The sequence below is a fragment of the Bradyrhizobium sp. NAS80.1 genome, from assembly GCF_001908205.1.
Classification (GTDB): domain Bacteria; phylum Pseudomonadota; class Alphaproteobacteria; order Rhizobiales; family Xanthobacteraceae; genus Bradyrhizobium.
In genome coordinates, this window is sequence record NZ_LGHL01000019.1 from 1 (window position 1) to 49,204 (window position 49,204).

Below are 49,204 nucleotides of genomic sequence, written 5' to 3' on the forward strand. Positions count from 1 at the left end.
AGCCAAGCTCGCTCTCATTGCCGTCGCCAGGAAGCTGTTGACGGTCCTCAACGCCATTATGCGCGACAGGAAGCCGTACCTACAGACCAGGTCAACATAACAGTTGCCGGCTCTGCGCAGCAGCGTTGCACGCTGCAGCGCGTCCGGGACACGAGACTCGACGCTGCAATGATGAAGGTGAAAAGTGTGCCGCCCGCGGCCTACCGCCTGCGCTCGGCCGCAGCGGGCTTCGGTGGCTCGGGCGGCGGAGCTGGTTGCGAGCTGTTGCTGGCGCCGAACAGCACGCGGGTCGGGTTGCGGTCGAAATTGTTCACGGCCCGGCTGATGTCGCCGAGGGTGCGGCGGCCGTCGGACATCAGCGCGCCGGAGCGCTTGTCGAAATCGTCAGCCAGTTCGCGGATCGACTTCACCGCCTGGAACAGTTCGCCACCGTCCTTGCCGCCGGCCAGCGTGTTGAGGCCGAGCATGAGGTTGTCGGCCTTGAGCATCACGCCGTCGACCTTGGCCATCACGACGTCGATCTTCTCGGAGTTGCGGGCGAGCGAGTTGGTGAAGGTCTCGAGGTTCTTCAGCGAGTTCTTCACCGACTCCTGGTTGTCGGCGACGATCTTGTTGATGTTCTGCAGCGTGCCGCGGATCGCCTCGGTGACGTCCTGGAGCTTGTTGGGATCGGCCGTCAGCGTCGGAATGCCGTCCTGATCGAGCGGCGGCGGGGCCGCAGCCTCCTCGCCGCCCTTGAGCGAGATCGCGGCAACGCCGGTTAGGCCCTGGAATTCGAGGCCGACCAGGGTGTCCTTGCGGATCGGGGTGTTGTTCTCGATCATGGCGAGCGCGACAACCCGCCGCGGATTGTCCAGCTTCACCGAGATCACCTCCCCCACCCGGATACCGTTGAAATTGACGCTGCCGCCGTTACGCAGGCCCGCCGCCGGGCCTTCGAACACGACGCGCAGCGGACTGCGCTGCTTGGTGGTGTGCAGCGACTGGAACCACAGCACGAAGCCAATCGCCGCGGCGATCACCGCCAGCGTGAATGACCCGATCAATACGTAATTCGCCCGCGTTTCCATCAGGTGCTCCGGCTACTCAACCCAGTTGCTTTAACCCATGACCGCGCGGGCGCGCTTGCCATGGAAATATTGCCTCAACCAGGGATGCTGCGAGGCCTGCATGTCGGCGATCGACCCTGCCGCAATGATCTTACCGTTCCCTAAAACGGCAATGCGGTCACATGCTGTGTAAAGGCTGTCGAGGTCGTGGGTTACCATGAAAACGGTCAGTCCTAAAGTGCGCTGGAGCGTCCGCACCAGCTCGTCGAAGTCGCCCGCGCCGATCGGGTCAAGGCCCGAGGTCGGTTCGTCCAGGAACACGAGGTCGGGATCGAGCGACAGCGCGCGCGCCAGCGCTACGCGCTTGATCATGCCGCCCGAGAGCTCGGACGGAAATCGCTCGGCGACTTCCGGCTTGAGGCCGACCATGGTGAGCTTGGCCATGGTGATCTCGTCCATCAGCCGCTGCGAGACCCGCAGATATTCGCGCATCGGGAACTGGATGTTCTGCCGCACGGTCAGCGAGGAGAACAGCGCGCCCTGCTGGAACAGCACGCCCCAACGGCGCTCCACGCGGCGCCGTTCCGACGTGTTGGAGGAATCCAGATCGACGCCGAACACCTCGATGCTCCCGGCAATCTTCGGCACGAGGCCGATGATGGTGCGCGTCAGCACCGACTTGCCCGCGCCCGAGGGGCCGACAAAGCCCAGGATCTCGCCGCGCTTGACGTCGAGGTCGAGCCCGTCGAGCACGCGCGTCGCGCCGAACTGCACGGTCACGTCGCGGACGCGGATGATGGGGTTTTGGATCTCGCCTGCCATCGTCACATTCCGATCGAGGCGAAGAAGATGGCGAAGACGCCGTCCATCACGATGACGAAGAAGATGCCCTTCACGACCGACGCGGTCGTGTGCTGTCCGAGCGATTCCGCGCTGCCCTGCACGGCGAGGCCCTCGACGCAGGCGACGATGCCGATCACCGCAGCCATCACCGGTGCCTTCACGATTCCGACGATGAAATGATCGATCGAGATGGCGTCGCGCAGACGCGCCAGGAACGCTTCGGGCTCGACACCGCCATAGAGCCAGGCGACGAGACCGCCGCCATAGAGCGCGGCCATCGCACCGAGGAAGGCCAGGATCGGCAGCGCCAGCACGAGGGCCAGCATGCGCGGCAGCACCAGGACCTCGATGGGGTCAAAACCCATGGTACGCAGCGCGTCGATCTCCTCGCGCATCTTCATCGAGCCGAGCTCAGCGGTGTAGGCGCTGCCCGAGCGGCCGGCGACCATGATCGCGACCAGCAGCACGCCGATCTCGCGCAGCACCAGCACGCCGAGCATGTCGACGACGAAGATATCGGCGCCGAACCGGCGGAAATGGAAGATGCCCTGTTGCGCGATGATGCAGCCGATCAGGAAGGTGATCAGCACGATGATCGGCACCGCTCGCCAGCACACCTGCTCCATGTGGTGCACGGTCGAGGTCAGGCGGAACGAGCGCGGATGAATCAGCACACGCCCAGCCGCAGCCAGCACCGCGCCGAGCATGTCCACGAGGCCCGCGACCGTCCCGGCGATACCGGCAACAGTGCGGCCGATCTGCTCCAGCATGCCGGTAATGGTCACCGTACCGGTGTCGATGACGGGCGTCGCCGTGACCCGCCGGACCTCGTCGACGAGGCTCGAATAGTTCGCGGACAGCCCCGCGATCTGCGCCTCGACGGTCCCTTGCGTCAGGCTGCGGCGCAGCCGCTCGATCAGCCAGGCGCCGAAAGTGTCGAGCTGGGCGACCTCGGAGACGTCGATGAAGATGCTTTGCGGGGTGCCAGCGAGCTTCTCCGCGTCGGCCACCATCCGCTCCAGGACCGGCGCGAAGCTCGCGGTCCAGGTTCCGGTGGCGCAAAGAGCCAGCGCGTTGCCCTTGGCAATCCGTTCCAGCTTCGGATCGCCGTTCAAGATGTCCGCTCCCGTCCCGAGGCGGAGGAAATCAGATCGTTGCGCACGCGCCCTTACCTAGAAAAGGTACCCCCAACTGGCCATTGTTAGTTGCTACAGGTAACCAGCAGGTTCAGATTTCGCCAGAGTTCAAAATGACTTCCAGCAAAGTTCCGTCCCTCTCCGCGCGAATCGAGCGCTTTCCCATCGCCGGAAGTTTCACCATCAGCCGGGGCGCCAAGACCGAGGCCGTTACGGTTGTGGCCGAAGTGAGCCAAAACGGCCTGACCGGCCGCGGCGAGTGCGTGCCCTATCCCCGCTATAGCGAGACGCCCGAGGCGACGCTAGCCGCCCTTCAGGCGATGCAGGACGCCGTGGCCGGCGGGCTCACGAGGAAGGCCCTGCAAGCCGCCATGCCGCCCGGCGCGGCCCGCAACGCGCTGGACTGCGCCCTGATCGACCTCGAGGCCAAGACGGCCGGCCTGCGGGCCTGGAGCCTCCTGGACCGCCCGGTGCCAAGCGAACGCACCACGGCCTACACGATCTCGTTAGGTACCCCCGAGGCCATGGCGGCGGCGACCGCCAGGGCGGCGCACCGGCCGCTGCTCAAGATCAAGCTCGGTGGCGAGGAAGATGCGGAGCGGATCGCGGCCGTGCGCAGGGCCGCCCCCGAATCCGAGCTGATCGTGGATGCCAACGAGGCCTGGACCGAGGCCAATCTGGAACGCAATCTCGCCGCCTGCGACGCCGCCGGCGTCACCCTGGTGGAGCAGCCGCTGCCGGCCGGCAAGGACGATGCGCTGGCGCGGATCAGGCGTCCGCTCGCGGTCTGCGCCGACGAGAGCGTGCATGACCGTGGCTCGCTCGCACCCCTGCGCGAGCGCTACGACGCCGTGAACATCAAGCTCGACAAGACCGGCGGCCTCACCGAGGCGCTGGCGATGGCCGATGCCGCGCAGGCGCTCGGCTTCGAGATCATGATCGGCTGCATGGTCGCGACCTCGCTGTCGATGGCGCCGGCGATGCTGGTGACGCCGCAAGCGCGTTTCGTCGATCTCGACGGCCCGCTGCTGCTGGCGCGCGATCGCGACCACGCCCTGCGTTATGACGGCAGCCTGGTCTATCCGCCCGACGCCTCGCTGTGGGGATGAACCTTCAGGCGGTGCCGTGCCGACCAGATGACCAGCGCTCCGGCAGCGGCCATCGCCGCCATGACATAGTACAGGCCGTCGCCGATGCGGGCGTAGATCGCGCCTGACGCGATCGACGTCGTCGCGCCCAGAAGGCCGTTGCACGCGGCGTAGTAGCCCTGTCCCCGTGCGATCTGATGCGACGGCACACGCTGCACCAGCAGACTCATCGTGCCGACGATGGTCATGCCGAAGGTGAGGCCGTGGCCGAGCTGCACGATCGCGAGCAGCGCCAGTGGCGGCTCGTGCGCCGTGACGATCCAGCGCACCACTGCACTCGCGCCGCCGATTGCGATCAGCGACGACGGATGCAGCGAGAAACGCGGCGACAGCGCGAAGACGACGATCTCGGCGATCACGCCCAGCGTCCAGAGGCCCGCGATCGTGAGCCCGCCGAAACCGTGCGCCTGCCAGTTGATGGCCGAGAACGTGTAGTAGGCGACGTGGCTGCCCTGTATCAGCGCCGCCGAGGCGATGACGGCCCAGAAGCCGCCATCGCGCAGCAGCGCCTTGCCAGCATGCGTCTCGGTGGTCTTGCGCCTGACATCGTCGAGCGGCTGAAGCAGCAGGCTGGCAAGGACCGCGATGACAGCCCATGCGACGATGACCCAGATCAGGTCGCGCGCGGCGATGCTGTCGACGAGATAGCCGCAGGCGAGCGAGCCGGCGGCGAAGGCCGCCGAGCCCCACAGCCGCAGCGGCCCGTAGTCGAGCCCGTAACGGGCGACACCGCGCAGCGCATAGGCATCGGTCAGCGGGGTGGTCGGCGTCCACATCATGCAGGTGAGCGCGTAGATCAGGAACAGCGCCAGCGGCTGCTGCTGCAAGCCGACCGCCGTAAAGCCGATCGCCGTCGCCAGCACCGACATCATCATGCCGGCGCGAATGGCATGTCGCTTCTCGGCAAAGGCGGTGATTTGCGGCAGCGTGGTGAAGCGCGTGATCGCCGGCAGCGCGTTGATGATTCCGATCCAGGACGCGTCGATGCCGATCGCCTTGAGCCAGACCGGAAAGAACGGCAGATGCGTGCCCGACACCGCGAATACGGCCGAGTAGAACACGGCGAGACTCACGGCGAATCGCCGCTTCACTGAATCTGGCGTGGGGATTTGTGATTCGCGTGCCATCAAACCAATTGCGATTCGGTCGATATCGTGGTGATCGTTACAGTAACGCGCAGTGATTTGCGCGACGAGATTGTCATGGCCAACGAAGCATTCGCCCTCTCGCCCATGTCTGCCCGCGCCACCGAGCCGAACGAGCAGGATTACGACGCGATACGCGAAGCCTTCATGGAGACCGCGCGAGGCCGCTGGTTCCTCGGCGAATACGCCAAGCGCAACCGCAATGCCGATACCCGCATGGTTCTCGATGCGGTCACGAAAATCGAAGAAACCCTTGCGGCACAGCGACAACCCGTCGTCGAGGACCGCCTACCCGAGGCGCTGGTCGAGATCCGTCGCGCCATCGGCGAGGCGGAGACGATCGCGATCGCAGCCTTCGATCCCGCGGCGATCGAGGCGAGCCTTGCGCCGATACCGCGCGGCATCCGCATCATCAAGGAGATCTCCTGGCGCTGGCGCGAGATCGGCGCAGACGGGCGAATCTGCGACATGATTGATTCGCAGCTCGCCTCCATCGAGGCCGCCTACGCGCAGGTGTCGATCATCGACCCCCGCGCCGAGCTCAAGGCCGCATTCGATCTGCTCAAGGACCGGGTCGAACAGATCGACGGCGACGCAACGTCGCAGGCAGCGCGTCCCGCCCCTGCTCCGATCCAGCAAGCGACGCCGCCTGTCGCAGAGACTCCGTCTGCCGAGCCCGCGCCTGTCGCGATGGCGGGCGAAGCATCCGAAGCTTTTACGGAGAGGCCGCAGGACGTCGCAGCCGCTGCCGAGCCCGAAGCGGCCGTTGAGACCGCCGGCACCGCCGAAGCATTCGCAATTGCCGAGCAGGCAATGGACGCCGCTGTCGAGCCGGAGATCGCTGCCGAAAGCCAGATCGCATTTGAAAACGCTGCGCTCGACGAGGCGGCAGTTGAGCCCGCTGCCTTCGCAGAGATAGCGGACGAATTCTTGCTCGATGCCGCCGCGGAAGCCGAGGACGAAGCCGTGCTCGAGCGCATTGCGCTGGAGATGGCCGCACCCGATCTTGAGTTCGACGAGATCATTGAGCCGTTCGAGATGGCTGCTGCAGCGCCGGAGCCGATGGCTGCTGAGATCGCAGCTCCGCTTGCAGCAGCTGCGCAGCCGATCGCGTCGGAGCCGGCGGCCGCACCGGTCGCGAAAGAGCCCGCCCAAGGCGCGCCGATCGCGAGGGACTCACTGGCGCGCCTCACCGATGCCATTGCGGAGGCCGCCGCCGAAGCGATGGAGCAACCCGCCCTGGCCATGGCAGCCACGGCAACGTTCGCCGCGGCGCCGACCACGACGCTTCCGATGCCCTCACCCGTCCACGAGCCCTCGCTCGGCGCCACCATCCTCGCCAGCGGCATTTTGCAAAAGCCCCGCGCGCCGGCAAACGATCCGCTCGCGCCGATCCGCCGCATGACCCAGGCCGAGAAGATCGCGTTCTTCTCGTAAGGGGTACAGATCCTTACTGTGTCCCGGACGCGCTGCAACGCCCTAGCGTTGCTGCGCAAAGCCGGGACCCAAGAGCCACAGCCCACTTAGCAGCATAGGCCCCGGCTCTGCAGCGCATCGCCGAAGTGGCGCTGCGCTGCGTCCGGGGCACGAGCGCAAGATGCGGCGCGCTCTCTCCACATCGTCATTGCGAGCGCAGCGAAGCAATCGAGACTGTCACAGCGGAGGCATTCTGGATTGCTTCGCTGCGCTCGCAATGACGGAGTATGAGGCAACAGCGCAGTCACTCTCGTGTCCCGGACGCGCTGCAACGCCCCAGCGTTGCTGCGCAGAGCCGGGACCCAGGAGCCACAGCCCACTTAGCGGCATGGGCCCCGGCTCTGCAGCGCACCGCCGAAGTGGCGCTGCGCTGCGTCCGGGGCACGAGCGCAAGATGCGGTCACCCGCAATTCCAGACCGCGCCGATCGGCGTCCGCGTCCAGCACGGACCAAAGCTGCCGCCATTGTAGCGGCCGCCGCCGAAGCCGGGCCGGCCGAAATAGCGCCATTCGCCATCCCAGCCGTAATACTTCGGGACCGGGTCAATGTACCAATGGCGCCGGTCGTTGCGTGACAGGCGGCGCATCGCGTCCTTCTGGGCATAGAGCGGCTGGCTGTTGCTCAGCGGTTGGCGATAGCCCGGCAGGAAGCCGTAGCCATGCCAGACCGGCTTGGGGCGCTTTTGAGGTGACGCCGCCGGCGCCACGGCCGGCAGCAGCGACAGAATGATAGCAACAGATAGGCACAGGACTCGCGACATGACTGCACGATAGACAGTCGCATGCGGAAGGGCCACTCAAATCCGAGTGGGCTGGTTCTGCTCCATCCTGCCCAGCAACTTGCACCGACGCGCCAATCAGGCAGTGACTGAATTCCGGCCTTTGTTGCTGTACAGTCTGCTTCGCTATTGGTGGTGCTCTGCCGGAAGGAGCGCGCATGTCCACGGCGATCTCGACGCTCGGCGGGGTAGGTCTCTTCCTGCTCGGCATGACCGTGATGACGGAGGGCCTGAAGACGCTGGCCGGCTCCGCGCTGCGCGCGGTGCTCGGCAAGGCGGCGTCGACGCCGCTGCTTGGCTCATTTTGGGGTGCCATCGTCACGCTGCTGGTGCAGTCCTCCAGCGCGACGACGATGACGACGATCGGTCTTGTCAGCGCCGGCCTGCTGACGTTCCAGCAAGGGTTGAGCCTCGTCTTCGGCGCGAATATCGGCACCACGGGGACCGGCTGGCTGGTCGCGCTGATCGGGGTCCGCGTCTCGCTCACGGCCGCGGCGCTGCCGATGATCTTCGTCGGCGCGTTGACCAAGCTCCTCGGCCGAGGGCGAATTTCCGGGGTCGGTGCTGCGCTCGCAGGCTTCGGACTTGTGCTGTTCGGGCTGACGACCCTGCAGCAGGGCATGGGCGGACTGGCGGAACGATTGCACCCGGCGGACCTGCCTGCGGTCCTCGCGAGTCCCGGAGTGTCTTGGTGGTCGGGCCTGCTCGGCGTGCTGGCGCTGGTCGTGATCGGATTGGTCATGACCGCGCTGATGCAATCGTCGACGGCCGCCATCGCGGTGACCTTGTCCGGCTATTTCGCAGGCGCGATCGGGTTGGACCAGGCCTGTGCGTTGATCATCGGCCAGAACATCGGAACGGCGACGAGCTCCGCCCTCGCCGCGATCGGCGCGAGCGCCACCGCAAAGCGGCTGGCCATCGCCTACGTCCTTTTCAAGCTGATCGCCGCGCTCATCGCGCTGCTGACTTTTCCCGTTGTAACGCCTTTGCTGCTGCGCGCCTCCAGCACGATCGACGGCGTCACGCTGCTGGCCGGGTACCACACGGCCTTTAACGTCCTCGGCGTCGCAGTCCTGCTGCCGCTGATCAACCCGTTCACACGATTGGTCGAACGGATTCTGCCCGAGCGCGGCTCGGCGCTGACGCGGTGTCTCGATCCTTCGGCGCTTCAGACACCGATCGTGGCGGTGGAAGCGGTGCGGCGGACGATCGCACGCGTGCTCGTGACAGTGTGCGGTTCGGTCGAGGCGCGACTGACCGGCCGTGCTGGACCGATACGCCTGGGAAAGGACACCGTCTCCGTGCAGGAAGCGGCCGATGCCGTGCGCCAGGCGCAAATATTCCTGTCGGACGTGGCCGGACCACCCGACACCGACGACAATCAACGGCGTCTCACGAGCACGCTCCACGCACTCGACCACGCGTCTCGACTGACAGACCTCGCAAATGGAGGAAGCAATTTCGGTTCGGTGGCAGGCGGACCGGAGGACATCCGCGCCGGAGAACTATGCGCAGAAGTTATGCGAAGCGCGGCCGCGATTGCGCGCGGCGTAGCGGCGCCGCCCGGCGTCGATGGATCGCCGCGATTTGCGCCTGGCGACGCCATGGCCGGTCCGCGCGCGAACCCGCCTGACGAGGCCATCGCCGAGCTCGAGCGCTGTACGGCACAACTCGGTGAAATGCTGCGCACCCACCGCAGCGCGACGCTCGGCGCGGTGGCCAATGGAACACTGACTGCCGACTCTGCCCTGCTTCGCGTCGAGGCGGTCCGAACCCTCGAGGCCCTGTCGCAGCACGCCTGGCGCTCGGCGATCCATCTCGTCGGTCGCGGCTAGAGCGTTTTCGAGCGAAGTGGATACCGGTTCGCGTCAAGAAAATGCGTCAAACGGCGCTTCCCCCAAAAGCATGTTGTAAGCCGGCGAAACCCCGCGCGGCTGGCAGGTGACCGCCAACCATAGCAGGTTCAAAGCGTGATTCAGGTCACGCAGGCCACGATTGTGACTGCGGTCACGGACCTCAGCCTCGAACGCGGCCAAGCTTCCTCGCAACCAATCTCGCATCGAGATCAGTGCAAAGGAGCAAGCCATGTTCCGCCTAAAGCCCCTCCTCATGACCGCGGGCCTGCTGGGGAGCCTGTTCGGCTTCGCCTGCGGCCCTGTCTCCGCACAAGTGGCCCCGGTCCAGCCGGCCGCCCCGGCCGCGCTGCAGGGCCCGGAGCAGCGGGTGGCGCTGGTGATCGGCAATTCGAACTACCAGAACGCGCCGCAGCTCCAGAACCCCGACAATGACGCCCAGTCGATGGCGCAGTTCCTGAACTCGGCCGGCTTCGAAGTGGTCGCCGCGACCGACCTGACCCAGAACGACATGCTGCGCGCGGTGCAGGACTTTTCGACCAAGGTCGCTTCGCGCGGTCCGAACACGGTGGCGATGGTTTACTACGCCGGTCACGGCGTGCAGCTCGCCGGCGAGAACTACCTCGTTCCCGTCGACGCCAGGGTTTCGAGCTCGACCGAGCTCGTCAACAATTCGGTGCGTCTGGTCGACGTGATGTCGACGCTGGAGACCATCCCGAGCCGCATGCGCATCGTCATCCTCGATGCCTGCCGCAACAACCCCTTCCCCTCCGTCAACGACGCCGGCCGCGGCCTCGCCATCGTCGATGCGCCGAACGGCTCGATCGTCGGCTATTCGACGGCGCCGGGCGCCGAAGCCCAGGATGGCACCGGCGGCCACAGCCCCTACACCCAGGCCTTCTTGAACGTCGCGCGCGAGCCCAACGTGCCGATCGAGCAGCTCTTCAAGCGCGTGCGTCTGGAAGTGAACCAGACCACCAGTGGCGCGCAGATACCGTGGGAGAGCTCGTCGCTGACGAGCGACTTCACCTTCTTCGGCGACACCGCTGTTGCCGCCAACCGCGCGCCGCTGAATGCGCCGGTGGTGCAGATGGCTTCCAACCTGCCGAGCCGTTCGACGCGCCAGGCCTATGACTACGTCGTGTCCGAGGGACGGCCGGAGTACTATCAGGAGTTCATCCAGATGTACCCGCACGACCCGCTGTGCGACCGCATCCGCTGGCTGCTCGCGAACCTCACGATCTCGCAGGCCTGGCACAAGGCGGTGCTCGCCAACTCGCCGATCGGCTACCAGAGCTTCTACGACAGCTACGGCAGCAGCCCCTATGCCCCGTCCGCGCTGAAGCTCGCAGCCCAGCCGAAGCTGATCCCCCTGATGCAGGCGACCAAGTTCCTGGCACCGCAGAACATCGCCCCGACGCAGAAGATCGGTAATCTCGGACCGGCCAAGTACATGCCGCTGATGCAGCAGGGCAATGGCGGTGCGCCGATCAATGGCAACCTGCCGGTCGTGCAGAAGTCGGTCGATGGCAACGTCATCGGCAAGCTCGGCAATGGCGGCCAGATCGTCAACCTGCCGGCGGGTAACAACCAGCCGAACCAGCAGAACGGCACGCCGTCGCAGACCCCAGGCAAGATCGTCACCCTGCCCGCGCCGACCAATACCACGACCAACAATGGCGGCATCGGCAAGATCGTGACCTTGCCTGCCACCAACAACACGCAGAACGGCAGCAGCAACGCCGGCACTGTCAGCGACACTCCTGGCAAGATCGTGAGCATGCCGGTGAATGTCGGCAAGGGCGGCTCGAATGTCGATGTGAAGCCGGTCAACGTCCAGACGCAGAACAACCCGATCCGCATCAACAACGGCGTGAAGCTCAACAACAACAACCCGGTGAACAAGGTGCAGGTCCAGAACAACCAGCAGAACAACCGCCCGCAGTTCAACACGATGTCGAACCGAAACAACGGCGGCGGCAACAACTTCCGGCAGTCGATGAACCAGGCGCCGAACATGAACGGCGGCAACAATTACCGCGGCCGCTTCATGCGCTGATCGCGCGGAAGGCGCACACGACAAAGGGGCAGAGCGGTAACGCCCTGCCCCTTCTTATCGGCCCACAAATGTTGTCATTCCGGGATGCGCCGAAGGCGCAGGCCCGGAATTCATAACCACAATCGAGAGTATGGATTCTCAGATGCGCAAGTGCGCATCGTAGCTCACGCTTCGCGTGCCCCGGAACGACGGTTAGGCCACCAGCTTGATGAACAGGTCGGCATCGACATTGCCGCCCGACAGGACGATGACCACGTTCTTACCGGCGACGTCGAGACGCCCCGCCAGCAGCGCGGCAAGGCCCACGGCACCACCCGGCTCGACCACCAGCTTCAGCTCGCGATAGGCGAACGCCACGGCCGCGCCGACTTCGGCATCGGATGCGGTCACGCCGCGCGCGAGCAACTTGCTGTTGATCGCAAACGTCATCTCGCCCGGGATCAGGGCCATCAGCGCATCGCAGATGGTGCGGCCCGCCGGCGGGTGCGGCTCGCGATGGCCAGCGGTCAGCGAACGTCCGTGATCGTCGAAAGCTTCGGGCTCGGCCACCACGATTTGCGCCTGCGGATAACGTGCCTTCACCGCGGTTGCGACACCCGCGATCAGGCCGCCGCCGGAGGCCGGCGCCACCACGATATCGGGAGCGAGACCGAGCGTTGCCATGTCCTCCGCGATCTCGCGGCCGGCGGTGCCTTGGCCGGCGATCACGAAGGGATCGTCATAGGGCTTGACCAGCGTCGCACCGCGCTTTTCGGCGATGCCGCGCGAGATCGCCTCGCGGTCGTCGCGATCGCGGTCGTACAACACGACCTCGGCGCCGTAGGATTTGGTGCGCTCGCGCTTCGACAACGGCGCATCCGCAGGCATCACGATGGTCGCCTGCATGTCGAGGATCTTGGCCGCCGCCGCCACGCCCTGGGCGTGGTTGCCGGAGGAGAACGCGACCACGCCGCCGGCACGCTTGTCCGGCGGGATCGAGAACACCTTGTTGAAGGCGCCGCGGAACTTGAACGAGCCGGTGCGCTGGAGCATCTCCGGCTTCAGGAAGACCTTTGCGCCAACGCGCTCGTTGAGCACGGGAAAGGACAACAGCGGGGTGCGGATAGCGAAGGGCGCGATCACGCGCGCTGCGGCATCGATGTCGGCGGGGCCGACCGGGAGGAGCTGTTCGGTCATGCCCGACTTTATCGCGGCCGACGATGCGCGGGCAAGACACCTCCGCGCGACGATCAGGCGACGAAGCGCGCCGGCTCCGCTCCGTTCCGGCCGGGCAGCACCGCGCCGACCGCCCGGATGCTGTCCACAAAAGCCCGGGCCGAGGCTTCCCAGGTGTAGTTGGCGGCGAACTCGACGCAGTCCTGCCGGGAGATGTCGAGCGCCGCAAAACAGGCGCTGCGCAGATCATGATCGAGGGCGCCGACCGGCGCATCGCCGATCACGTCGCGAGGTCCCTTCACCGGGAAGGCCGCGACCGGAAGGCCGCTCGCGAGCGCTTCCAGCAGCACCAGGCCGAACGTATCGGTCTTGCTCGGAAACACGAAGACATCGGCCGCAGCATAGATTTCCGCCAGAGCCTCGCCGTGCTTCTCGCCGAGGAAGATCGCATCGGGATAGGCCTCTTCGAGCGAGGCGCGTGCCGGCCCGTCGCCGACGATGACCTTGGTGCCGGGCAGGTCGAGATCGAGGAACGCCTCGAGATTCTTCTCCACCGCGACACGGCCGACCGAGAGGAACACAGGCGCCGGCAGGCAGAGATCGATGGCGCGGGGATGGAACAGACTGGTATCGACGCCGCGCGGCCACAGCACGACATTGTCGAAGCCGCGCTCGCCTAGCTCGCGGGCGAGCGCCGGGGTCGCCGCCATCACGGCAAGGCTGGGCGCATGGAACCGGCGCAGCGCCCGCCAGATCAGCGAGCCCGGAACCGGCACGCGGGCGCGGACATATTCGGGAAAGCGGGTGTGGAAGCTGGTCGTGAACGGCAGCTTGCGCTGGCGGCAATAGCGGCGGACCATCAGGCCGATCGGCCCTTCGGTTGCAATGTGGATGCTGTCGGGGCGGGCTTCCTCGATCAGCTCAGCGATTCTGGCCGGTCGCGGCATTGCAAGGCGCACGTCGCGATAGCTCGGCATCGCGAAGGTGCGGAACGATTGCGGCGTCAGGAACGTGAACTCGACGCCGAGCGCCTTGGCGGCGTCAGCGAGCTTGGTCAGCGTCCGAACCACACCGTTGACTTGCGGGTGCCAGGCGTCGGTCGCGACCAGGATACGCATCAGGCTGCCCTTGCTGCGACCTGCGGGACCTGCGCCGGCTTCTGCAAATGATCCGCCCAGGTGATGATCTCGAAATGGCCGTCGTCGTGCTCGACCAGCGCGGTGCAACTCTCGACCCAGTCGCCGCAGTTCATATAACGGGTGCCGGCCTCGTCGCGGATCACGGCGTAGTGGATGTGGCCGCAGATCACGCCGTCAGCCTCATGGCGCCGCGCCTCTGCGGCAAGCGCCTGCTCGAACGCGCCGATATAGTTGACAGCGTTCTTGACCTTCTGCTTGGCCCATTGCGACAGCGACCAATAGGGCACGCCGAACATGCGCCGGAAGAAGTTGACGAAGCGATTCATCTGGATCGCGAAATCGTAGGCCTTGTCACCGAGATGGGCGAGCCAGCGCGCGTTCTGCACCACGAGGTCGAAGATGTCGCCGTGAATGACGAGATAACGCTTGCCGTCCGGGCCGGTGTGCACGGTGTTCTCGACGACGTCGATGCCGCCGAAATGCGTGCCATAATAGTTGCGCAGGAATTCGTCGTGATTGCCGGGGATGTAGATGATCTTGGCGCCCTTGCGCGCCTTGCGCAGCAGTTTCTGGACGAGGTCGTTATGCGATTGCGGCCAGTGCCAGCTAGATTTCAGCGCCCAGCCGTCGACGATGTCGCCGACGAGGTAGATCGTATCGGCATCATGGTAGCGCAGGAAGTCCAGCAGGAGGTCAGCTTGCGAACCGCGGGCTCCGAGGTGAACGTCGGAGATGAACAACGTGCGAAAGCGCCGCTCCGGGCTCTCATCACTCACATCGTAGCTTCCCATGCGCCAGCCTGTAACTATGTCCCGTGACAGGGGGATGACCGATTGAACCTGTGAGGCACCCTCAGATACGAATCAAACCTCGCCTCGCCCAACCCGCGAATATCAGTCGCATGCGACAATCAGGCGACATGGCACTGCGGTGGCTTCCGCAACGGCATGGAACTGCACAGTTAACAGGGTTAACGCCGCGATCCACGGGGCTGCTGCCGGGGGATGATTCTAGCCAGCGTCAGTAGAAGCTGTGGAAATGATGGATCGGCCCGTGGCCATGACCAACGGTGAATCGGTCGGCGGCTCCGATTGCGGCACTGATCCAGGCCTTGGCGTTACGCACGGCGCGCTCAAGATCCTCGCGCTTGGCGAGGCCCGCCGCAACCGCCGAGGACAGCGAGCACCCGGTGCCATGGGTGTTGCTTGTGGCGATGCGGGGCGCGGCGAGCGCAATCGTTCTGGTGGAATCGACGAGATAGTCGGTGCTCTCGGCGCCCTCACCGTGCCCGCCCTTGATCAGGACCGCACGGCAGCCGAGCGCCAGCAGCCGGCGCCCCTGGCTCTCAATCTCGGCCTCGCTGGTCGCGATCGGCTCATCCAGCAGCGCGGCAGCCTCCGGCAGGTTCGGCGTGATCACAGTCGCCAGCGGAATGAGGTTTTTGCGAAGTGCCGCGACCGCCTCGGATGCCAGCAGGCGGTCGCCGGAGGTTGCGACCATCACGGGATCGAGCACCACATGCCGGGGCGCCCAGCGCGACAGTGCGGCCGCGATCGCATCTATGCTGGCGGCCTGCGCCACCATACCGATCTTTACCGCGCCGACGTCGAGATCGGAGAACACCGCGTCGATCTGCGCGGTGACGAAATCGGCCGGCACCGCATGAATGCCGGTGACGCCGCGCGTGTTCTGCGCCGTCAGCGCCGTGATGGCGGAGGCGCCGAAGACACCGAGCGCGGCAAAGGTCTTCAGGTCCGCCTGGATTCCGGCGCCGCCGCTCGAATCGGAGCCGGCGATGGTGAGCGCCACGGGCGTCGTCATGGGGCGATTTTCCGCGTTTTCGGGGTCACGATCCGTCCTAGCGCGCATGCCCAAGGCGGACAAGGAGGGGGCAAGTTTGCTTGCGCCCGGGGGCGGCAAGTTCGCTTGCTAAATCCGGCCGGTTTTGGCCTATTAGCCGCCAGATACGCCTTCGGAGTGACTGCAATGGTACCTTTTTTCGTCCAGATCAAATGCAAGCTCGGCCAGTCCTATACGGTCGCCAATGCGCTTGCCGAAGCCGAGATCGCCTCCGAGATCTACTCCACGGCCGGCCATTACGACCTCCTGGTGAAGTTCTACGTCGACAAGGACACCGACATCGGCCACTTCATCAACGAGAAGGTGCAGGTGCTGCCCGGCATCCAGGACACCCTCACTATCATCACCTTCAAGGCGTTCGGCGCGAGCTAACCGGCCTCCTTCTCCTTGCGCTTGGGTGGCGTCGGGCCATCCACCGGCGGCAACGATTTGAGATAATCCGCCATCGCGGCAAGATCCTCGTCCGACAATTGCGAGGTGTTCTTGATCACGCGCGTCATCCCGCCGCCAACGCTGTCGCCGTCGGGCAGTTCGCCGGTCTTAAGGAAATAGGCGATATCCTTCGCGCTCCACTCGCCAAGGCGCTTCTGGGTGATGTTTGACACCCATCCCTCGCCTTCCGGATTGGGCCCGCCGGCAAAGCGTTGTCCGGAGATGATGCCGCCGAGAGCGTTGCGCGGGCTGTGGCATTCCGCGCAATGGCCAAAACTGTTCACGAGATAGGCGCCGCGATTCCATTGCGGCGACTTCGTGCCGTCGGCGACGAAGGGCTTGCTGTCCATGAACAGGAATTTCCAGATGCCGATGTTGCGCCGGATGTCGAAGGGAAAGCGCACGTCATGGTCGCGCACCTTTCCAGCAACGGGCGGTAGCGTTTTCAGATAGGCAAAGAGGTCGAGGACGTCCTCGCGCCTGGCGTGCTGGTAGGACGTATAGGGAAAGGCCGGAAAGTAATGCCGTCCGTCTGGCGAGACCCCGTGCATTACCGCGTTGACGAAATCGGTATCTTTCCATTGGCCGATACCGTAGGTCGGGTCGGAGGAGATGTTCGGTGTGTAGAACGTTCCAAACGGCGACTTGATCGCGACGCCGCCGCCGAGCTTGAGACGATCGGGCTGGTCGGGAACGGCATGGCAGGACGCGCAGCCGCCGGCGTTGAAGATCAACTCACCATTGGCGAGATCAGGAACATGGGCGGGCGCGGTCCCGACGGCCGCCCCCACCGGCGCGCTGAGCCACCAATAGACACCGGCCGCAGTGACCGCGGCGAGCAGCGCCACGAAAATTGTTCGTTGCAACATTCAGGTCCATCCACTCGTTGCGGCGAACTTATGACCGATGCCCTGGCCGCTCCAGCCACGAAGAATTTAGCCCGCACGCGCAGGAAACGGGAATAAACTGAAACGTTGACTGTTGGAAGTTTGCCAATTCAACGAGGCCACAGGGAGAATGTCATGAACAAGACCGTCATCGCCATGGTAGCGCTCGGCGCCGTCGCTTTTGCAGGCTCCGCCAGCGCCGAGAAGCTGAAAGCAACGCTCAGCGGCAAGTCCGAGGTGCCCGCAACGACCAGCAACGGCACCGGAACGGCCGACCTGGACTATGACGCCGCCAGCAAGAAGCTGTCCTGGAAGGTCACTTATTCCGGCCTGTCCGGCCCGGCAACGGCCGCGCATTTCCACGGGCCGGCCGAGACTGACAAGAACGCGGGCGTCGCTGTTGCGATCCCGAACGCATCGTCCAGCCCGGTCGAAGGCTCGGCGACGCTGACCGACGCGCAGGCCGCTGATCTCTTGGCCGGCAAGCTCTACGTCAACATTCACACTGCGGCCAATCCGGGCGGCGAGATCCGCGGCCAGGTGACGAAGTAGGCATCACAGCTGCTTCGTCGACGAAGGCCGGACTCAGGAGCAGCGTCCGGCCTTTTTGCTGTCAAGAAATCGCAGGTTCGGCGAGGATCGACCTTCCCTCTGCAGATGGTCTCAATGGTCTTCTTCGTGCTTCCCGGATTTCGCTTCGCTCCATCCGGACTACAAATCAACCGCTGCTCAACCGCTGCGCAGGCGCCGATCTGCTCGCCAGTGCGCGCCCCCACCGCGCTCAAGCCCCACTCAACGCCTGCGCGAGGTCCGCGATCAGGTCCGACGGATTCTCGATGCCGATCGACAGCCGGATCGTGGAATCGAGGACGCCGATCTTGCGGCGGACGTCGGCCGGAACGCCGGAGTGGGTCATCGTTGCCGGCAGGCTGGCGAGCGATTCGGTTCCGCCAAGGCTCACCGCCAGCTTGAAGATCTGCAGCGCGTTCAGGAATTTCACAGCCGCCGGCTGGCCGCCGACGATGTCGAATGCGAACGTAGATCCGGCTCCGAGGCATTGCCTTGCGAAAACACGCCCGGCCGCCGAGGCTTCCTCGTGATGACCGAGATAGTGGACCTTCGCCACCTTGGGATGGTCGCGCAGGTAATCCGCCACGAGGTGCGCGTTGCTGTCGGCTCTCTCCATGCGGATGCTCAACGTCTCGAGGGACCGGCTGATCATCCAGCAGGAATGAGGATCCAGCTGGGTGCCGATCGCGCCTCGCAGCGCCTTGATGTCCTTCATGATCGCTTTTGAGCCGAGCGCGGCGCCCGCGATCAGATCGGAATGACCGCCGACATATTTGGTCAGGGAGTACAACGAAAGGTCCGCGCCATGCTCGATCGGCCGCTGAAACACCGGTCCGAGCAAGGTATTGTCGCACGCGATGATCGGCACGTGTCCTTTGGTGCGGCCGATCGCGTCGGCGATGCGGCGGATCATGGCGATATCGACCAGTCCATTGGTCGGGTTGGCCGGCGTTTCGATCAGGATCATCGCAATCCGGCCCTTGCCCGCCGCCGCCTCTGCGGCGTGCGTCACCGCTGTTTCGTCGAGGCCGTCGGCAAAGCCGACTGCGCTGATCGAGAAACGCGAAAGCGTGTTGGCAAGCAAGGTTTCCGTCCCGCCGTAAAGCGGCTGGGAGTGCAGGATGACGTCGCCCGGCCGGACGCAGGCGAGAATCGTCGTCGCAATCGCCGACATTCCGGACGAGAACAGCGCGCAGCTCTCGGCGCGCTCGTAGATCGAGAGCCGGTCCTCGACAATCTCGCTGTTGGGGTGATTGAACCGCGAATAGACGAGGCCGGCGCCCATTCCCTCTGGCGGCTCGCGCCGGCCGGAGACGAAATCGAAGAAATCCTGTCCGTCTTCGGCCGTCTTGAATACGAAGGTCGAGGTCAGAAACACCGGTGGCTTGATGGCCCCTTCCGAGAGTTGCGGATCGTAGCCATAGGTCAGCATCAACGTTTCGGGATGCAGCATATGGTTGCCGATGTGGGTCTTCGACGGAAACGGTTTTGCCATGGCCTGTCTCACTTTTCTTGATCCAGATCTTGGCCGTGCGTTGGAAATGCGATGGTGGAGCAATCAGGATTCGAATGCGCCGGCATTCGACTCTCATCAACGTCGCAGCGGCTAAAGTTGAAGATAGCTCATACGCGGCTTTCTGACAGCGATCCGTCAGGCCTGGCGGACAAATTGTGCGTTTGGTGCGAAACTCGATGACGCAGGCCGCCGCGCCTCCACGCGATCGTTTCGAGCTAAATCCCGTCGGGGTTCCACTTGGACGCCCGCCCGCAAACATCCCTGATTCCGTCCACCTATGTTCGTGCTGCCGCCACAAACCGCCCTCACGAAGGCGTGACCGCGTATGGGGAGAAGAAAATGCGCGTACGGAGAACATGGAAGGTCTTGGGGGCCAAACATCACGACTCGCGTATCGGGCAACTCCAGCTGGATTTGGCAGCATTCAACCGCTGCATAGACGTACTGGAAAAGGCCGACGCAAATCCTCAGGACATCGAGGTGCTGACCGCGCATGCGCTGACGCTCGCCGAACAGATCGACGAGGTGCGCTGGTCGAACCCCGCAAAAGCTCTGGGTTGGCTACTCGGAAATGAGACAAGCGAGCCAGCCGCTCGAAAAGCGTCGGGAACCGGCTGAGCGATCATTCTCGCCGGTAGTCACGAGGGCAGCCTCCGAAAAGCATGGATGCGCGAGCCGACCAGCTACTTCAGCTTCACGCGATAGGTCTCGTGGCAGTCGGTGCAGCGGTCGTTGATGCTGGTATAGGCGGCCTTCAGGCTCGCGAGGTTCTTGACCTTGCCCTTGACGTCGGCGATCGCCTTCTGCACCGGCGGGATCTTGGAGTCGAAATTGGCCTTGTTCTGCCAGACCTTCTGCGACGCGCCGTAGTTCGAGTCCACGACGTCCTGCTTGGGATTGACTTCGAAGGTCTTGGCGATCTTGGCGACGTCGGCTTCGAGGTTCGTCAGCGCTTCGTCGACGGCCTTCTGATTGTAGGGGATTTCGCCCTTCGTCATCTTCTGGATGACCGTGTACAGGCTCTTGGCCTGCGACCGCATCAAATTGTCCTGCTGAACCGCGATCTCCTGCTGCGCCATCACGGCGCCCGCACCCAACAGCAGGGTGCCCGCGACAATCATCGTCCGTTTCATTGGCCTGTTCCTCCGGCCCGCAGAGGTTTGCGGAAAAGGACCATCCACCGCACCGGGGGCAGCGCGGCCCATCATGAATAGAACCCCGCGCGGAGCGTTTATTCCCGCGCCGAAAGATGATGATTTAGAGGCTGTGACAGCGGTGGTGCCGTTGATCGCGATCAACATCCGCTCCGGGGTTTCCGGCATGTCGATGTGATCGATCTTTTATTCGCGCCAGAGGCCGTCGACGATCGCGTTGACGACGACCGGACAGGAGCCGATCGCACCGATCTCTGGTTTACCCTTGGCAACAGACGCCCGAGCAGACCATCCGAGCCAAGATTCGAAGTAACCGAGTTGCCTGCACTCGGCGCAACAAGAAAGGGCGGCGGCTTCGCAACCGCCCCTTCTTCATTCGGCACGCGTCAGCCGTTCTTCACGCGGAAGGTTTCGTGGCAGCCGCCGCATTCCTTGCCGACCACGGGCAGCGTCGCCTTGAGCGTGTCGAGATCCTTGACCTTGGTCTTGGCCTCGCCGACCGTCTTGGCGAAGCTTGCGATCTTCGCCTCGAACCCAGCCTTGTCCTCCCAGACCTTCGGCGAGGTGTGGTAGTCGCCCTCGGGCTTGAGCCCCTTCGCACTGTCCGGAAACAGGCTCGGCAGCTTCTTGGCGGTGTCCTCGAACTGCGCCAGCGCGGTGTCCACGGTGGCCTGATCGTAGGATTTTTCGCCCTTGACCATCGCCGAGAGCGCGCCCGCATTCCTGCCATTGCCCTTCATCAGGGTCTGAACCTGCTTGACGGATTCCGGCGACGCCCAGACTGCACTCAGGCCAAGCAGCAGCGCTCCTCCAACAACCAACACTCGCTTCATTCGTAAACCCCTTTCCCCGACGCAAGAATCGTGTCGACCTCATCATTGAGGCCAACACCGCTTGGTGGATTTCATTCCTTATGAGATCACAGGCTGTGGCGGCGATGGTGCTCGTTGATGGCGATCCACACCCGCTCCGGGGTTGCCGGCATGTCGATGTGGTCGATCTTGTATTCGCGCCACAGCCCGTCGACGATGGCATTGACGACCGCCGGACAGGAGCCGATCGCGCCGGCCTCGCCCGCGCCCTTCACACCCAGCGGATTGGTCTTGCAGGGAATGTTGTTGGTCTCGAACACGAAGGCTGGACCGTCGGCCGCCCGCGGCAGCGCGTAGTCCATGAAGGTCGCGGTAATGAGCTGGCCGTCGCCCGCGCCGTAGACAACCTGCTCCATCAGTGCTTGGCCGATGCCCTGCATGGCGCCGCCATGCACCTGCCCTGCCAGCAGCAGCGGATTGAGCGTCTTGCCGAAATCATCGACGATCACATAGTTGACGACCTTGATGATGCCGGTCGCCGGATCGATCTCGACTTCCGCCAGATGCGTGCCGTTCGGATAGGTGCCGTCGGCGCTGGCAAACGTCGCGCTGCCGTTCATCTTTGATGGATCTGCGCCCGGGCGCTTGGCGAGATCGGCGAAGGAGATCGTGCGGTCGGTGCCGGCGATGCGGACGGCGCCGCCCGAAATCTCGAGATCGCCGGCGCTTGCCTCGAGCGCCTGCGCCGCGATCTCCTTCAGCTTCTTGCCCAGCTCACCCGTGGCACGCTCCACGCAGACGCCGCCCGTCGGGATCGAGGCCGAGCCACCGGTGCCGAGCCCGGTCGCGATCTCGTCGGTGTCGCCCTGGTGGATGTGCACGCGCTCCGGCGGCAGGCCGAACTGCTCGGCAACGATCTGGGCGTAAGCCGTCTGGTGGCCCTGCCCGCTCGATTGCGTGCCGATCAGGACGGTGACGTCGCCGTTGGGGTCGAGCCTGACGTTCGCGGTCTCTTCCCCCATCACGCCGCAGATCTCGACATAGCTCGCAAGGCCGATGCCGCGGATCAGGCCCTGCTTCTTGGCCGCCTTGGCGCGCTTGGGAAACTCCTTCCACTCCGCGATCTCCATCGCGCGCTTCAGATGCGCAGCGAAGTCGCCGGAGTCATAGACCTTGCCTGTGGCCGTCGTGTAGGGCAGCGCCTTCGGCTGGATGAAGTTCTTGCGGCGGATGGCATCCGGCGTCATGTCGAGTTTTCGCGCGCAAGCGTCCACAAGGCGCTCGATGACATAGGCGGCCTCAGGGCGGCCAGCGCCGCGATAGGCGTCGACCGGCACGCTGTGGGTAAAGATCGTGCGGATCCGGCAATAGAAGGCCTGGATGTCGTAGAGGCCGGGCAGCATGCCGGCGCCGCCATGGGGAATGTAGGGGCCGAAGGTCGAAAGATACGCGCCCATGTCGCCCATCAGGTCGCAATCCATGGCGAGGAATTTGCCGTCCTCGGCCAGCGCCATCTTCGCGGTGGTCACATTGTCGCGGCCCTGCGCGTCGCCCACGAAATGCTCGGAGCGATCGGCCGCCCATTTCACGGCCTTCTTCAGCTTTCGTGCGGCGACCGCCATCAGGGCGTATTCGCGGTACGGAAACAGCTTTGTGCCGAAGCCGCCTCCGACATCGGGGCAGATCACCCGCATCTTGTCGGTCGGGATGTTGAGCACGTTCTGGCAGAGGATGTCGCGCAGGCGATGGCTGCCCTGGCTGCCGACCGTCAGCGTCAGATGGTCGCGCTTGGCGTCGTATTCACAGACCGCCGCGCGCGTCTCCATGAAGTTCGCGACCACGCGCGGATTGACGATGGAGATTTCGGCGACCGCATGCGCCTTGGCAAAGGCGGCTTCGGTCGCCTGCTTGTCACCGATCGAGACGTCGAACAGCACGTTGCTGGCCTTGTCCGGCCAGACCTGCGGCGCGCCCTTCTTGACGGCGTTGACGACGCCGGTCACGGCCGGCAGCGGGCTCCATTTGACGTCGATCGCCTCGATCGCGTCACGGGCCTGGTCGATGGTCTCGGCGACGACGAAGGCGATGGAATCGCCGACATGGCGCACCTCGTTCTTGGCGAGGATGGGGTAAGGCGGGCCGGTGAACGGATCGGTCTCGAGATTGAACAGGCAGGGCAGATTGCCGAGATCCCTAACGTCGTCAGCGGTCAGGATCAGCGCAACGCCAGGCAACGTGCGGGCGCGGCTCGCATCGATGGTGTATTTGGCATGAGCGTGCGGCGAGCGCAGCATCAAGCAGCGCAGAGCAGCCTGCGGCGCATAGTCGTCGGTATAGCGGCCCTTGCCGCGGATGAGTGCGTCATCCTCCTTGCGCAGCACGCTTTGGCCAACGCCGAACTTGATGGGGGCAGCCATTTTCGCTCCATGTCCTCATGGTTGTTTTGCCGGCATATTGCCGTGGAAAAAGTGGCAGTGCAAACGGCTTTCGCCGTGCACGATGAGGAGCCGACCACTTGCAGCGGTGCCCGTTACTGTTTACGGCACGCCTGGCCGGGGGTGGGACCGGGCACGTCCGAGGTGGCAAAAAGGTAGAACCGTGGTCAAGGTCGATTTCAAGAAGACGCTTTCGAAGCTTTACAGTGCGCCGACCGGCAGATTTGCTGCCGTCGACGTGCCGGCACTGCAATTCGTCAAAATAGACGGCAAAGGCGACCCGAACCGCGAGCCGGCCTATGCGCAGGCCATCGAATGGCTCTATTCCGTGAGCTACGCGATGAAGTTTGCCTCCAAGGCTGGATCTGGAAGAGATTACGTCATTCCGCCGCTCGAAGGCCTCTGGTGGGCCGACGACCCCGCCGATTTCGTCAGCCGCCGCAAGCATCGCTGGAAGTGGACGATGATGATCATGGTGCCGGACTTCGTCAGCCGGCCGCTGTACGACGAGGCCGTCACGAAGACACATGGGAAACGCGGCGAGCCGCCGCCGGAAACGCTGCGCCTTGAGTCTCTCGATGAAGGACGTAGCCTGCAAACGCTGCATGTCGGCAGCTACGACGACGAGGCGCCGATACTTGCCAGGCTTCACGACGAGGTGATGCCCGCGGAGGGACTGACATTCGCTGGACCGCACCATGAAATCTATCTGAGCGACCCGCGCAAGACGGAGCCCGAGAAACGCAAGACGATTCTCCGGCAGCCGATCAGAAAGGCTGACTGACCAACGTTGGCTGAATCGGGCCGGCCTAGAGCGTTTTCGAGCGAAGCGGATACCGGTTCGCGTCAAGAAAACGCGTCAGAATAAGAGCCTAGAGCCCCGTTCCGATTCCATCGGAACGGAAATGGCTCTAGTTGCGCACCAGCGAGACCAGCCAGTTGCGGCCGAACAGCGCGAGGATCGCGAGCGCGTAGACGATTGTGCCCCCGACGGCGAGCAGCGCCAGCGTCAATTCGTCCCGGAAGGCGTGCATGGAGGCGAAAGAGGCCGCGCTGAAACGCGCGATCAGCCAGAAGGCGGCGGCCAGGATGATTCCGGTCAGCAGGAATTTGGCGAGCGACAACAGCCAGGCGCGGTCCAGGACGAGAAAGCCTCGCCGCACTGCGAAGAAGAGCACCAGCAGCAGATTGGTCCAGACACCAACTGCTGTTGCCAGCGCCAGGCCGATCTGGGCGAGCGATCCCATCAAGGCAAGCTTCAGGGCGACGTTGACCGCGATGCCGGTCAGCGAGGCGCGAACCGGCGTCGCCGTATCCTTGCGCGCGTAAAAGGTCGCGACCGCGCTACGGATCAGCACGAAGGGGATAAGCCCAATGGCATAGGCCGCGAGCGTGGCGCCCGCGGCGGCGGCATCGGCCTTCGAGAACGCGCCGCGGGCGAACAGCGCACGCATGATCGCGTCGGGCACGGTGATGAAGGCCGCGACGAACGGCACCGAGAACAGCAGCGTGAAATCGAAAGCGCGGCGTTGCGCCTTCAGCGCGCCGTCATGGTCGTTGGCCGTGATCCGCCGCGACATCTCCGGCAGCAGCACGGTCCCGATGGCGATGCCGATGACACCGATCGGCAGTTGGTTGAGCCGGTCGGCATAATAGAGCGCCGACAGCGCGCCTGCGGGCAGGAAGGTCGCGATGATGGTATCGGCGAACAGCGCGACCTGCGTACCCATCGAGCCCAGTGTTGCCGGCCCGAGTGCTTTGAAGAAGCTGCGGACATCTTCGTCAAGTCTAAGCGGCGCAAAGCGCGGCAGACCGCCGTGGCGAGCGAGATCACCCGCGAGCAGGAAATATTGCAGGAAGCCCGAAATCAGGACGCCCCAGGCCGCGGCGTGTCCCGCGCTGGGAAACCAGGCGGCGAGCGCCAGGGTCATCATCATTGAAACGTTAAGGAAGATCGACGCGGCCGCGGCACTGGCGAAGCGCTGCATCACGTTGAGCATGCCGCCATAGAGCGTCACCAGCGTGATCAGCAGGAGATAGGGAAAGGTGATCCGGGTCAGCTCGATCGCGAGCTTGCGCTGCTCGGCGTCCTCGGAAAAGCCGGGCGCCAGGATGCTCATGGCCTGCGGCATGAACAGCCACGCGACGATCAGCAGCACGACCTGCGAGGCGAGCAGCAGCGTGAAGATGCGGTTGGCGAACAGGCTTGCGGCCGCCTCCCCACGCTCGCCATGGACGTGCGCGTAGGCCGGCACCCAGGCCGCGTTGAACGCGCCCTCGGCAAAGATCGCGCGGAAATGGTTGGGCAGCCGCAGCGCCACGAAAAAGGCGTCGGCCACGGGGCCGGCGCCGAGGATCGCCGCAAGCATAATGTCGCGGGCAAATCCCGTCAGCCGCGAGAGCAGCGTGTATCCGCCAACCGTGAAAATCCGCCCGAGCATCGTTCCCTTCTAAAGGAAGAGCTCGCACAGCAAAACGGCGAAATCAGGCTGTAAGCGCGCCGCGCACTGCGGCGATGATTCGATCCTGGTCGGCTTCGGTCAGATAGGGATGCATCGGCAGGCTGATGACGTCCTGCGACAGGCTCTCGCAGCCCGGCAGCCCGCCCTCTGCGACCGGATACTGCTTGTAGGCGGTCTGCTGATGCATCGACTTGCCGTAATAGATCGCAGTCGGCACGCCCTGGGCTTTCAGCGCGGCGGCAAAACCGTCGCGGTCGGTGCCCTCAGGCAGGCGGATGGTGTACTGCGCCCAGACCGAGGTGTTGCCGGGGCTAAGACGCGGCACGGTGACGACGTTGCTGAGGCCTCGCGCATAGCGCTCCGCAACCCTGTTGCGGGCGGCGATCTCGTCGTCGAAAATCTTCAGCTTCTCGATCAGGATCGCGGCCTGCATGGTGTCGAGCCTGCCGGTCAGGCCGAGGCGGACGTTGTCGTATTTGTCCACGCCCTGCCCGTGCACGCGGATGCTGCGCAGCGTAGCGGCGAGTTCGTCGTTGTCGGTGAAGATCGCGCCGCCGTCGCCGAAGCAGCCGAGCGGCTTGGCCGGGAAGAAGCTGGTGGCGGTGGCGAGCGCCAGGGTGCCGAGCTTGCGGCCCTTGTAGCTCGCGCCAAAACCCTGTGCGGCATCATCGAGCACGAACAGGCCTTCGGCCTTCGCGATTTCCGCGATGGCGTCGTGATCGGCAGGCTGTCCGAACAGGTCGACCGGAATGACCGCGACCGGCTTGAGGCCGGCCTTGCGGGCGGTCGCGATGCCGCGCTTCAGGGACTCCGGACTCATGTTGAAGGTCGCCTCATCCACATCGACATAGACCGGCGTCGCGCCGGTCCGCGCCACTGGCGAAGCGGTTGCGATGAAGGTGAAGGACGGGCACAGCACGGCATCGCCGGGGCCAACGTTCTTCGCCATCAGCACCATCAGGATCGCATCGGTGCCGCTGGCGCAGGCCACCACGTGCTTGGCGCCGCAATAGGCCGCAAGCTGCGCCTCGAGCTCGGTGACTTCAGGGCCATTGACGAACTGGCAATGGTCGAGAACGCGCTTGACGGCGGCATCGAGCGAGGCGCCGAGCCGGCGGCGCTGCGCGCCGACGTCGATGAAGGGAATGGGTTCGGAACGCAGATGCTGGTTCATGGCGCCTTGCTGATTTTCCTGCAAGTTTTGAGCGGTCGACATGGATAAGGATTAGCCGGCAACGCGGCGCGGACCCTTGCGGGCGGGCGCCATGGCCGCCGGCCGCGATGGCGCCTCGAGGCAGCGAGTCGCAATTTCGAGGCTGGCAACGCCCTCGTCGCCGGTCACCGCCGGCGTCTCGCCATGGCGCACGGCCTTCAGGAACGCGATGAGCTCGGCGCGGAGCGGCTCGTCATGGCCGACCGGCAGATGCCGCATCGAATAGCTGCCGTCCGGCTTGAAGCCGAAGCACTCGGTGACCTGGCGCGTCAGCAGATCGCCCATCACGTATTTGTCGCGGGTCGCGACCGTGACACTGCGCGCCTTGAACGGCGTCAGCCAGTTGGTGTTGATGTGCGCGAGCACGCCGTTGGCGGTGCGGAACTGCAGCAGCGCGATATCCTCGCGCTCGGCGACCGCGCTCGACAATTGCGGCTGCACCTCGACGATGTCGGATTCGGTGAACCAGCGGATCAGATCGATGTCGTGCACGGCGAGGTCGATGACGACGCCGACATTAGACATGCGCGGCGGGAACGGGCCGACGCGCGTGATCGCGATCGACAGGATGTCCTCACCCTCAATCGCCTGCTTGACGGCGGCGACCGCCGGATTAAAGCGCTCGACATGGCCGACCATCAGCGTCACGCCGGCCTTTTGCGCGGCGGCGACGATCTCGTGGCCCTCCTCGACCGTGGAGGCGATCGGCTTCTCGACCAGGACGTGGATGTTCCTGGCAATGCAGGCGAGCGCGACCTCGTGATGCAGATGCGTCGGCGCCGCAATGGTGACGGCATCGACGCCGGCGGCGAAGAGCTGGTCGAGCGTCTCGAAACCCTGGCAGTTGGCGAGCTCAGTGGTGCGCGTCAGGTGCACCGGCGATGGATCGACCACGCCGACGAGGCTGACGCCAGGAAGACCCGCGAGCACGCGTGCGTGGTTGCTGCCCATCACGCCCGCGCCAATGACGCCGACGCGCAAGCCGGCCTTTGCCGGTGCAGAGCCTATGGAACTCATCTGATAGAACCCCGATTCAACGCAAATCCCCGGGCCCGCTTCTAGCACGGACGCCACATTTGTGGCGAATGCCGGCATGGTTAACCGGACACGATTTGATTCAAAAAATTACACGCCCCGGACCTTAAGCCGCTGAAAGATACCGCTCTTTCGGCCCGGGTGGCGTGATTCGGAGTGTGCTGGTTACGACCTTTGATAGTCGTCTTCAATCCGGATGATGTCGTCTTCCCCGAGATAGCTCCCGGTCTGGACCTCGATCAGTTCCAGCATGATTTTACCGGGGTTTTCCATCCGGTGGACCGCGCCCATCGGAATGTAAATTGACTCGTTCTCGTGCACCGTCTTCACGGTCTCGTTGACGGTTACCCGGGCGGCACCGCGGACCACGATCCAGTGCTCGGCACGGTGGTGGTGCTTCTGAAGCGACAGCCGCCCACCCGGCTTCACCACGATGCGCTTGACCTGGTGGCGCTCGCCATTGTCGACGGACTGATAGCTGCCCCAGGGCCGATGCACCTTCAAATGCTCCTCGGTCACCTTCGGTGCGACCGCCTTGAGCTTGGTCACCAGACGCTTCAGGCCGTTGGCATCCTTCTGGCGCGAGACCAGAACCGCGTCTGCGGTGGCGACCACGACGAGATCGTCGACGCCTTCAAGCGCGACCAGCGCCTGGTCTGTGGTGACGTTGCAGTTGCGGGAATCTTCGAATACGGCAGTGCCGTTCGCAGCATTGCCTTGCGCATCCTTCTGCGACAATTCCCACACCGCGTGCCAGGAGCCGACGTCGGACCAGCCGCACGACACCGGCACGACGGCGGCGCGCGAGGTCTTCTCCATCACTGCATAGTCGATCGAGATCGCCTTCGCTGCACCGAAAGCCTGCGGCTCCAGCGTCACGAAGCCGAGATCGCGGCCGGCATTGGTGACCGCATTGGAAACTGCCTCCACGCTCGCCGCATCCACCTTGCGGTATTCGTCGAGCAGGATAGCAGCCGGGAACATGAAGTTGCCGCTGTTCCAGAGATAACCCGAATTGACGTAGTCGGCCGCCGTCACGGCGTCCGGCTTCTCGACGAAGCGCGCAACTGCGTGCACTTCACCGGAGATCACCTCGCCCGGGCTGATATAGCCGTATTCGGTCGCCGGCCGCTCCGGCTTGACGCCGAAGGTGACGATGCGCCCGGCGTTCGCAGCGGCAAGGCCCTCACGGCACGCGGCGACGAAGGCGGCATTGTCCCGCACCACGTGGTCGGCGGCGAGCGCAAGCACGATCGCCTCGCTGTCGCGGTTCTGCGCAAACACCGCACCGGCGGCGATCGCAGGGCCGGAGTCGCGCCGCATCGGCTCGAGGATCACGTCGGCCTCGATGCCGATCTCGGCGAGCTGCTCCAGCACCATGAAGCGGTAGGACGCGTTGGTGATGACAATCGGACGATCGAACAGCGACGGATCGGAGACGCGCAGCAGCGTGTCCTGGAAGGTCGAGCGTGTGCCGAACAGCGGCAGGAATTGCTTGGGGCGCACCTCGCGCGAAGCCGGCCACAGCCGCGTGCCGGCGCCGCCGCACATGATCAGGGGAATAATGCGTTTGTCCATCGTCATTTCAAACCTTGAAGTAGTCCCGATACCAGGTGACAAAATTACGGACACCGTGCGCGATCGGCGTTGACGGCGCAAAGCCGGTGTCTCGCATCAGATCCTCGACATCCGCGAACGTTTCCAAAACGTCTCCCGGCTGCATCGGCAGCATTTCTTTGATCGCCGTCCGACCCAGCTCCTGCTCCAGAAGTCCGACGACATGCATCAGCTCTTCCGGATGGTGGTTGCCGACATTGTAGACCTTAGACGGCGCATTTGCGGCAGCCGGGTCATCCGCGGGCACCCGATCGATCAGCTTGGACACTACACGGGTCACGTCGTCAATATAGGTGAAGTCGCGGCGCATCCGGCCATGGTTAAAGAGCCGGATCGGGCGGCCCGCCATGATGGCGTTCACGAACAGGAACATGGCCATATCGGGCCGGCCCCACGGGCCGTAAATGGTAAAAAAGCGCAGGCCCGTGACCGGCAGGCGGTAGAGATGGCTGTAGGACTGCGCCATCAATTCGTTCGCCTTCTTTGTCGCAGCATAGAAGCTCACGGGATGGTCGGTCCGGTCCTGCACGGCAAACGGCAGTTTGGTGTTGGCGCCATAAACGGAGGATGACGAAGCGTAGACGAGATGACGACAGCCGTTGTTGCGGCAGCCCTCGAGCACGTTGAGAAAGCCCTGGAGATTGGAATCAGCATAAGTGTGCGGATGCTCGATCGAGTAGCGCACGCCGGCCTGGGCTGCCAGGTGCACGACCTTGGCAAATCCGTGCCGCGCAAACAGCGCTGCGATCGTCTCGCGGTCGGCAAGATCGGCCGCCACGAAGGAGAAGCGGGAATCGCTGCGCAACAGCTCCAGACGCGCCTGTTTCAGTGCCGGATCGTAATAGCTGTTGAGATTGTCGAGCCCGACGACGGGCCGGCCTTCGGCCAGAAGCTGCCGGGCGACGTGAAAGCCGATGAAGCCGGCGGCACCCGTGACCAAAATCGCCTGATCCGTCATCGTGTTCCCAAGAGATCCTTTGCCCGCGGCGCCTCTTTAGCCGCCGTATCGAGGGGGTCGCAATAGCCCCTCGCTCCTCATAGCGGCTCTTCACAACGGCTGTTCATATCGGCCGTTCATATCGCCTATTGCAAGATCGGCGCCAAAACCATACCACAGCGGCCGAATTCGGCGCCCTGCGTCGGGTTGCCTCAATCTTCGCAAACCCCTGTTCATGCGGGCGAGATGCGCCGAATCCTGCTGTCTACGGCCAAGATCCTGATTTCCGCGGCGCTGCTCTATCTGGCGCTGCGCAAGGTCGATCTGTCCGAACTGATTTCGCGTTTCACCGCGACCAGCCTGTTCTGGATCGCCATGGCGATCGCAGTCACGTTCCTGCAAATCTTCGTCGGCGTGCTGCGCTGGCGCGAGATCAGCGCCGAATGCGGCGCGCCGCTCGAGCTCGGCCGTGCCATGCGCTACAACGTGATCGGCGCGTTCTTCAATCAGACCCTGCCGTCCGCGATCGGCGGCGACGCGGTCCGGCTGTGGCTGGTCGCGCGCGCCGGCGCGGGATGGCGTACGGCTACCTACTCCATTTTCGTCGATCGCGCGATCGGCCTCATCGCGCTCGCAATCCTCATCGTCGCGAGCCTGCCCTGGAGCTACGGGCTTATCACCGATCCGAACGGACGCTCGGCGCTGCTGCTCCTCGACCTCGTGGCCCTCGCAGGCGGCCTCGGTTTCCTGATCTTCGGCGCGCTGAAATGGTCGTGGCTGAAGACCTGGTGGGCCACCCACCACATCCACGCCTGCGCTGTGATCGCCAACCGCGTGATCTTTAGCCCGACCCGCGGACCGATCGTCGCGATCCTGTCGTTCGTCGTTCACGTGCTCACCGTCGTCATCGCCTGGTGCGTGGTGCAGTCGATTGCCGCGCCGGTCAGCTTCGGGCAGATATTCCTGCTCATTCCGCCGGTCATGCTGATCACCTTGATGCCGATCTCGATCGCCGGCTGGGGCGTGCGCGAGGCGACCATGGGGCTGGCCTTCGGCTTCGCCGGGCTCGCTGCGAATGAAGGCGTCAACGTCTCGCTCCTGTTCGGCGCGGTCTCGTTCATCGTCGGCGCGTTCGGCGGCCTCGTCTGGATCCTGAGCGCGGAGAAAGCCGCGCAAGGATCCGCCCCGATCGGAGTGCCGGAGTGAACCAGGCCACTGACGCTCTCGCCGCGATGCCCTCGCTGCTGGCCGTTGCGATCGCCGCACTGATGTCGGCCTTCATCACCTGGACCAGCCGCCCCCTGCTCCAGCGCTACGCGCTGGCGCGGCCGAATGCGCGGTCCTCGCATCGCATCCCGACCCCGCAGGGCGCGGGCATCGCGGTGATCGCCGCGACCCTCATAGTCGCCTCGGTCTGGGCCGCCTTTGCCGGCGTCACGATCCCGCCGGCTCTCATCGCCGCGACGGTCTTGATCGCACTGGTCGGATTTGCGGACGACATCGTGTCGCTGCCGGTGCTGCTGCGGCTCGGGCTGCAAGCCGCGGCCGTCGGCGCGGTCGTGTTCACCGCGCCCGACACCGCGCGCATCGTGCCGGCGCTGCCGCTTGCGCTGGAGCGCAGCCTCATCCTGATCGCCGGCGTCTGGTTCGTGAACCTCGTCAACTTCATGGACGGGCTCGACCTGATGACGGTGGCGGAAGTGGTGCCGGTCACAGCGGCCCTGCTGCTGCTCGGATGGCTCGGCGAGGTGTCGTGGCCGGCAGCGTTGATCGCCGCGACGCTGTGCGGCGGCATGCTCGGCTTTGCGCCGTTCAACCGTCCGGTCGCAAAAGTGTTCCTGGGCGACGTTGGCAGCCTGCCGATCGGCCTTCTGCTCGGCTGGTGCCTGCTGGAGCTCGCCTGGCGCGGACAAGCCGCTGCGGCGCTGCTGCTGCCGGCTTACTATCTCGTGGATTCGACCCTCACTCTACTACGGCGCATCGCGCGGCGCGAACCGTTCTGGTCGGCGCATCGCACGCATTTCTACCAGCGCGCTACCGACAACGGTTTTTCAGTCCCGCGGGTGATCGGCGAGGTCTTTCTGCTCAACCTCGTCCTCGCTGCGCTCGCCATCCTCACCGTTCGCGCCGGATCGATGGCCGTCACCTCCTTCGCGCTTAGCGCAGGCGCAGTCGCGATCGGATTCGTCCTGCGGCGCTTCTCCCGTCCTCAGGCGTCCTGATTAGACAGCGCGAGCCGTAGACCCTCGTCGAGGGAGACCTGCGGCTGCCAGCCGGTGGCCATCGCCTTGGAAACGTCGAGCTCGAGCGAGCCGATCGGGCTGTCATGCGTATCCCGCCGGCCGATCGTGCCGAGCAGGTCTGGCGACATCTCGAAATTGCTTGCAGGGTCAGGATGGGCGAGCCGGCGCAGGATGAACGACGACAGGTTCTGCACGGCAAGGAAGGCGTGGTGATTGCGGATCGTGGCAAAGGGAAGCGGCAACCCCACGTTCACTGCACGCGAGAGCAGTGCGAAATTGCCTTAGCGCCCGCACCGTAGACCAGCGGGGGCCTGATCACCGAGATATTCATGTCGCAGTCGCGCGCGAGCGTCCTCAAGCCCGCCTCGGCCGCGGCCTTGGACATGCCATAGAGGCCGCGCGGCGTCAGGATATCGTCTTCGCTGAACGGCGGACGGCCCTCGTTGCTGCGGCCGTGCCCGAGAACGGTGCTGAGAAAGACGAATTGGCGCTCGCCGGCCGCCGCCGCGCAGCGCGCCAGTTGCAGGGTGCCGGCGATGTTGACGTTGCGATAGAGCTGGACCGCGTGCTCATCGTGCTTGTGATGGACTCGGGCGGCGAAATGGACGACAGCGTCGACACCTTCGAGCGCTGGCTGCCAATCCGTATCGGGACCGATCGATTCGATCACGACCTCGTCGTCGATGCCCACCGGGCTGCGGACCGCGCGCCCGACCGACCATCCCTCGCGCGCTAGCGCGGGCGCGACATGACGGCCGACGAAGCGGCTCGCTCCCGTCACCGGCACGACCGGTTTGCGCTCGCTCATCGTTGTTCCGCCAGGTCCGGGTTGCGCAACAATTCGTCGATCAGACCGGCATAGGCGCTCATCGCGACGGTCCGGTCGAATCGCGATGCCGCCTTCACCGCGCGCTCTGCCATGGCGGCGGCGTCGGAGCGGGACGCTGCACGAATCGCCTCGGCGAGCCGATCGGCGCGGCCCGGCGTCACGACCCAGCCGAGTCCGTTCTCCACCACAGTCAACGCGGCCTCAGCCTCCGGCTCGGAGACCAGCACCACGGGACGGCCGACCGCCAGCAGATTGTAGAACCGGCTCGGCACCGACACCCCCGCGACGTCCTTCCGGTACGGAATGATCCAGAGATTGGCGGACGCCAGAAACGCCTCGAGCTCGGCATCCTCCACGCGCGCCACGAAGGAGACATTGGACAGGTTCGCGGCCGCCTGCAACTGCTTCAGCCGCTCGAAGCCGATGCCCCAGCCGGAGAGCAGGAAGTGGATGTCCGCCTCGTCCTTGAGCAGGCGCGCCGCTTCGAACACGATCTCCGGATCATGGGTGAAGCCGAGATTTCCTGACAGGCCGACGACGAAGCGGGCCGACAGCGTCCGCCGGAACGGATTATCCGATGTCAGGGGACGCGGCGCGGGCACGAGCGTCGCCCAATTCGGGATGAACCGGATCTTGTTCCGCGTCATCCCCGAATAGCTCAGCAGCGGCCCCTCCGCATCGCGGCCGATGGTGATGACGGCATTGAGCGCGCGAAACATCAGGCTGTTGGCCGCACGCATTGTCCTCGTCACGATCGAACCGGGCTTGAGCAGGCCAGCCATCACCAGCACGTCGGGGAAGAGGTCGTGCATGATCAGCGCCGAGCGCGCGCCCTTGAGCCTTGCCGCCGCCGCGACCGCGTAAGGCAGCATGAACGGCGCAGTGACCGTGAGTACGACATCACCTCGCCTCAGCTCCCGCATCAAGGCGAAAAACGTGCGCGCCACGAATAACAGTTCGGACATGCCGCGCCGCACCAGCGCCGCCTTCCCTGGCATCCGGTTCTTGATCGCAACGACGCGCGGCCGGCCCGGGCCGGTCTGCGCCGCCGGCAACGCACCGGGCGAACCCGAGAGAACGACGACCTCGTGGCTTTCGGCGAGACGGCAGGCGATCTCGGCCATGATCGCGGCGGTCGTGCTCGGATCCGGTGGATAATGCTGGCTGGCGACGACGATCTTGCCTTGAGACTGCATGGTCAGGCCGCGGTCGACCCGAATTCCGGAACCGCATCCTTCAGGATGGTCCTGATGGTGGCACGATCGTCGCGCGCAATCGCCTGCTCCAGCGCCGCGATCCACTTGCGCAGCGTCTGCATAGGCGGCTCGTTCGGCTGCGCGGCCATGATGCCGGCAACGCCGATCTCGCGGGTCGGCTCCTCGGATGCGAACAGGATCTCGTGCAGGCGCTCGCCCGGCCGCATGCCCGTGAACACGACCTCGATGTCGTAGCCGGGCTGAAGGCCCGAGAGGCGGATCATGCGTTCGGCGAGATCGACGATCTTGACCGGCTGGCCCATGTTGAGCACGTAGACCGAGACGTCCGAGCGCACCGTTCCGAGCGCGTGCGTTGCCGCCGTAATGACGAGATCGCAGGCCTCGCGGATGGTCATGAAGTAGCGCACCATGTCGGGATGCGTCACCGTCACGGGACCACCGGCCTCGATCTGGGCCTTGAACTTCGGCACCACAGAGCCGTTCGACGCCAGCACATTGCCGAACCGGACAGAGATCAGCCGCATCGGCGGCTTGGCGCCGCCGCTCCCTGCCGCAAGATCATGGTCGAGGGCCTGGCAGTACATCTCGGCGAAGCGCTTGGTCAGGCCGAGCATCGACACCGGCTCGATCGCCTTGTCGGTCGAGATCATCACCATTGCCTCGGCGCCGGCAGCGAGCGCTGCGTCGGCAACGTTGATCGAGCCGAAGATGTTGGTCTTGACGCCCTCGCTCCAGTCGCGCTCGAGGATCGGCACGTGCTTGAGCGCGGCGGCATGGAACACGATGTCCGGCTTGAACTCGGCCATCAGACGCGTAATGCGCTCGCGGTCGCGGATGTCTGCGATCCGCCCCTCGATCGCAGCGGCCGAGCCGTGCGCGGCGAGCGCTTCCGTGACGGCATAGAGCGCCGGCTCGGAATTCTCCACGATCAGGAGGCGCGCGGCACCGAAGGCGACGACGCGCTCGCAGATCTCCGAACCGATCGAGCCGCCGCCGCCGGTGACGATCACCGCCTTGCCCCTGATCAGGGCTTCGAGGCGTACATAGTCGATCTTCTCGCTCGGCCGCAGCAACAGGTCCTCGACCGCGACGGCCGTGAGCCGCGGCGTATCGCCACTCTCGAGCGAAGGCATGCGGTTGACGATCACGCCGAGCTTGCGCGCCCGCATCAGGATCGATTCCGGATGCGCTTCCGGCTCGAACGCCGACGGCGTCATGATGAGGCGCCCGATCGGCTTGTTGCGCTTGGCGAAGTCGGCGATGACGTCTTCGACATCGTCGATGCCGCCCAGCACCGGCACGTTGCGGATGAATTGCCCGAGATCGGCGCCCGACGGCGACAGCACGCCGGCCGGCCAGATGCGCTTGATCGCCCCGCTTTCGATGCCGCGCAACAGCACCTCGGCATCCGCGGCCCGGCCGATCAGCAGCGTCGGCGCGGCGTCCTCGTGCCTCGCGTGACGTCGGACCCGCGTATAGCGGAAATAGCGGTAGGCGAAGCGCCCCGCACTGAGGAAGGTGATCTCGAAGAACCAGTAGAGGACGATGGTCACCTTGCCGAGAAAGAAGGCGCCGCGGACGTTGGGAGCGACGAAGACGTAGTCGAGCACGAGGAGGGCAACTGTCAGCACCGTCGCGACGCGGATGATGTTCAACGCATCAGGAAGCGAGATGAAGCGCCATTTCGTCGTGGTCAGGTTGAAGATGAAGAAAACGACCACGCTGAAGGCGAGGAAGTAAGGCAGGATCTGGAACAGGAGCGGCAGGCGATCGAAGAAGCCTTGGCCGCCCTCGAAGCGCAGATAGAAGGCGGCGAACAGCGCCGCCGTGGTTGCCAGCAAGTCGTGGAGCGCGATCAGGAAATTGCGCATAGTGAGATGCGAGAGACGCGTCATCCGCCGACCGATGAAAATCCCGTTAGATGCAACCTGACCGCGCTGATAGCCCATCTCGGCGAGACTTGCCAGCATAAGACTTGCAGAACAAGCCTTGCAGCACAAGACTTGCCAGAACAGACTTGGAAGCCGCGCGGCCGTTCAGGAACCGGCTTCCACCACCTTCGGTTTGGCCTGCCGCTCGCGGACCACCATGCCACCTGCTACGCCAACGCCGATGACGTACATCCAGCCCTCGTGGAAGTCGAACAGATGGGAGTTGAACAACGAGGTGAAGATGTTCTGCACCACGACCAGAAGCCCGATCCAGTTGGCCAGCCCGTCGCCGCGAAACAAAAGCAGATGGACGAGCCACATCGCATAGAGAATGACGACACCGACGATGCCCCATTGGACCGCGACGTTCAGCGTTTGGTTATGCGGATTGCCGATCACCTCGGCGGAGGCCTGATAGCCGCTGCCGGTCTTGACCTGCTCGAACAATCCGCGCGTCGAGCCCGTGCCGTGTCCCTTGACCGGGGCCTCCGCGAAGAAACCGAGAGATTTCCGCCAGAATTCGAGACGCAGCCCGAGTGAGGTCGGCTCGCCCCTCTCCTTGTAGCCCGTGTAATCACTCATGAAGGTGTCGGCGGTCTTGCGCAATTGCGGCGAGGTCTGCCAAGCGAGAACCGCGCCGACGACCAGAGCAGCGGCAATGATCGCGATGTTGCGCCACCTGAGGTGAAGCAGCGCGAACACGCCGAACATGATCGGAACCGTGACGAGCGCGGTGCGCGACACCACCACGAAGGCCATGTTGACGAAGAAGCTGAGCGCAACAGCCGTAAGCAGCCCGGCGAGCCAATAGCGCTTCTCACGCAGCAGCTTCAACACGGGATATGCGAGCGCAACTGCACATAGCGTGAATTCCTGGCTCTGGTCGATGTAGTTCTTGACGAAGATGCCGCGCTCTTGGGGATCATAGGGCTTCAGCGACAGGCCGGGATTGAAGGCGACCAGCCATGACATCACCGACAGCAGCGCGCAGGACACCAGGAAGGCGATGAAGATCCAGTGACCGCGCCGCGAGCGCTCGAAGTGATAGAGCAGGACAGGCAACACGAGCAGCTTGACGGTCGGATTGACCGCATAAAAGCGCGCGCCCCAGGCTGCGTCCGACCACAGCGTGCCCACCAACGCGAGCAGGAACAGCGCAAGCGGAGCGGCAGCGATCGGACGCCTAAGCGATTGCAGGAATGCCTTCAAATCGAGGAACGGCACCATGCAGATCAGGAACATGGCATTGAAGATCGCCGTGAGCGAGGTCGACCAGGGCAGCGAGGCCACCGTCAGGATAGCGAACAGGTCGGCCGTCTCGCTCCACGCCGCCGGGCTGCGCAAGCGCCGCCCCAGCATCTGGAAGGTCGTCTCCCGCACAAGCGCCGTCACTTGGCCCCTCCCCGCGCGCGATGGACCAGCGCCGTCGTGCTGAAGCCCTGGAGGATGTCGACCAGCACCACCGTTCCGCCCGCGGCCTCGACGACCTCGTAGCCGACGACCTGCTCGCGGGTGTAGTCGCCGCCCTTGATCAGCACGCTCGGCTTGATCCGGGTAATCAGATCGATCGGCGTATCCTCCTCGAAGATGGCGACGAGATCGACGGCTTCGAGCGCCGCCAGCACCTCAGCCCGCGCGCGCTCGTCCTGGACGGGGCGATCGGCGCCCTTCAGCCGCCGCACCGAGGCGTCGCTGTTGAGGCCCACGATCAGGCGGTCGCAGGCGGCGCGCGCCGCGGTCAGCACCTTGACGTGGCCGGGATGCAGGATGTCGAAGCAGCCATTGGTGAAGCCGACGCGCTGACCCTGCCTCTTCCATTCGGCGAGCTGCGCATCGAGCGCGCCCGGTTCGAGCACGATCTTCTCCTCGGCCGCGAGATAGGCATGCGGCAGGATCTTTCGCCGCAGCTCGGCCGCGCTCACGCTGGCGGTACCCTGCTTGCCGACGGCGACGGCGGCGGCGGCATTTGCCATGCGCAGCGCCGTGTCCCAGTCCGCGCCTGCGGCGAGCGACACCGCGAGCGCCGCAGCGACGGTGTCACCGGCACCGGAGACGTCGCGCACCTTTACAGGGAAAGCCGGCACATGGACGGCCTCGCCATTGCGCGGCACCAGCGTCATGCCGTGCTCGCCCTGCGTGACCAGGATCGCCTCGCAATCGGCGAGCCGCATCACATCCTCGCTGGCATCGACGATGCTCTGCGTGGTGTCGGCGCGGCTTCGCGTGGCCTCCGAAAACTCCTTGCGATTGGGCGTGAGCAGCGTCGCGCCGCGATAGATCGCCCAGTTCAGGCTCTTGGGATCGACGATCACGGGCTTACCGAGCTTTCGCGCGGCATCGATCGTGTGCCGGATCACGCGCGCGGTCAGCACGCCCTTGGCGTAGTCCGATAGCAGCACGATGTCGGCGCGCGCGATCTGAGGCAGGATCGCCTCGATCAACCTGGTTTCGACGGCGTCGGAGGCTGGCAGCGCCTGCTCCCAATCGGCGCGCAGCATATGCGTGGAGAAATGCTCGGAGACGAAGCGCACTTTCCGTGTGGTCGGCCGTGACGGATCGCAGACCGGCATGCTTTCGATTCCGGCCTGCTCTTCGAGCGCGGCCTTGAGCCGTGCACCGGCGTCATCCTCGCCGACGAGGCCGACGAAGATGCAGCGCGCGCCGAGGGAGGCGACATTGCGCGCGACGTTGCCGGCGCCGCCGATATGGATTTCACTGCGCTGCGCGGCGATGACAGGCGCCGGCGCTTCCGGCGATATCCGCGACACCTCGCCGTAGACGAACTCGTCCAGCATGATATCGCCGATGCAGAGCACCGTGCGGCGCGCGATGTCTTGCGCGAGGGCATCGAAGTCGAGGATGGGCGTGGGCATTGTGATGAGCCTCAGCGGAAGCGATCGGGCCGGTCGAGATAGTCCCCGACATAGACCCTCACCGCGTCTTCGAGCGTCGTGAAGCCACCGTTGTAGCCGGCACGGCAGAGGCGATCGACCTCGCTCTGGGTGAAGTACTGGTAGGCGCCGCGGATCGCCTCGGGCATGTCGATATATTCGATGTTCGGCCTGGCGCCGAGCGCCGCATAGGCCGCAAGCATCAGATCCTTGAAGCTGCGCGCCTTGCCGGTGCCGACATTGAAGAGCCCGGATACGGAGGGCGTTGCGAGCAGCCACATCACGACGCGCACGACGTCGTCGATGTAGATGAAATCGCGGCGCTGGTCGCCGTCGGCGATGCCCTCGCGGTGCGACTTGAATAGCTGCACGACGCGGCCCGCCTTGACGTCGTCGAAGCGGCGCGCCAGCACGCTCATCATCGAGCCCTTGTGGTACTCGTTGGGGCCGAACACGTTGAAGAATTTTAGCCCGGCCCATTGCGGCGGCAACTGATCGCCGTTCGCGACGCGCTCGGCGACGGCAAGATCGAACAGGTGCTTGCTCCAGCCGTAGAGATTCATCGGCCGCAGTTTCTTCAGCGCCGGCAGCGAGGCGTCGTCGTCAAAACCTTCCGCGCCGTCGCCGTAGGTCGCGGCCGACGAAGCGTAGATGAACTGGACTGCATTTGCCGTACACCAGTCGAGCAGACGCATGGACAGGCGGAAATTGGTTTCGATCACGAGATCGCCGTCGGTCGCGGTGGTCTCGGAAATCGCCCCGAGATGGATCACGGCATCGAGCTTACGGCCCTTCAGCCAGTCGAGCAGCTCGGCCGGCGGGACGATATCCACAAGTTGGCGCTTGGCGAGGTTCCGCCATTTACCGTCGTCGCCGAGGAGATCGCAGATGACGACGTCGCTGCGGCCGGCGTCATTCAACGCCGCAACGATATTCGATCCGATAAAACCGGCCCCGCCGGTCACCAGCAACATTCCAGCTTCCCCGCCTGATTTCTTAAGGCCCTGTCCTGCCCTAGCGCATGATCCGTCAAAGTGTAAGCGGTTTTGGGATCAGGCCTCGAGCGGCTTTACCTGCCGGCCCGGAGCGGCTAACCGAACCGCCATATTTGCGCACCCTTGGTCCTATTAACGAATGAACAAAGATTCGCAGCTTAGCGGAGATGCAGATCGGAGCGACACCCGTCCGATCCTGATCATTCCCTACATGTGGATCGGCGATTTCGTCCGGAATCACACCGTCGTCCGGGTCCTGAAGGAGCGCTGGCCGAATCGGCCGGTCGACCTCCTGACCACATCGCTGTGCGCCCCCCTGGTCGACTACATGCCCGGCGTGCGCCAGGGGATCGTCTGGGACCTGCCGCGCAGCCGGCTCGCAGTTAGCCGCCAGTTCGGCCTGGCGAAGCTCCTGCGCGAGCGGAACTACGGCACTGCCCTGGTGCTGCCCCGGACCTGGAAAGCGGCCATCGCGCCCGCGCTGGCCGGCATCCCCGAACGGGTCGGCTTCGTCGGCGAGTTCCGGTTCGGCCTGATCAACCGCTGGCGCTGGGGTGAGAAGCGGCTGCCCCGCTTCATCGACAAGAATGCCGCCCTCGCCCAGCCCGACGGCGCGCCCCTGCCCCCGGAATGGCCGGTGCCGCAATTGCGGGTCCCGGCCGAGGAGATCGCCCGCTGGCGGCAGGCCAACGGCCTGAGCGCCCGGGCTGCCGTGGCGCTGGCCCCCGGCTCGGTCGGCGTCTCCAAGCGCTGGACCTACTATCCGGAGGCTGCCCGGCTGCTGGTCGAGCGCGGGCTCGAGGTCTGGGTGGTCGGAGGCCCCGCGGAAAAGGGGCTGGCAAAGGAGATCGTCGCGGCGGGTGGCCCGGGGGTCCGCGACCTCACCGGCAACGATTTGCGCAACGGCGTACTGGCCATGGCTGCGGCCGGCGTCGCCATTTCCAACGATTCGGGGCTGATGCACATCGCGGCCGCCCTAGGGACGCCCACCATGGGCATCTTCGGCCCGACCAGCCCCTACCTCTGGGCCCCCCTCAACGGGCTTGCCGCAACCGTCGTCCAGGACAAGAGCGTGCTGTCCTGCCAGCCCTGTCAGAGCACGATCTGCCGGATGAACGACCACCGCTGCATGCGCGACATCGCGGCCTCCGAGGTGGTGGCGATCGCGCAGCGGGTGCTTGGCGCGAGTTCATTACCCCCCTGAGCCTCCCTGGTCCGGCCCGCTTCACTCTCGGAATGCGACTGCCATGCCAACCTTTCGCCCGCGACGGGACGAATGGGACGACTTTCAGTGCTTATCAGACGCCGGGGGATACGGCGTCTGGCGGGATTTGCCAAAGCGATGCTTCGCCGCCTCCCGCCATCGCTGAAAGGTCACATACAGCAACGGCACCAGGAAAACGCCGATCGAGCTTGCTGCGAGCATCCCGCCGAACACCGCGGTGCCAACCGCGCGGCGGCTCAGTTCGGCTGCTCCCGTTGCGACAACCAGCGGGACCAGGCCGAGAATGAATGCGATCGAGGTCATCATCACGGCTCGGAACCGCATTTGCGATCCGAGCACCGCCGCATCTTCCACCGATCGACCGGCTTCACGCTGCTCCTTTGCGAACTCCACGATCAGAATCCCGTTCTTGGCAGCGAGCGCGATCAGCACGACGAGCCCGATCTGGCCATAAAGGTCGAGATTGAGCCCGGAGATCTTGATCGCCACATAAGAGCCAAGGACCCCCACCACGACGGCCAGCAAGACGGGGACAGGAATCGTCCAGCTCTCATAGAGCGCCACCAGGAAGAGATATGCGAACAGCACCGCTAGTCCGAGGATGATGCCAGTTTGGCCAGACGCCGCCTGCTCCTGATAGGCGGTGCCGGTCCATTCGAAGGAATAGCCCGCCGGCAACGTGGACTTGGAGATTTCTGCCATCGCAGCGATCGCCGTGCCCGAGGAAACACCGGCGGCAGGTCCGCCGTTGATGGTGACAGAGCGGTAGTTGTTGTAACGCGTGATCACCTGCGGCCCGGTCACAATCCTGATGTTCGCGATGGAGCGAATTGGCACCATTTCGCCAGTGCTGTTGCGAACGTAGATTTGCCAGATGTCTGAAACGTCACCGCGATTGGCCGCCTCGCCCTGCACATTGACCTGCCAGGTACGGCCGAACAGGTTGAAGTTGTTGACATAGAAGCCGCCGAGGGTCGCCTGCAACGCCGTGAACACGTCGCTCATGTTGAGGCCAAGGGCCTGGGCCTTTGCACGGTCGATATCAAGAAAGATCGAGGGATTGGTCGCGGTGAAGGTCGAGAACACGCGCGTCAGGCGCGGATCGCGGTTCGCCACGCTGATCAAGCCACTCACCACGCTACCGACGGCCGCGGGATCCTGTCCCTCGAGCGCTTCGAGTTGATATTCGAACCCGCCGGAGGTCGATAGACCGATAATCGGCGGCAGATTGAATGGCAGAATGTTGGCCTGGCGGATTTGCGCGCCCTCGGCGAACGTCCGCCGGATCGTCGCCTGCACCGAATCTGCCGCCGCCTTGCGATCCGCGAATGGCTTCATTCGTGCGACGATGAACGCCGAATTCGGCTGATTGCCACCATCGAGCAGCGAAAAGCCGATGATCGAGAGCACATGTTCGATTGCTGGAATCTGCTTGAGTAACGTCTCGACCTGCTTGGCCACTTCACTGGTACGCGCGACCGACGCTGCGTCGGGCAGTTGCACCGCAATGAAGAACGCGCCCTGATCCTCCTCGGGCAAGAACCCGGTTGGCGTGATGCGCGACACGCCAAAAATTCCGCCCGCGAACACCAGCACCGCGGCAAGCGACAACAGCGCCATGCGCAGCAGGCGGCGCACGATGCCGGCATAGCCGTCGCGAACCCAATCGATCCCGCCAAGCACGCGCGCCATGATGCCGCGCCGCGGCCCGCTGTGACGCAGGAACACCGCACAGAGCGCCGGCGACAACGTGAGCGCGTTCAGCGCCGAGATCACCATCGCCGCGCTGATCGTGACCGCGAACTGGCGAAACAACGTGCCCGAGATTCCCGGAATGAACGCGATCGGCACGAACACCGACAACAGCACCAGCGTGATCGCAATGATCGGTGCGGTGATCTGCGTCATCGCTTTCTTGGTCGCCTCGGCGGGCGAAAGATCCGGCTCCTCCTCCATCACGCGTTCGACATTCTCGACAACGACGATCGCATCATCAACCACGATGCCGATCGCGAGCACCATCGCGAGCAGAGAGACCGTGTTGGCCGAATAGCCGAGCGCCAGGAGGACCGCGAAGGCGCCGATCAAGCTGACGGGAACCGCGACCGCCGGAATTACGGTCGCGCGCAAATTGCCGAGGAACACGAAAACCACGAACACGACGAGCAGGAAGGCCTCACCCAGGGTCTTCAACACTTCCTTGATGGTATCCGTGACAAAGGTCGTCGAATCATATTGCACGAGGTAGGCTAATCCCGGCGGAAACCGCTCGGACAACCTTGCGAGAGTCGCCTGCACGGCTCTCGCCGTCGTCACCGCATTTGCGCCGGGGGCAAGATAGATCCCCATGGGTACGCCGGCCTGCCCGTCGATCCGGGCTTCGCTGTCCATATTCTGCGCGCCTATCTCGACGCGGGCGACGTCCTTGATCCGCAATACCGAGCCGTCCGGATTCGCGCGCAGCAGGATATCGCCAAACTGCGTCGAGGTGGCCAATCGACCTTGCGTCTGCACGTTGAACTGGAACTGCTGATCGTCGCTGATCGGGCGGGCCCCGATGCGGCCGACCGGTGCCTGCACGCTCTGTGCGCGGATCGCTGCGATCACGTCCGACGGCGCCAGATTGAGGCTGGTAAGGCGCTGCGTATCAAACCAGATACGCATAGAGTAGTTCAGCTTGGCGAACAGCGTCGCCTGGCCGACGCCGGGCGTGCGAGAAATCGCATCGAGAACGTTGATAATGGCGTAGTTGGTGATGAAGAGTGGATCCTGCTCGCCGCTCTTGCTGTACAGCACGATAAACTGCAGCACCGCCGAGGAGCGCTTCTGTACCGTCAGACCTTGCGCCTGCACCTCGGTCGGCAGCTGCGCAAGAGCGCTCTGCACGCGGTTATTGACATTCACCGTATTGATGTCGGGATTGGTGCCAAGCGCAAACGAGACAGTCAGCGTATAGGTGCCGTCATTGCCGCTCGTCGACTTCATGTAGAGCATCTTGTCGACGCCAACGACCTGGGCCTCAAGCGGCTGGGCGACGCTCGATTCCACCACCTCGGCGGACGCGCCCGGAAAGTTGGCGTTGACGGTGACCTGCGGGGGCACGATGTCCGGGAACTGCGCCACCGGAATCTGCAAAAGCGCAAGCGCGCCCGCTATTGTGATGACAAAGGCGATCACAATGGCCAGGCGTGGGCGATCTACGAAGACCGACGAAATCATGGAGTTGTGCCCGTCGGTTTCGGCCCTAGCCCGCCGCCGCTTTTCTGGCCGCTGCCACTGTCCACGCTCTCGTTCAGGCTCGACTGCAGCAGCTTGCTCGCGGGTCCCGGCGCCACCGGCCGGGCGGGCTGCACCCGTTGTAAGCCCTCGACGATCACCTTTTCACCTGGCGAAAGCCCACTTGTCACGGATGCAATCGTCGCTGTTGATTGCCCAAGCTGAATTCGCCGCTGCTCGGCTTTGTTGTCGGCGCCGAGAACAAAAACATACTCACCCTGCTGATCCGAAAGCACGGCCGAGCGCGGTATCGCCACGACATCGACCGGCTGCACGCCTTCGAGCAACACGGTGACGAACTCACCGTCGGTAAGCTCGCGCACGACCAGGCGGCCGCCCGACAGATGCGGCAAGGGCGGATTGGGAATCGTGCCCCGCAGCATGATCGTGTCGGTGCTCTGCGCGATCGTGTTACTGACAAAATTGAGCTTGCCTACCTGATCATATAGGCGGCCGTCTGTTAGCCGAAGGCGAATGACAACTGCGTCGAAGCCACCCCGTGGGGCGTAGCGTTCGCGCAGATCCAGGGCCTCGCGGACAGACACCGGAAACGTGACATACATTGGGTCCTGACTGACGATAGTCGTGAGCACGCCAGAACTCGGGCTGACCACATTGCCTTCAGTGACTGAGGTGCGTCCAATCATGCCGTCGATCGGCGAGCGAATTTCGGTGTAGTCGAGATTGATCTGCGATAGGTCGACCTGCGCCTGTGCCGCCTGCACTTGCGCTTCCAGGCTCTGCTGGTTGGCGACTGCAGCGTCATAGGTGGATTGTTGGCCGGCCGGTCCGCCCAGGAGCGTCCTTGCCCGCTCGGTTGTCAGCTTGGCGTTGACCAAAGTTGCCTGCAACTGCGCGACCTGCGCCTGCTTCGACTTGAGGTCGGCCTCAAAGGGACCGCGCTCGAGCGTGTAGAGCAGATCGCCAGTCTTGACCTCGGCACCTTCCACAAAATGGCGCTGCTCCAGAAAGGCGGTGACGCGCGCGACAACGCTGACGCGATTGGTCGCTTCGACACGTCCCAGAAACTCGCTGGATTGAATGATGGGCCGCTTGACCGCTTCCATCACGCCGACGGCCGGAGGTCCTGCTTGTGCGACCTGGGCGTCGGCGCTTGCGATCGTTCCAAGACCGATGGCCGCCAACATCACGGCACCTATCAGCGTGCCGCTCGCTGTTTGCTTAAGGTGCATGTTCGTGTGCGCCTTCCACTTTTCGGGTCTCGATCTGCGGTCGTGGCGGTAGAACGCAATCATATCCATAGCAGGACCGTGGCAAGACGTCGACGATGGGCCATTCGCTGCACGCGCGGCCGACGCGCGAACGCCAGACGGTCTGGACCCGATGCAAATCCGCGGGGAACCAAGCCCCAGTCAGGTCCAGCCAACCGCCAACCCGATGTCTACCGCGCTAACCCGCGCCGGGGAATGTTTGCGGTTCCTCTTGATTTGGGTCTTTCTCATTTCCGGCCAGTCGGGCGTCGGTGCCACGAGAACGTGGAACCGTTCCAGGCTCACGACGAAGAGCACCCCTGACCTCAGTCGCTATTTTGAGTGTCAGCTCCGCTTCGGGGTCAAAATGCGAAGAACCCAACTTGAGATCAACGGACGCCCGACGAGAGTCACGAAGCGAAGAACTCAGCGTAAGCAAATCCAATCCGCTCCGCCTTATTGAACGGACCTCTTGGCCCGTGCCGCCATTTCGCTGATGGGCCAAGAAGAGACGATCGCCGACGCCGGCAAATGCAGTCGCCGCATTGATTAACTATTACGCACACAGGGGAAAGATTGCCCTATCGCGAGACTAAGGCCTTCGCGAGTTTGAGATTGATCCCCAACTCGAATTGTCGCGACTGCCCGATGCCGACAAATAGCTCGCTTCCTCACTTGGGCGGCTATCGCACACTCTCAGCGATCCATTTCACGATTTCTCGCCCGCAGCTGGGGTAATTGTAAATCCCATGATGCATGCTCGAAGCGCTCAATGCGCTGTTTTGGACCCTTGGCTGCTGGTCCGGCGTTTTCAAGGTGATGATCCGGGCGCGTGTCGAATCTGGAGTTGAATCGTGCGCGATCTCGCAGCGAGCGGCCCCTATCAGAAACTCTGTCCCGAACGCGCTGTTGAACAGACCAGGAGTCAGCAGAAAAACACATAGAAGGCTCATCAGAACAAAGTAACCAGCCTGCATAATGTATTGATCGAACCAATCAGCGATATGTGTGTGTACGGGAAAGCGAAAAATGTGGCAAAGGACCAAAAACAAGAGAACTTTCGGACTCGACAATAGCCTTACTGCGATGCGACTAATAGCGGTACCGATAGATCCGCTAACAAGCATTAACGCAGCCTCATCATCAATTCCTCGTATCACAAGTAGATTGGGCGCCAGGGGACTCGTGCTATCGTAATTTGCAAGTTTGGAGATATTGAAAGGCCGCCATGCCCACGCCTTCATCTGACCAGCTAACTGCTCTAGCTTGGCGATCTTGGAAAACCGCGATGCCCGCGCTTCGGTCTGCTCGACCAGCTGACTCAGTCGAGGTGATGGATTCAAGAAAAGGTGCGCAAGCAAATAGGACACGACTGCTAGGGGGGGCCAGAAAAGCAACACGGAGAGAACGTGCGGAGTAAGGGAGAACGCGCGAGGGTCAGCAAGCCAGTCAGAGGGGCCCAGCAGCCCGAGGGCCCTGTTCCAAGGTTCAGGCACGTGACTATGCAGTAGAGAGAGTCCAAAGCCGAGCGTAACGAAGAAAGACATAGCGCCAATAAACTCGAACGAACCTGCATGCCGAGCTGGAAATACGCGAACAAACGGAGTCGCGAGGGTGATCAGATGAAAATTTGCGCCGCGATTTCCTAGTTTTGAGATCGCCAAAAAGGCTACGTTGCCTCCATGGCTATGAGCGATCACGATCGAATTGGCGTTGTCGGGATCCGACGCCAATTGATGAGAGAGTTCTTCGGCCGCGCGCGCACGATCGCGCACCGAATTGCCCCCACTCCACTGAAATATGCGATAGCTTGCAGCGATGTCCGCTTCGCGCAGTTCCGACTCCAACTTGCTGCGAAACAAGGATCCTTCATCATACCACGCAGGATCAGGCGGGACGCTACGGAACCGGGCACGAGCAGCGCGGAACAGAGCAGTCGCGGCGCGGCACAACGCATGCCATCGCGAACTCGCCTGCCCCCCACCCCATGTGCCGTGCACCATTGTGATGGTGCAAAGTCGTTTTGGGGAGGTTTCAGAACAATGAGCGCTTAACAGCATGACAACATTCCATGCTATTTCTCAAATGATCAGTCGAACATCCCTGCCGGAAGCCGTTTGGACCTCGAGATTGAGCGGCTTCATTCCAGTCGCGCGACTAACCTACGCTACCCTCAACCCGGCGTAAGGCGATGTGAGCTAGTTCACGCGGTCGTACATTTCCAGCCACAAGTCTGATGTTTCTTGAGGGTCGAAGTGCGAAGAACTCTGGGTAAGAAAAATCTAGTCCGCTACGCCTCCACTAAACGGACCTCAATGAAGGGCATCGCCACTTCGCTGTTGCACCAGAAGCTGACTTAGACGCGACGACTTGAATTGCCTCCTTGTCCTCGGTTGCAGACCGGGGACGGAGAACTGAGTTACTGGACCTCGGCGATCTTCGGTCCAGATGACAGCATCTGCGCGTTGGCCGCCAAGGGCCGCTTCGACGGCGATGCCGGGTCGGGCAATCGAAAAGCAGCGTCGGGCGGCGCGCCCTGGGAAGGTCGACGGGCAGCGGTTGCCGGAAGCACGATCACCTTCGCTCCGACTTTCACCCGCTCATAAAGGTCCACGACGTCCTCATTGGTCAGCCGGATACAGCCGGACGAAACCCGCTTCCCGATCGTATCGGGG

At 64.1% G+C, this 49,204-nt stretch carries 40 protein-coding genes and 2 pseudogenes; 13 read left to right on the forward strand and 29 right to left on the reverse strand.

The window, feature by feature from the left end; genetic code table 11:
- Nucleotides 1-100 (forward strand): annotated as a pseudogene (locus tag AC629_RS48315) (IS110 family transposase); the annotation flags it as partial.
- 100 nt (nucleotides 101-200) lie between these two features.
- Here AC629_RS48315 and AC629_RS05045 read toward each other — a convergent pair.
- From AC629_RS05045 to AC629_RS05055, 3 genes are read right to left on the reverse strand one after another with little or no spacing between them, the layout of a single operon-like run.
- On the reverse strand, nucleotides 201-1,070 hold the full coding sequence (locus tag AC629_RS05045; RefSeq protein WP_084803679.1) for an MlaD family protein: 870 nt from the start codon (nucleotides 1,068-1,070) through the stop codon (nucleotides 201-203).
- A 30-nt stretch (nucleotides 1,071-1,100) separates the two neighbouring features.
- Nucleotides 1,101-1,871, reverse strand: a complete 771-nt coding sequence (locus AC629_RS05050) for an ABC transporter ATP-binding protein (protein ID WP_084803680.1) — start codon at nucleotides 1,869-1,871, stop codon at nucleotides 1,101-1,103.
- Between the two features lie 2 nt (nucleotides 1,872-1,873).
- On the reverse strand, nucleotides 1,874-3,007 hold the full coding sequence (locus AC629_RS05055) for an MlaE family ABC transporter permease (RefSeq protein ID WP_084803681.1): 1,134 nt from the start codon (nucleotides 3,005-3,007) through the stop codon (nucleotides 1,874-1,876).
- 134 nt (nucleotides 3,008-3,141) lie between these two features.
- Here AC629_RS05055 and dgcA point away from each other — a divergent pair, with 134 nt between their 5' ends.
- Complete coding sequence (gene dgcA / locus AC629_RS05060) at nucleotides 3,142-4,137, forward strand: N-acetyl-D-Glu racemase DgcA (RefSeq protein ID WP_084803682.1); 996 nt, start codon at nucleotides 3,142-3,144, stop codon at nucleotides 4,135-4,137.
- On the opposite strand, the gene AC629_RS05065 is transcribed toward dgcA, so the two are convergent.
- Complete coding sequence (locus AC629_RS05065) at nucleotides 4,107-5,303, reverse strand: MFS transporter (RefSeq protein ID WP_084803683.1); 1,197 nt, start codon at nucleotides 5,301-5,303, stop codon at nucleotides 4,107-4,109. The genes dgcA and AC629_RS05065 overlap by 31 nt on opposite strands.
- Nucleotides 5,304-5,378: 75 nt before the next feature.
- Between AC629_RS05065 and AC629_RS05070 the strand changes: the two genes are divergently transcribed.
- Nucleotides 5,379-6,758, forward strand: a complete 1,380-nt coding sequence (locus AC629_RS05070) for a hypothetical protein (RefSeq protein WP_084803710.1) — start codon at nucleotides 5,379-5,381, stop codon at nucleotides 6,756-6,758.
- A 439-nt stretch (nucleotides 6,759-7,197) separates the two neighbouring features.
- Here AC629_RS05070 and AC629_RS05075 read toward each other — a convergent pair whose 3' ends face one another.
- On the reverse strand, nucleotides 7,198-7,557 hold the full coding sequence (locus tag AC629_RS05075) for a hypothetical protein (protein WP_084803711.1): 360 nt from the start codon (nucleotides 7,555-7,557) through the stop codon (nucleotides 7,198-7,200).
- 176 nt (nucleotides 7,558-7,733) lie between these two features.
- On the opposite strand from AC629_RS05075, the gene AC629_RS05080 reads away from it, so the two are divergent.
- Nucleotides 7,734-9,410 (forward strand): Na/Pi cotransporter family protein, encoded by a 1,677-nt coding sequence (locus AC629_RS05080; protein WP_084803684.1) that lies wholly within the window; start codon nucleotides 7,734-7,736, stop codon nucleotides 9,408-9,410.
- A gap of 250 nt (nucleotides 9,411-9,660) precedes the next feature.
- The gene (locus AC629_RS05085; RefSeq protein ID WP_084803685.1) at nucleotides 9,661-11,487 is read left to right on the forward strand and encodes a caspase family protein; all 1,827 of its coding nucleotides are present in this window, start codon (nucleotides 9,661-9,663) and stop codon (nucleotides 11,485-11,487) included.
- Nucleotides 11,488-11,679: 192 nt separating this feature from the next.
- On the opposite strand, the gene AC629_RS05090 is transcribed toward AC629_RS05085, so the two are convergent.
- The 4 genes from AC629_RS05090 to thiD all read right to left on the reverse strand — a co-directional run bounded on the left by AC629_RS05090 (nucleotide 11,680) and on the right by thiD (nucleotide 15,602).
- The gene (locus AC629_RS05090; RefSeq protein WP_084803686.1) at nucleotides 11,680-12,663 is read right to left on the reverse strand and encodes a threonine/serine dehydratase family protein; all 984 of its coding nucleotides are present in this window, start codon (nucleotides 12,661-12,663) and stop codon (nucleotides 11,680-11,682) included.
- A 53-nt stretch (nucleotides 12,664-12,716) separates the two neighbouring features.
- Nucleotides 12,717-13,760, reverse strand: a complete 1,044-nt coding sequence (locus AC629_RS05095) for a glycosyltransferase family 4 protein (protein ID WP_084803687.1) — start codon at nucleotides 13,758-13,760, stop codon at nucleotides 12,717-12,719.
- On the reverse strand, nucleotides 13,760-14,572 hold the full coding sequence (locus tag AC629_RS05100; RefSeq protein WP_084803688.1) for a UDP-2,3-diacylglucosamine diphosphatase: 813 nt from the start codon (nucleotides 14,570-14,572) through the stop codon (nucleotides 13,760-13,762). The genes AC629_RS05095 and AC629_RS05100 overlap by 1 nt, the downstream gene beginning before the upstream one ends.
- A gap of 229 nt (nucleotides 14,573-14,801) precedes the next feature.
- Entirely contained in the window at nucleotides 14,802-15,602 is an 801-nt protein-coding gene (gene thiD, locus AC629_RS05105) for a bifunctional hydroxymethylpyrimidine kinase/phosphomethylpyrimidine kinase (RefSeq protein ID WP_084803689.1), read from the reverse strand.
- A 165-nt stretch (nucleotides 15,603-15,767) separates the two neighbouring features.
- Between thiD and AC629_RS05110 the strand changes: the two genes are divergently transcribed.
- A complete protein-coding gene (locus tag AC629_RS05110) occupies nucleotides 15,768-16,013 on the forward strand; it encodes an Lrp/AsnC ligand binding domain-containing protein (protein WP_014493934.1) in 246 nt (81 codons plus the stop codon).
- Here AC629_RS05110 and AC629_RS05115 read toward each other — a convergent pair.
- Complete coding sequence (locus tag AC629_RS05115) at nucleotides 16,010-16,942, reverse strand: cytochrome c (RefSeq protein ID WP_084803690.1); 933 nt, start codon at nucleotides 16,940-16,942, stop codon at nucleotides 16,010-16,012. The genes AC629_RS05110 and AC629_RS05115 overlap by 4 nt on opposite strands.
- 153 nt (nucleotides 16,943-17,095) lie before the next feature.
- Here AC629_RS05115 and AC629_RS05120 point away from each other — a divergent pair, with 153 nt between their 5' ends.
- Entirely contained in the window at nucleotides 17,096-17,512 is a 417-nt protein-coding gene (locus AC629_RS05120; protein WP_084803691.1) for a CHRD domain-containing protein, read from the forward strand.
- Between the two features lie 229 nt (nucleotides 17,513-17,741).
- Here the strand turns inward: AC629_RS05120 and AC629_RS05125 are convergent, their stop codons facing one another.
- Nucleotides 17,742-19,025 carry a cystathionine gamma-synthase family protein gene (locus AC629_RS05125; protein WP_084803692.1) on the reverse strand — a complete coding sequence of 428 codons (1,284 nt, stop codon included), beginning with the start codon at nucleotides 19,023-19,025 and terminating at the stop codon, nucleotides 17,742-17,744.
- 258 nt (nucleotides 19,026-19,283) lie between these two features.
- On the opposite strand from AC629_RS05125, the gene AC629_RS44945 reads away from it, so the two are divergent.
- Nucleotides 19,284-19,664: a hypothetical protein gene (locus AC629_RS44945; protein ID WP_143198922.1), complete on the forward strand. Its 381-nt coding sequence runs from the start codon at nucleotides 19,284-19,286 to the stop codon at nucleotides 19,662-19,664.
- Nucleotides 19,665-19,729: 65 nt separating this feature from the next.
- Here AC629_RS44945 and AC629_RS05135 read toward each other — a convergent pair whose 3' ends face one another.
- Entirely contained in the window at nucleotides 19,730-20,179 is a 450-nt protein-coding gene (locus tag AC629_RS05135) for a cytochrome c (protein ID WP_084803694.1), read from the reverse strand.
- A gap of 73 nt (nucleotides 20,180-20,252) precedes the next feature.
- Here AC629_RS05135 and AC629_RS49735 point away from each other — a divergent pair, with 73 nt between their 5' ends.
- The gene (locus AC629_RS49735; RefSeq protein WP_283845627.1) at nucleotides 20,253-20,378 is read left to right on the forward strand and encodes a hypothetical protein; all 126 of its coding nucleotides are present in this window, start codon (nucleotides 20,253-20,255) and stop codon (nucleotides 20,376-20,378) included.
- A gap of 208 nt (nucleotides 20,379-20,586) precedes the next feature.
- Here the strand turns inward: AC629_RS49735 and AC629_RS05140 are convergent, their stop codons facing one another.
- Nucleotides 20,587-21,033 (reverse strand): c-type cytochrome, encoded by a 447-nt coding sequence (locus tag AC629_RS05140; protein WP_084803695.1) that lies wholly within the window; start codon nucleotides 21,031-21,033, stop codon nucleotides 20,587-20,589.
- An 86-nt stretch (nucleotides 21,034-21,119) separates the two neighbouring features.
- Nucleotides 21,120-23,429, reverse strand: coding sequence for a xanthine dehydrogenase family protein molybdopterin-binding subunit (locus AC629_RS05145; RefSeq protein ID WP_084803696.1), 2,310 nt, complete (start codon nucleotides 23,427-23,429; stop codon nucleotides 21,120-21,122).
- Here AC629_RS05145 and AC629_RS05150 point away from each other — a divergent pair.
- Nucleotides 23,416-24,231 (forward strand): GyrI-like domain-containing protein, encoded by an 816-nt coding sequence (locus AC629_RS05150; RefSeq protein ID WP_245331720.1) that lies wholly within the window; start codon nucleotides 23,416-23,418, stop codon nucleotides 24,229-24,231. The two genes, AC629_RS05145 and AC629_RS05150, sit on opposite strands and share 14 nt — an antisense overlap.
- A gap of 127 nt (nucleotides 24,232-24,358) precedes the next feature.
- Here the strand turns inward: AC629_RS05150 and murJ are convergent, their stop codons facing one another.
- The 5 genes from murJ to AC629_RS05175 form a co-directional block, all read right to left on the reverse strand.
- Nucleotides 24,359-25,888: a murein biosynthesis integral membrane protein MurJ gene (gene murJ / locus AC629_RS05155; RefSeq protein WP_084803698.1), complete on the reverse strand. Its 1,530-nt coding sequence runs from the start codon at nucleotides 25,886-25,888 to the stop codon at nucleotides 24,359-24,361.
- Between the two features lie 43 nt (nucleotides 25,889-25,931).
- On the reverse strand, nucleotides 25,932-27,083 hold the full coding sequence (locus AC629_RS05160; protein WP_084803712.1) for a DegT/DnrJ/EryC1/StrS family aminotransferase: 1,152 nt from the start codon (nucleotides 27,081-27,083) through the stop codon (nucleotides 25,932-25,934).
- A gap of 51 nt (nucleotides 27,084-27,134) precedes the next feature.
- Complete coding sequence (locus AC629_RS05165; protein WP_084803699.1) at nucleotides 27,135-28,139, reverse strand: Gfo/Idh/MocA family protein; 1,005 nt, start codon at nucleotides 28,137-28,139, stop codon at nucleotides 27,135-27,137.
- A gap of 183 nt (nucleotides 28,140-28,322) precedes the next feature.
- Complete coding sequence (locus tag AC629_RS05170; protein ID WP_084803713.1) at nucleotides 28,323-29,735, reverse strand: mannose-1-phosphate guanylyltransferase/mannose-6-phosphate isomerase; 1,413 nt, start codon at nucleotides 29,733-29,735, stop codon at nucleotides 28,323-28,325.
- A 7-nt stretch (nucleotides 29,736-29,742) separates the two neighbouring features.
- Complete coding sequence (locus tag AC629_RS05175; RefSeq protein ID WP_084803700.1) at nucleotides 29,743-30,732, reverse strand: SDR family NAD(P)-dependent oxidoreductase; 990 nt, start codon at nucleotides 30,730-30,732, stop codon at nucleotides 29,743-29,745.
- A gap of 225 nt (nucleotides 30,733-30,957) precedes the next feature.
- Between AC629_RS05175 and AC629_RS05180 the strand changes: the two genes are divergently transcribed.
- Nucleotides 30,958-31,917, forward strand: coding sequence for a lysylphosphatidylglycerol synthase transmembrane domain-containing protein (locus AC629_RS05180; protein ID WP_084803701.1), 960 nt, complete (start codon nucleotides 30,958-30,960; stop codon nucleotides 31,915-31,917).
- Nucleotides 31,914-32,933: an MraY family glycosyltransferase gene (locus AC629_RS05185; RefSeq protein ID WP_084803702.1), complete on the forward strand. Its 1,020-nt coding sequence runs from the start codon at nucleotides 31,914-31,916 to the stop codon at nucleotides 32,931-32,933. The genes AC629_RS05180 and AC629_RS05185 overlap by 4 nt, the downstream gene beginning before the upstream one ends.
- Here AC629_RS05185 and AC629_RS05190 read toward each other — a convergent pair.
- From AC629_RS05190 to rfaD, 6 genes and pseudogenes are all read right to left on the reverse strand, one after another.
- Nucleotides 32,921-33,762 (reverse strand): annotated as a pseudogene (locus AC629_RS05190) (NAD-dependent epimerase/dehydratase family protein). The gene AC629_RS05185 and the pseudogene AC629_RS05190 overlap by 13 nt on opposite strands.
- Nucleotides 33,759-34,979 (reverse strand): glycosyltransferase family 4 protein, encoded by a 1,221-nt coding sequence (locus tag AC629_RS05195; RefSeq protein ID WP_084803703.1) that lies wholly within the window; start codon nucleotides 34,977-34,979, stop codon nucleotides 33,759-33,761. Before AC629_RS05195 ends, AC629_RS05190 begins: the two are co-directional and overlap by 4 nt.
- 2 nt (nucleotides 34,980-34,981) lie before the next feature.
- Nucleotides 34,982-36,895: an SDR family NAD(P)-dependent oxidoreductase gene (locus AC629_RS05200; protein WP_084803714.1), complete on the reverse strand. Its 1,914-nt coding sequence runs from the start codon at nucleotides 36,893-36,895 to the stop codon at nucleotides 34,982-34,984.
- 141 nt (nucleotides 36,896-37,036) lie between these two features.
- Nucleotides 37,037-38,323 (reverse strand): O-antigen ligase family protein, encoded by a 1,287-nt coding sequence (locus AC629_RS05205; RefSeq protein WP_084803704.1) that lies wholly within the window; start codon nucleotides 38,321-38,323, stop codon nucleotides 37,037-37,039.
- Nucleotides 38,320-39,804, reverse strand: a complete 1,485-nt coding sequence (gene rfaE1, locus AC629_RS05210) for a D-glycero-beta-D-manno-heptose-7-phosphate kinase (RefSeq protein WP_084803705.1) — start codon at nucleotides 39,802-39,804, stop codon at nucleotides 38,320-38,322. The genes AC629_RS05205 and rfaE1 overlap by 4 nt, the downstream gene beginning before the upstream one ends.
- An 11-nt stretch (nucleotides 39,805-39,815) precedes the next feature.
- Nucleotides 39,816-40,796, reverse strand: a complete 981-nt coding sequence (rfaD, locus tag AC629_RS05215) for an ADP-glyceromanno-heptose 6-epimerase (protein ID WP_084803706.1) — start codon at nucleotides 40,794-40,796, stop codon at nucleotides 39,816-39,818.
- Nucleotides 40,797-40,956: 160 nt separating this feature from the next.
- On the opposite strand from rfaD, the gene waaF reads away from it, so the two are divergent.
- Nucleotides 40,957-42,021 (forward strand): lipopolysaccharide heptosyltransferase II, encoded by a 1,065-nt coding sequence (gene waaF / locus AC629_RS05220; RefSeq protein WP_084803707.1) that lies wholly within the window; start codon nucleotides 40,957-40,959, stop codon nucleotides 42,019-42,021.
- A gap of 84 nt (nucleotides 42,022-42,105) precedes the next feature.
- Here waaF and AC629_RS05225 read toward each other — a convergent pair whose 3' ends face one another.
- From AC629_RS05225 to AC629_RS05240, 4 genes are all read right to left on the reverse strand, one after another.
- Nucleotides 42,106-45,261 carry an efflux RND transporter permease subunit gene (locus tag AC629_RS05225; protein ID WP_084803708.1) on the reverse strand — a complete coding sequence of 1,052 codons (3,156 nt, stop codon included), beginning with the start codon at nucleotides 45,259-45,261 and terminating at the stop codon, nucleotides 42,106-42,108.
- Complete coding sequence (locus tag AC629_RS05230; RefSeq protein WP_084803715.1) at nucleotides 45,258-46,511, reverse strand: efflux RND transporter periplasmic adaptor subunit; 1,254 nt, start codon at nucleotides 46,509-46,511, stop codon at nucleotides 45,258-45,260. Before AC629_RS05230 ends, AC629_RS05225 begins: the two co-directional genes overlap by 4 nt.
- Before the next feature lie 701 nt (nucleotides 46,512-47,212).
- Nucleotides 47,213-48,391 (reverse strand): lipase family protein, encoded by a 1,179-nt coding sequence (locus AC629_RS05235; RefSeq protein WP_084803709.1) that lies wholly within the window; start codon nucleotides 48,389-48,391, stop codon nucleotides 47,213-47,215.
- 557 nt (nucleotides 48,392-48,948) lie between these two features.
- Nucleotides 48,949-49,204, reverse strand: a 256-nt coding sequence (locus AC629_RS05240; protein ID WP_143198926.1) for a L,D-transpeptidase, incomplete at its 5' end; no start/stop codon positions are given.

Bases quoted from the DNA above. Each gene is read 5' to 3' on its own strand.
- AC629_RS05145 (WP_084803696.1), bottom strand. From the start codon at position 23,429: ATGGCTGCCCCCATCAAGTTCGGCGTTGGCCAAAGCGTGCTGCGCAAG.
- AC629_RS05150 (WP_245331720.1), top strand. From the start codon at position 23,416: ATGGGGGCAGCCATTTTCGCTCCATGTCCTCATGGTTGTTTTGCCGGC.
- AC629_RS05195 (WP_084803703.1), bottom strand. From the start codon at position 34,979: ATGCAGTCTCAAGGCAAGATCGTCGTCGCCAGCCAGCATTATCCACCG.
- AC629_RS05165 (WP_084803699.1), bottom strand. From the start codon at position 28,139: ATGAGTTCCATAGGCTCTGCACCGGCAAAGGCCGGCTTGCGCGTCGGC.
- AC629_RS05140 (WP_084803695.1), bottom strand. From the start codon at position 21,033: ATGAAGCGAGTGTTGGTTGTTGGAGGAGCGCTGCTGCTTGGCCTGAGT.
- AC629_RS05160 (WP_084803712.1), bottom strand. From the start codon at position 27,083: ATGAACCAGCATCTGCGTTCCGAACCCATTCCCTTCATCGACGTCGGC.
- AC629_RS05225 (WP_084803708.1), bottom strand. From the start codon at position 45,261: ATGATTTCGTCGGTCTTCGTAGATCGCCCACGCCTGGCCATTGTGATC.
- rfaE1 (WP_084803705.1), bottom strand. From the start codon at position 39,804: ATGCCCACGCCCATCCTCGACTTCGATGCCCTCGCGCAAGACATCGCG.
- AC629_RS05070 (WP_084803710.1), top strand. From the start codon at position 5,379: ATGGCCAACGAAGCATTCGCCCTCTCGCCCATGTCTGCCCGCGCCACC.
- AC629_RS05100 (WP_084803688.1), bottom strand. From the start codon at position 14,572: ATGGGAAGCTACGATGTGAGTGATGAGAGCCCGGAGCGGCGCTTTCGC.
- AC629_RS05050 (WP_084803680.1), bottom strand. From the start codon at position 1,871: ATGGCAGGCGAGATCCAAAACCCCATCATCCGCGTCCGCGACGTGACC.
- AC629_RS05175 (WP_084803700.1), bottom strand. From the start codon at position 30,732: ATGACGGATCAGGCGATTTTGGTCACGGGTGCCGCCGGCTTCATCGGC.
- AC629_RS05085 (WP_084803685.1), top strand. From the start codon at position 9,661: ATGTTCCGCCTAAAGCCCCTCCTCATGACCGCGGGCCTGCTGGGGAGC.
- AC629_RS05090 (WP_084803686.1), bottom strand. From the start codon at position 12,663: ATGACCGAACAGCTCCTCCCGGTCGGCCCCGCCGACATCGATGCCGCA.
- AC629_RS05110 (WP_014493934.1), top strand. From the start codon at position 15,768: ATGGTACCTTTTTTCGTCCAGATCAAATGCAAGCTCGGCCAGTCCTAT.
- dgcA (WP_084803682.1), top strand. From the start codon at position 3,142: ATGACTTCCAGCAAAGTTCCGTCCCTCTCCGCGCGAATCGAGCGCTTT.
- AC629_RS05125 (WP_084803692.1), bottom strand. From the start codon at position 19,025: ATGGCAAAACCGTTTCCGTCGAAGACCCACATCGGCAACCATATGCTG.
- AC629_RS05075 (WP_084803711.1), bottom strand. From the start codon at position 7,557: ATGTCGCGAGTCCTGTGCCTATCTGTTGCTATCATTCTGTCGCTGCTG.
- AC629_RS05080 (WP_084803684.1), top strand. From the start codon at position 7,734: ATGTCCACGGCGATCTCGACGCTCGGCGGGGTAGGTCTCTTCCTGCTC.
- waaF (WP_084803707.1), top strand. From the start codon at position 40,957: ATGAACAAAGATTCGCAGCTTAGCGGAGATGCAGATCGGAGCGACACC.
- AC629_RS05095 (WP_084803687.1), bottom strand. From the start codon at position 13,760: ATGCGTATCCTGGTCGCGACCGACGCCTGGCACCCGCAAGTCAACGGT.
- AC629_RS05135 (WP_084803694.1), bottom strand. From the start codon at position 20,179: ATGAAACGGACGATGATTGTCGCGGGCACCCTGCTGTTGGGTGCGGGC.
- AC629_RS49735 (WP_283845627.1), top strand. From the start codon at position 20,253: ATGAATAGAACCCCGCGCGGAGCGTTTATTCCCGCGCCGAAAGATGAT.
- AC629_RS05200 (WP_084803714.1), bottom strand. From the start codon at position 36,895: ATGACGCGTCTCTCGCATCTCACTATGCGCAATTTCCTGATCGCGCTC.
- AC629_RS05065 (WP_084803683.1), bottom strand. From the start codon at position 5,303: ATGGCACGCGAATCACAAATCCCCACGCCAGATTCAGTGAAGCGGCGA.
- AC629_RS05045 (WP_084803679.1), bottom strand. From the start codon at position 1,070: ATGGAAACGCGGGCGAATTACGTATTGATCGGGTCATTCACGCTGGCG.
- AC629_RS05170 (WP_084803713.1), bottom strand. From the start codon at position 29,735: ATGGACAAACGCATTATTCCCCTGATCATGTGCGGCGGCGCCGGCACG.
- AC629_RS05230 (WP_084803715.1), bottom strand. From the start codon at position 46,511: ATGCACCTTAAGCAAACAGCGAGCGGCACGCTGATAGGTGCCGTGATG.
- AC629_RS05180 (WP_084803701.1), top strand. From the start codon at position 30,958: ATGCGCCGAATCCTGCTGTCTACGGCCAAGATCCTGATTTCCGCGGCG.
- AC629_RS05115 (WP_084803690.1), bottom strand. From the start codon at position 16,942: ATGTTGCAACGAACAATTTTCGTGGCGCTGCTCGCCGCGGTCACTGCG.
- AC629_RS05120 (WP_084803691.1), top strand. From the start codon at position 17,096: ATGAACAAGACCGTCATCGCCATGGTAGCGCTCGGCGCCGTCGCTTTT.
- rfaD (WP_084803706.1), bottom strand. From the start codon at position 40,796: ATGTTGCTGGTGACCGGCGGGGCCGGTTTTATCGGATCGAATATCGTT.
- thiD (WP_084803689.1), bottom strand. From the start codon at position 15,602: ATGACGACGCCCGTGGCGCTCACCATCGCCGGCTCCGATTCGAGCGGC.
- murJ (WP_084803698.1), bottom strand. From the start codon at position 25,888: ATGCTCGGGCGGATTTTCACGGTTGGCGGATACACGCTGCTCTCGCGG.